Origin of the sequence: Microcoleus sp. B9-D4 (assembly GCF_036705105.1) — a bacterium.
Taxonomy (GTDB): domain Bacteria; phylum Cyanobacteriota; class Cyanobacteriia; order Cyanobacteriales; family Microcoleaceae; genus Microcoleus.
On sequence record NZ_JAUBTS010000007.1, the window covers coordinates 115,343 to 173,013 of the forward strand.

Genomic DNA, 57,671 nt, shown 5'->3' on the forward strand with positions numbered 1-57,671 from the left:
TTTTGTGTAGTGGTTATAGTCATCCAATTTTTCGATAAAATACTCTATCTTGTCCAAAATAATATTGAAAAAAAAAGCAGCAGTCACTCAAAATTGAGATCGTGCTGCTGTCGGATATTCTCTTGCTTATCCCTGTTAAAAATCCGTGAGGTAATCTACACACCGGGGAAAATAAGGATTATTTATCGCAATTAGCTTGAGGGCAGTCAGGAGTAGGAGTAGTACAGGGGCCGGCGGCAAAGACAACCGCGGCTGTACCTGCTGTCAGGAGAACTGCCGTCAAAGCTGCAAGAGTGAAGCGTTTAGTCTGAGTTGCTTTAATCATGAATTTTTACCGGGGAATCTAGGATCGAAAAGTTTCTTTGGGAAACTATATATAGCATAAACCCTCAAGTCGGCTATAGAGTCAAGGGGGGGAAAGATTAAAAATGATAAAAATATTGAATTTCCGAGGTCACGATCCGAATACCTGTATGAAAGTCTGAAGATTTCATCCAGATTTCATTTTTGGGTGTCATATTCTAATTATTGTACCCAAAAAATAAATCGAATGAAAGCGCTCAAGTCAAGCTTAGTTATTCTAGGCAGTGTCGGATTGCTGTTTTTGGGAGCTTGCAGCAAAAGCGACCAAGGAACCGGCCCAAACAGCAGCCCAACATCCGCTCCTGTTGCCTCTCAACCTAATACTTCCAGTTCGGCCGCTTCTCCTGCAGCATCTGCTAAAACAGAACCTCCCAAACCATCTAAAGGAGGTCAAGTTGTCGAGTCTGGACCTTACCACCTAGAACTTTTAACTCTGAAAGAGGATAGCGGAACTCACTTAGATCTTTATTTGCAAAAAGGCGATACCCACGAACCGATTCCTAATGCAAAAGTGACGGCACAAGTGCAGTCTCCGAATGGAGAGCAGCAAACGCTGGACTTCAAATACGATGCTGATGGCAAACATTACGCCGTTGTATTTCCAGGCAAAGATGCAGGAAGTTATCCCGTGAAAGTGACTGCGGATATTAACGGAGAAAAAGTTGACGGTCGTTTTAGCTTCAATCAATAGAATGCAAGTTTTCTTACAATTGATCGGAAATCCCCTAAAATGATTTAAACACAGGATAAGCAGCACAGCTTTCTCGCAAAATGAATAGTCTAAATTACCAAGATTATCCGGTTGAGCGAGGAATAGAAGGAATAATCATTTAGATGCTCTAGCATTAATGAAAGTCAATGCTCGGAAATTTATAAGAGTACAAAATCCCTAATCAAACGAGGAAAGACCATGAAAACAGTAAAGTCAGGTTTAATTATTCTGGGTACTGTGGGGCTAATATTTTTGGGAGTTGGAAGTAACAACAGCCAAGCTGCTATTTCAGCCAACAGTTCTGCCGTCTCGTCTTCAAAACCCATTACAAGAACAGAGATAGCCGCCGCTCAAAACAAAGGCGGTCAAGTCGTTGAATCAGGGCCTTATCATTTAGAGTTGGTGGTCGAGAAAGAAGCCACTCAAACTCACCTGGATTTCTATTTGCAAAGAGGCGACAACCACCAGACAATACCTAATGCGAAGATAACCGGTCAAATTCAGATGCCCGATCGCACTCAAAAGACTGTTACCTTCACTTATGACCAGAAAGACCAGCACTATACAGCTTTCCTGCCTGGAAAAGTTGTAGGTCAGTATCAGATGAAGATTACTGCTGATATTAACGGTCAAAAGGTAGACGGTCGATTCACCTTCACTCGGTAGACTTTTTAGTAGGTTGAATCTGCGGTTGACTGGTTGACGGGTTGCTGGCGGGCTGTTTGTTGTCGTGACCAACTAATGCCCGCCAACTTCCGTTTAGAAAGAAGAAAGCAGCCATAGGCACAAGGCAACACGCCAGCATTGCTATCCCCATACCCATCCATAGGAGAATTGGGTTTTTTAATTTTTGCTCGCTCATTTTTATAAGTTTCATTCTGTCATTTTCACAGTAGGGTAATTCGGCAATTTTATGATAGCATACCGGATTGCTGTCAGAGATGAGCTATTTACCTGCACTATAAGTCGCATCAATATTAAAATTTTCATCCTGATTTCATTTAGGAATGTAAACCTTAAGTTGAGCGCGGTTAAACGCTGTCTAATCAGAATGTAACGTTTCTGGTGTTGCACCCGCCAAGTAGTAGGGATACGTCACTGCCCGCAGGTGTCAACTTAAGACTGAAACCCTTGACAAATATCGTTTGCAGCCGAGTGTGGCTACCATCACTACCCCTGTTTTTACAATGCAAAAAGCATCTACTAGGTTTGCTGAATTCGATTTAATCAGAGCTTTGGCGATCGTCAGTGTTGTGATTATTCATGCTGGTTTTTTGTCATTACCCGATCGCAGAATTCTATTTATTTCGATCGATACACTCCAGCTTTTCTGCGTACCTGCATTTTTACTGATCAGCGGTTTTTTTCTTACCAACAAGCTTGAAAATCAAAATAACCCGACGCTGATATTAAAGAAAAGGCTGTCGAGAATTATACCGCCCTATCTTTTTTGGTCAGTAGCCTTCTACATTTTAAATAATTTGGGCAACCTCAAACGATTTGATTTACTTGGATTAGTTAGAGATGTGCTGACAGGTTCTGTGCTGCCCCCCTATTACTTTATAGTTGTGATTGTTCAATGCTATTTGTGGTGGTGGATTCTAGTTAAATTAAAATTTTTTGAGCCCCGAAAAGTTTTGGCTTTGGGTTTCACCATTCAAATAGCTTTTACCATAGTCTTTTACTTAGTTGCTTTCAAATACTTACCTTCCATACCTATACCGCTGATAGAGCGCTGGATTTTTAGTTGGATTTTGCCGTTTTCCACTGGTTTAGTTCTTGGCAGTTGCTATGACAACATTCAAGGATACCTTCAGCGCCAAAGAATGCTTATTTTAGCAGCAACTATCTTGTTCTATCTAGCGAGTATTTGGGAATTTTACCTACTCAGTGAAGTGAATTCGGATGCCTGGTTTGCCCGATCGTTTTTTAAACTATCTACTCAAGGATACGCAATTTGGTTCGTACTGTCGATATTGGCATTTTCTCAAAGCATCATACTTCCCAGTAAACTATCGAAATTAGTCAAAATATTGGCGGCTTACTCCTTTCCTATATACCTGCTAGATGTGATGGTAGTAAACTATGTTAATTTAGCGTCTTATAAATTTATGTATTCTGCCGAGCCACTGCTCAAGCTCGGAGTTTTAGTGACGGTAGATTTGCTAGTTTGTTTTGGGATTATTTACCTGTTGCAAAAACTTTTACCCAAGAATTACAGTCAGTACATTCTGGGAATTTAATCTGGATTTACGCAACATCCGTGGGGGCGAGGCGATCGAAAATGGGGAAATGGGTTTAACATTTAGTTCCAATATTCAATAAATTAATTATGAAACTCCAAAACATTGTAGGAACCAATAAGAAAGTGGATGTAAAGGCGATCGCTGCCGATAAAGAGCTAACTCGCCAAATCCAAATTCGTCTCATCGACTTAGGTTTGCTAGACCCTCCAGCCAACGGCATCTTTAGTCCAGTCTCTACTGCGGCTCTCAATCGATTTCACAAGCTGATTCAGTGCACTGATGAACCAGGATTTATCGGAGCAAAAACAGCCGAGAAACTTATTGAAGCCAAGCCATCGGATCTCAAATTTCCACCTCCTGTCCTCAAGATAGTTAATGAGACAGTTCTCAAGGCTAGACCTATCTATGCGTTAAATTTATCAGATGCAGAGAAACAAAAAATTGAAACGGGGAAAGTATTGGAGCTTGTCTCTTATGAAATGGTTCGCGATCACATCCGAGTAGCTTTGCGAAAAGATTCCTTTAAAAATTCTCAAATCTGGTATGTCTATAGGTCGCACGTCCAAATTTTACAAGAAGGAAAGGTAATTTATCCAAAAACTAAGCCTAAGAGCTTTCAACTTGCTAATTTTCCTTACAAATACCAACTGGATAATTACTATAATCCGACTGGTGCTTGCAATGTCACATCAATGGCAATGTGCTTGCAGTTCCTCAACAAACCGCGCCGGGACACGATCGGTCAATTTGAGGACGAACTCTACGCATATGCACTCAACAAAGGTTACAGTCGCTGGAACCCCTACGACTTGGCAAAAATTGTCAGAGAGTATGGTGCTCAAGATACCTTTAAAGAGAATGCGACCTTTGAGGAAGTTAAAGATTGGTTAGTAGATGGAAACCCAACTGTCATACATGGCTATTTTACTTCTTTCGGTCATATTCTGCCCGTAGTTGGATATGACGAAACTGGCTTGATTGTTCACGATCCTTATGGAGAATGGTTTGCTAGCGGGTATAACAACAATGCCAATGGAGCTTATCTTCACTATTCCTATGATTTAATCCGTCGCGTTTGTATGGCAGATGGAAATTTCTGGGTTCATTTCATTTCCAAGTAAGAGAGTAAAGCGCTTGTTTGCTATTAAAATTCACCTCTCACTGGTTCATATTTCATCTTGATTTCATAATTAGCTGTCAATCTAGTTAATAAGAAGCTAACTCTTCAAATATGAATGTTGAAGTAGGTTGGCGTACTGTACTTAATTTCCTAGAGAGTCAAAACTATGAGAACACTCATTTACGGTGCTGTATTTGCTCTGTCAGCCGCAGTTTTAGTTCCTGCTGTCCATGCGAGCACCAGAACAGGCGCCGAGAATTTTCCTCACATTGATAGTTCAGTACAATTTCCGGAAACTAAGGCAAGAATCGTCAGGCATACTTTCCGGCTACACATTCCTCAAGGAACTAGGGCTATTTCTCAATTAAAAATTAGCGTTCCTGCGGGGTTAACTGTCAGGGATGATATCAGTATATCTGACGATTCAGGTCAAAAAATTGACACTAAGGTTTCTGTCAACAGCAATCAAGTTATACTAACCTTCTCCCAACCTCTTTCTCCCGAAAACACAATCAAAATTACCATGAATAAAGTAATAATTTCTGGAGTTTCTAACGCTTGGATGTACCAACTTACTGCTACATTAGTTGGCGACAATACAGACATTCTCCTCGGTATAGCACGGGTTCGCAGCTATCAATAAAAAAATCAGGTGTTACGGCCGATCTTTCATCCTGGTTTCATCCATACGTATCAAACTAAGAAATAAGCCAAACGTTAGTTTTCAAGGAGTGCAGTCGTGAAAAAATTAATTAGCATTAGTGCAGCATTTGCCCTAATTATTGCCTCTTCTATCTCCGCAGCAAAAGCAACAGGAATACCGGGAGATTCCCAATCACCTCACATTGTCGGAGGCCGTTCCTATCCTGACTACCCAACTTGGAGAGCCTTCCACGATTTTGACGTTCACGTTGAGGGAGAAGCCATTTCAGAACTATCAATTCAGTTGCCCTCACTGCGAATCAAGGGTATTGAAGTAAGCAGGCAATCCGGTGAAAAGATTGAGGCAACAACTTCTGTTAAAGGTGGAAAAGCAATGGTAGTTTTCTCCAAACCTGTAGTTGCCGGGACTGTGCTGACAATTTCTATGCTTGAGGTTGAGGCTTCCATCTACCCGCGTAATTATATATACCGCGTTTATGCCAAGAAAGTGGGTCAGAGTTCAGACAGTAAAGTTGGTACGGCCAATATTCAAACTCTCCCACGGTGGTAAATGCTTTTGGAGGTTAATTTCCTAAGCGACTGACATCTTACCTGGATTTATTTCAGGGCTTTTAGACCCATTAATGCCGAGTCCATTGAGTTAATTATTTGAGGAGCATCGCCATGAAAAAGTTAGTTTACGCCACTGCATTCACCTTCTTGTTGTCATATAATGCCCCCGCTACTGTTGCGGGAGGAGCGATGCGAAATGCTAATATTTCTCACCTGATTCACAGCGGAGCCCATCCCAATAGCGCTCGCTTTCAGGGTGCTACTCATCATTTTGAAGTTCACGTTCAGGGAAAACCTCTTTCGGCACTTACAATTGATTTACCGGATGATGTGAAAATGCGTAGCGGAATTGACGTAACAAATCAATCTGGTCAAAAAATCGAGTCTCAAGTTTCTGTTAATAACCGAAAAGCGACAGTGGTTTTCTCCCAACCTGTTTCTCCTGATACCACCATATCGATTGATATGCGGGGCATTCACACTCCTGGTTACAGTCGGAGTTGGATGTACGCTATCTCTGGTAAAATGGCGGGAATAAACGCAGAAGTACCACTCGGTACAGTTTTAATTCAAACCTACTAAAGGTAGCTGGCAGTTAGGGATTTTAAATTGCAATTAACTTGAATAAATTCGAGAAAATTGCAATTTAAAATTTGCTATTACTTAAAGGCTAAAAGCTGAAAAAGTCGGAAGAGTGCTATCTTTTGTTGCTCAATTTTTGAAACAATTTACTGCAATAAATGAGAGTTATGTCCTGACCAATTACCTATTAACACTTTAACACTTACCAATTACCTATTAGGAAAGATGAATCAAAATAAACTATTTAATCGGACTCGCTGGAAATTAGCCATTTCCTATGCAGCAGTAATGGGTTTGATTTTAAGCTTGTTGGGATTTGGTGTATATAGGGCGATCGCCCACGCTCACTGGGTAGCCCTAGACCGGGAATTAGAATCGGTAGCGGGAACGCTACATGACAGCCTAGAAATCAAATTGCAGCAGCCCGGACGCCTGGAACCAATAGTCAATGAACTTTTGCCCAACCTCCGCGTAATTGGAGTTAACGGCATTAAAGAACAGTTGCCAAGCCGCCATACTTTAAGCGCTATCAACCAAAGCTATTACTATATCCGTTTATTTGATAAGTCAGGAAATTTGATTGCTACAGCAGGCGCTTATCCCAAAGAATTGCTAGGGACTTTTAACTCACAACACTGGCAAACCATTACTGACAGCAAAGGCAATATTTATCACCAAATTTCTGTATCACTGCATACTCAAAATCAGAAAAATTGGGGATACTTTCAAGTGGGGCGGAGCTTGCAAGACTTCAACGATTATCTCAGTACAGTCAAATTAGTTTTAAAGTTGGGATTGCCTACTGCGTTAATCTTGGTAGGCTTTTCTAGTTGGTGGCTGGCAGGATTGGCAATGAAACCAATTTATGCTTCCTACCGACAAATTCAACAGTTTACAGCGGATGCCGCTCACGAACTACGAACGCCTTTAGCCGCCTCTCAAGCGACAGTAGAATCCGGGCTGTTGATGTCTGAATTGGATGAAAAAGAAGCGCGGGAAATTTTGCGAACTGTAGAGCGCCAAAACCGCAGATTGACTCAGTTAGTGGCTGATTTGTTGCTGTTGGCGCGGATGGATAATCAACCGATACCCGATCGCCCTCAATTGTGTTGTTTAAATGACTTGGTTAGCGATTTAGTCGAGGAATTGGCAGCAATGGCGATCGCCAGAGAGGTAGCGCTAACATCGGAATTGCCGGTGCATCAGCCATTGACTATTATTGGTGATTCTAACCAGCTTTATCGCTTAGTTTTTAATTTAATTGTCAATGCCATTCAATACACTTCACCTGGTGGCAAAGTAACGGTTATTTTAGAAAAAAATGACCATTTAGTTGTGATTCATGTTCAAGATACAGGGTGTGGGATTGCAGCAGAAGATCAAAAGCAAATTTTTGATCGTTTCTATCGAGTTAACAGTTCACGCGATCGCGTTACTGGCGGCTCGGGATTGGGATTGGCGATAGCGCAAGCTATAGCCTTAGCACATGGCGGTAGCCTGACTGTGCAAAGTAAATTGGGTACGGGTAGCATTTTCACACTGCGATTTCGAGAAAGAAATGCGGCGTTGATGAATGATGCCATGAATCATGGAGTAATCGGCACATCCTAGAACTTGGGCGTTGGGCGTTGCACATTTATGGTATGATGGACAAATATACTTAACTAACTAGGGCTTGCTCAATAAGTGGTTCAAGTAAACACTGTATGGGTTTTCGGACGAAGAAAGGTAGTAATGTGCAGGAAAAACAGGTGAAATAGATCAAAATCCCTGCATTACCATCTGCGAGCATATACATAAAAGCGGAACTTTATCTTCTCCCACCCTTGGAGTTTGAGCTAGCCAACGGATACAAAGAGGTTTTTCAAACTTGACCACACATGATTTTTTAGGGTCTATAGCTTGTGCAATTATCTTTGATAAGTCGCTCCTTCAATCCTAGGTTTTTAAGCATGGTTTTCTTCCCCTTCTTCTTTCCATTATTACTCCCTTTACTCGACCATAAAAACTGTTGGTAAGACGATAACGCGGAGCTGTAGTCAGAAAGTCTTTACGTAGAGCTTAATGCTCAAACTTTAGGGTTTCTAACGCTCGTTCGCGCCAATATAAAAATAAAGGCAAAGCACAAGATACACCAATGCCAAAAGTAGCGACAACGTAAACAAACAACCAGCGACGAGACAAACCTAATCGCTTTAGCTCAATAAATGAAAAACAGAAGAAGACATCTGCACAAATGAGCAAATCTATTGCTACGGCAGAAGCGACATGATTAGCGAACGCATTCTGGAAAAATAAATCGAGATCAAGACCATTCTGGAGAAAGAACTTCAGCAGAAAGCTCCAAGGCGCGATCGCACCAATAATCGTTAGCAGCAGATAAAGCGATTGGGTTGACAGAAATTTTTTGGATGTAGGTAGTTGCCGCTGTAGATAAGTTGCATTGGACATAGGTTCACTTTCCTTTTGTTATCAGCACTTCAACAGGGACTTGGTTTGGCGAAGCGTAAAAGTTCGTCATCAACCCTGTTGCTCTGATTGTCACCCTCCGAGATAATATAAACAATTACCTACGAGGTAATAAGGATAGTAAAATGGCGAGCGCTTCAACCTCAACGCAATCAACTCCAAACCGAGACGCATCCTTTGGGAATCTGCTCAAACACTGGCGCAATCAACGCGGTTTGAGTCAACTCGATTTGGCTTTAGCTGGCAATGTCTCTCAGCGGCATATCAGCTTCTTAGAATCAGGCAGAGCTAATCCCAGCCGGGATATGGTACTGCAACTGGCGGCTGTGCTACATGTTCCTCTGCGCGATCAAAACATCATGCTCACGGCGGCGGGCTTTGCGCCGATTTATTCCCAAAGCGATTTATCAGCGCCTGAAGTTGAACCGATCCGCAAAGCCATAGAGTTTATCTTGCGCCAGCAAGAACCCTATCCGGCATTAGTAATGGATCGTTATTGGAATTTAATCCAGAGCAATACAGCCGCGCAACAGCTTACCAATTGGTTAGTTCATCCAGAGAAGCTGCAACACCATTTCTGCATCAACGGCAGGATTAATCTGATGCGGCTGATGTTTCATCCTCAAGGGTTCAAGCCGTTTGTGGGGAATTGGGAAGAAATTGCTAGCCATCTGATGCAACGGGTGTATCGAGAAGCGTTCGTCGATGGACATAGCGACGAATCTATGGCTCTTTTTCAAGAACTACAAGCTTATCCAGATGCCCCCCGCTTGTGGCAGCAATCTCTACCCCGCACCTGGCAACTACCCTTGTTGACGGTACAGTTTGTCAAAGACGGACTGAGCCTTAACTTATTTTCGGCGATCGCCACGTTAGGTACTCCTCATGACATCACGTTGCAGGAACTGCGGATTGAAAGCCTGTTTCCGGCAGATGAGGTGGCGCAAACCAATCTTGCAAATTTTTACAGGGATACACCGGCACCCCACTAGAGATGGGTACTCCCCAGAAAGCCGGGGCCGGTGGGCTAATATGGGCACACATATCGTTAGCGCACTCAATGCCGAAGTATTCCCCTGAAACAGTCGAGGCCATCTTAGAAACCATCCGCACAACGGGCAGCGCGTGAGCCGGTCGCCTAATGAGTGTCTGGTTGCTCGCGCGTCGCTTCGATATTAGGAAAAAGCCCTATCCTGATAAATCTTTGTTGATATTAAACACAGAACAAAATTACAAACATCAACAAAATGGTTACTAACAAGACACACATCGCCGTCTCTCTAGACCTGGGAACCAGCATTCCCAGCAGTGTACGTGCAGCAGATGCAAGCAACCTCGTTCTGAAAATTAGGCACGAAAACGAATTAGAAAAGGTACGGGCTCAAAATCAACAGTTGGTGGAATTTCGATCACAAGTTGAGGCCACGCAGGCTGCGAGCGAAAAGCTGAAGGTTCAACAGGTTCAACAGTTGGTGGAATTTCGATCACAAGTTGAGACCACGCAGGCTGCGAGCGAAAAGCTGAAGTTTAATGACAGGCGTTTTGGTAGCTACAAAACCTGGCAGTCATTCCGCATCCTGTCCTAGTTAGGTCGATCGCCAACTCTCTAGCGTCTGTCTCATCTCCTGACCTAGCAGTAGCACTTCTAAGTCCTAGATGGGTAAATTTGATTTCCTTGACCTAATTGCAACGATCACAGACGCTCTCGCCATTAAGACACCGTATTAGGGTCTGCTCTTAACCTGCCTTCATACCAACAGTTTAGCCGATTGCAAAGCGCGAGTCCGACAACAGCAATTTATGCAACTGCCAAGGCTGACATAACGGCTGCTACGCTGCCAATTTTTTCGCACTTCTGAAATTTGATTTTTAATTCAACTTACCATACCGTAACTTGACTATTAAGTCAATTCACTTGTTGTTAAAAACGCTAAAAAATAGCTAATTGTTGTGGAGCGCTAAAGTCAGGGATTTGCAGTATAAAGTCAGGCGTTTGCAGTATAAAGTCAGGCAAGTGCAGGTATTTGCAGGGGGTGCACTTTACCTGCAAATGCCTGTAAATATCCTGCAAATGCCTGACTTTTTCGGTCAAATTACTGCTTTTTTGTGCTCTTCGTGACTTTGCTTGTTGAGGCTGCTTTTGGCTGTTCTCAATCGGTAGCAAGCAATGGTTTTGCGATCGCAAACCATGATTAATGCGTGCAGAAAAAAAATAATACACCCTGATGAATGGGGCATCCTAGGTGTCAAGCGACTTGATTTTTACCCGATATCCAACTGTGCTGATTGCACGAACATTGCTCCTGCTGTTGTGGAGACCCTTGTGACAGCATCGGCGTCAATTGCCCCAACTGTCCCGATCGCACGCTTAGCGGAGCGAACCTCACTCGCTCTCTTGTAAACTAAATTTTATGCCTGATAGGAAGCTAGGAAAAAAAGTGAGGAACAGTCGTAGCAATAGCAATGTTGGGAGATATATTTATACCGATACCGGTAAAGGAAAGTTCCGGCTAAGTTTTCTGAAACTTATAGTGCGATCGCTCCTACCTACAACGGCTTCAAGCGGCCGGGGCGAGCGCTGTATTGGCTACATGGCGATTGCCCTTCAACGAACGCCTCGCAGTAAATTAAAGTCGCCACACCTTAATTATTCGCTATTCGCGAATATAGAATAAAGGAAACAATGCGCTCGCTCATCCGCTATGCTAAAACCCCAAGATATCCTTGCAATACTCAAAGTCCACAGTTGGGATTCAACGAACTGGACGTACAGTTCTCTCGCTCAAAGCTTGGGCATGAGCGCATCAGAAGTTCATGCTGCCCTTGAGCGTTCTGAAGCTGCGGGTCTGTATTATGGCTCCGAGCGGAAAATTTTGAAGCAAGCGGTGTTGGAATTCTTGGTTCACGGGTTGCGCTATGTATTCTACGCCCAGCCAGGCCCCCTCTCGCGGGGATTGCCAACTGCACATTCTGCTGAGCCGTTGAAAAGCAAGCTGGTTGCCTCACCGTCTGAGGTTTACGTCTGGCCTGACCCTCAAGGTGTCGTGAGAGGGCAGGCAATCGCGCCTCTGTACCGCTCAGTCCCCCAAGCTGCCAGTAACGATCCAGAACTCTACGCCTTGCTCAGCTTGATTGACGCTATTCGAGTTGGTCGGGTGCGGGAGCAACGTTTAGCCGCTAGCGAACTTGAAAAGAGGATCGTCGCTCTATGAATCAGCAGATATTCATGCTGGAAACAGTCGCCCGGATACTCTCTCAAGTACGCACTACCATCGTCTTCACAGGAGGAGCAACGATATCCCTGTATCTGGACGAAGTGGCTGCTCCTGACATTCGACCTACCGATGATGTTGATTGTGTTGTCGAAATCATGTCCAGAGCTGAATATTACAACTTCTCGAACTTGTTGCGAACCCTTGGGCTTCAAGAGACTACAGAATCAGGTGCACCCCTATGTCGCTGGCAGTATGAGGGCATTTCAATTGATGTCATGCCGTGCGACTCCTCTGTATTAGGGTTTTCCAATCGCTGGTACAGGCCGGGCATTGCTAACTCTATTCGCTACCAACTTCCAAGTGGTAGGCAAATCCTAATTTTTTCAACGCCTTATCTCCTCGCTTCCAAAATAGAAGCTTTCATGGGTAGAGGCGGGGGTAACTTTTATTTTAGTTCTGATATTGAAGACATTGTGGCACTGCTTGACGGGCGTTTTAGTTTGTTCGAGGAAGTGCAACAAGCTGACTATGAAGTGAAAGCATTTTTATCAGGATGGTTTCGAGCCGAGCTTGCAAATCTGTGCGAAATCGCGCCTGCTTTCCTCTCACCCGTTGCTAAAAATTCAGGTCGCACTCGCTTGCTCTTGCAAAGAATTGAAAGGCTGGCGATGGTAGTTTAGTAGTTAACTGCTAGCAATAGACAGCAGCGGACACTCGATCGAGGTAAGCCTTACACTCGCGAACAGCCTCAACGGAACGCAAAAACCAGATAGTCCAGCCTCAGCTTTATTGCTGGCATAGTGGGTACTACACTACAAAATCACTTCATAAATTTTAGCTACCTGCCAATTTTCTCACACTTGCTCAACTTGATTTTTTATTCAATTCCGATGCCACAACTTGACTATTAAGTCAATCCACTTGTTGTTAAAAACGCTAAAAAATTAGCTAATTGTTGCGTCAGCTAAAGTCAGGGATTTGCAGTATAAAGTCAGGGATTTGCAGTATAAAGTCAGGCAAGTGCAGGTATTTGCAGGGGGTGCACTTTACCTGCAAATCCCTGTAAATATCCTGCAAATGCCTGACTTTTTCGGTCAAATTACTGCTTTTTTGTGCAGAGACTGCCTTTGCTGGTTGAGGCTGCTTTTGGCTGTTCTTGATTAGTAGCAAGCAATGGTTTTGTGATCACAAACCGCACTTTTACGTGCAGGAAGAGAAATAATGCACCCTCCTTTTACGGAAGCCTAACCGTAAGGTCGGGTTTAATACTTTCTTTAGCTTTAATGACAACTGTAACTATTTGTACTACGATTTAAGCTGAATATTCTATAGCTCTAAGAAATTAGAGGGAGAAAATGCTTCAAAAGCAATTCAACAAGCTCATCACTTATTCAAGTGCGATCGCACCTAAATCCACTATTCTATACAAATAAAGAAAATTATACTCAGTCTCTACCTTAATAAACTGTCTAAACAGCCCTCTCCAATTGGGGGGGATAAAATCACCTGAATAGCGCTTGTCGATTACAGTTGTTAACTTGTATCTTGGTAAGAGGTTTTTACTGATTAAAAACTATGAAGACTTTACCGTCCGTCAAACCTAGAGAGCTGCTATCCAACCATATTCACATTCGCCTAACTGACTCTGACTACAATCAAATCAAAGCAAGAGCAGAGCAAGTAAATTTAAGCATGAGCGACTTCATGCGCCGTGCAGCTTTGAGGAGAACCATGCCACGCCCTCTAGCTGCATTTGACTTGAAAGCCTATCAAGTTTTGTGCAAGATTGATACCCAATTGAGGATTGCAGGAAACAACCTCAATCAAATTACTAAAGCTTGCAATAGTGCTGTGGCATTGGGAGAACCAGTTGTTGTCAATAAAGGACTCTTAGAAAGCGTACAGCAACTCATTCGAGAGAACCAAGCTACAATTAAAGCAATAGTTGCAAACCTTACCAATTCTACAGTCCGCTAATTTTTAACAAGCCTGAGAAATTGATGTAATAAACCTACTGCGAAACGGTTATGATTGGCAAACAAATTAAAGGTACAGGCTTTCGGGGCTGTCTGAACTACGTGCTGGGCAAAAAAGACGCCGCTCTAATTGGCGGTACTATGTGCGGACAAACTCCTGAAGAACTGGCTGCTGAATTTGCGATCGCCCGACAACTAAGACCTAACCTGAAAGTAGCAGTTTTTCACGCCACTTTATCTGTCGATAGCACCGAAAAACTAGAAGATTCTGAAGAAAATGACCAACGCTGGCTGGCGATTGCAGCCAACTACATGAAAGCGATGGAATTTGACAACAACCAATACGCAGTTGTCAAGCACAGCGATACACAACACGACCACATTCACATCGTCGCCAGTCGCATTTGTCTAGATGGAGGTGTCGTTGACGATAGCTGGGATTATTACAAAAGCCAAGAAACTATTCGCCAACTCGAACGGAACTACAGCCTGGAAACTGTTACACCCAGTTGGGAAACAGACAAACGAGCTCAGACTACAGGAGAACACAGGCAATTAAAAAGCAAGGGAAACCAGAGCGTCAGGGTGCAATTACAAGACCTAATTGATGAAGTTACCCAAGACAACCCAAGTATGCCAGAATTCGTTGAGCGGTTGCAGCAACAAGGCGTAGAGGTGCAAGTCGGATTGACTCGAACTGGAATCGGCTTGAGTAAAGGCATTTCTTACAATTTAGATGGGGTCGCTTTAAGTGGCACTCAGTTGGGTAAAGCCTACACTTTTTCTGGATTGCAGAAGCATCGAGGCGTTAGCTATGACAAAGGGCGAGATAACGCCCTAATTGAGGCTTTAATGCAGCCACAACACTTAGCTATCGCCCTCAGTGAGGCAGAGGAAACTGAGCTAGAGTCGTCACAATCCGAGTTAGTAGCAACCGCACCTGCAACTCCTGCAAGAGAAAATAAATTAGAGTTGTCACAATTCGAGTTAGTAGCAGGCGCACCTGGAACTCCTGCAACAGCAAATGAGTTAGAGTCGTCACAATCCGAGTTAGTAGCAACCGCGCCTGCAATTCCTGCAACAGCAAATGAGTTAGAGTCGTCACAATCTGAGCTAGAAACAACTACACCTGCAATTCCTGCAACAGCAAATGAGCTAGAGTTACAACTGTCAATCCTGCCTGAAAGGAATGAAACTCAGTGGCAAAAAGTGCGATCGCATCTAGCAGTCGAGTACAGTTTACCTTTAGAATTGCTCGATTTATTGCACTCTCATTCTTGGCTGTATGCCGGCTCAGAAAAGGCTGTCTTTACAGGACGGACGCTTGAGGGGGAACCCAGGCTCGCTTTTGTCCTCGATGAAAGAGGCAACTTTACTACAACCCATCCCCTGTCATCTGAAGCTGCTTTCTGGGTAGCCACTACCGGAGAAATTGAGCGAGCTGTAATTGCCTGTAACCCAATCGAAGCCCTTTCACTTTTGCTTATTGAACAGGATAACTCTACAACAGCACCACCCACAATTTACCTAGGAATTGAACGAGCTTCACAACTACCTATACAATTCTTACAAGAACTCGATAGCGTTATTATAGCGATTGCCGAAAATTCTCAGCTCGCTCGAAATGCGATCTCGTTGCTACCGGATGCAGAACTTGTCAATCCACCGTCAAGTTGGAATGATATCTGGATACAATTAATTGAACAAGAACAGCCAACTCATAAACAAAATCACCAACAGCATAAACCGCACACCCAAAACCTCGAACTGGATTAGTTATTGCCACTTAAAAATTTGATTTTTATTAAATAAAAGCGCTAGCTAACAAATTTCCTGGTTGCGACATAAATTACTGGGTAGTTCTGGCATCTCAGGGTTTTGATAACGGTGGGTAAACCGTTTTATCCCCCCAATTATTCTTACCAGGCAGGAATACCAATTACTGATATTGCTACCACTAATTTTGACAGCTTTTTTAACGTATTTATCAACTATTTTGGCGTAACTATTAAGTAAATTGAGGCCGTGCTTGCTCAAATAATTTGTGAGTCAACATGGGTAAAAATAAATTATTTATACATTTTATCGTACTCACTAACATTTACGAAAAAACAAATTTATGAGCGCTGTCGCGCCCAAAAATAAAGCATCGGAAAAAAAAATGGAACTATCGCAAACCTACACCTATTACTTCAATAATTTAACCTGCGTCCACCAAACAGAAAACGAACTGTACATCATGGGCAAGGAAACAACACTTGTACTGAATTTTCAACAAACAAGCTATCAAACGCTCGACAAAATAATCCACGCTCTGCGACTTGTGAGAGACAAAAAAGTCCAAGATCGAAAGTCAATTATTGAACAAGAACTGCTGGCATTAAACTTCCAATTCCCTCTCGAAAGCAACAACGATAGCAACAACGACAGCAACAACGACAGCAGCAATGGTAGCAGCAACGGCAGCCACAAAAACTGCGAGCTAAAAATCGACTGGTAATTCAATTATGCCGGAGAGACAAGTTTGTTTCTCCGGCAGCCAATAGCCAACATTAAAACCACATTCAAAAATGGCAAACACAATAGCAGGATATGTATATCTCCTGCACTTTGAGCAGCCGATATGTCCGACTCGTCCGTCTCAACACTATGTCGGCTGGACTAAAGATTTGGACGAAAGGCTTTATCAGCATAAAAAAGGCAGAGGGGCTAAGTTTTGCGGCGCAGCCCGAGAACGCGGAATAAAATTTGTTCTGGCAGAATGCTGGGTTGCAGACAAAAGTTTTGAGAGAACAATCAAGAGGCAAAAGAACCACAAACGCTTCTGCCCTATTTGCACAAATTTGGTAAACTAAGATAATGCAATGTTTGCAACACTGATGCTTGACCGGAACTGTTTTGTCCTACAAATGCGTGTAGGCGTGAACTATCGTTCTGTATCTTTGACCTACTTAATTCTCTCTCAAATCCTGGCTAGCTGGTTTACAGATTACTGCTACCATACCTCACACTTAGTAGTAACCGCCATATTAGTTTAAGCTGATTAAAAATTAGGAGCAGAAAATCCGATGCTCCCCAAGAATAGCCGCAAAAAGTTACCATTATTGGCAGCGTTCTTAATCTCGCAATTTATCCCTTGGTTCTTGAGTGCGATCGCGCTATTTCTCAGTTTATGGGTCATCGTACCAGCACCCACGCTGTTTCTGTACCCTTTGGCGGTGGGAGCACCAGAAATTAGTCCTTGGTTAGTCGGTATCAATGCGATCGCCCTTCTGCTGAACCGGCCCAGACGACATCAACGCAAAGTCTACATTATTTTACCGATTTGTAACCTGTTCGCCCTAATTCTGAGCCTGCTTCCCCTGATGCAATTCCCAGAAGCCAATGCAGCAATAGCTACCGAAATGCAAGCAGTTCTAGGAACAAACTATTTAGCAACCGTTCCTCAAGCTCTACGCGCGCAGCTACACCCTCAACCGTTTATCCTAGCAGATGCGTTCCGGGGAATTCCGATTAGAGAGGTTAGGATCGATCGGGCTATTGGATTTGCCAACCCTGACGGAGTTTCACTGCAACTAAACCTTTATCGGCCGGTGGAAATTGGCAAATATCCGGCGATTATCACACTCTACGGGGGAGCTTGGCAGAGAGGCAATCCCGATTCCAATGAGGAATTCAGCCGCTACATGGCCGCCCAAGGCTATTGTGTGGTTGCAATTGCTTACCGCCACGCTCCCAAGTATCGATTTCCTGCTCAGCTTGAGGATGTACAAGCCGCTCTTTCCTATATCAAAACTCATGCTGGTGATTGGTCCATCGATCTCGATCGAATTGCTTTGATGGGAAGGTCTGCAGGTGCCCATTTAGCAATGCTAACTGCTTATGATTCTAGTGTGCTTCCAGTTAGAGCAGTGGTGAACTATTACGGGCCAAACGACCTTATTGGGGGATACAATGACCCATCTTTTCCTGATGCGATCGACGTTCGAGCCGTCTTGCGTGCCTTTCTGGGAGGAACCCCAAACGAACTCAATGAGCTTTACCACCGGGCTTCCCCCATTAATTATATTAAACCCAATCTTCCCCCTTGCCTACTGGTTTATGCAGGTCGCGATCATATCGTTCAGGCTAAGTTTGGGCGATCGCTCTAGGAACGATTGCGAGCCACGGGCGATTCCCTACGGGATAGCTTCGCCGCGCGTACTATTTTGCTCGAAATTCCTTGGGCTGAACACGCCTTTGATGCAGTTTTTAATGGCCCTAGCAATCAACTTGCTTTGTATTATACAGAACCTTTTTTGGCTTTGGCTTTGAAATATTCCGATTACCAGCCAATTAAATAAAAATTGAAATTTTACTCATTTATGCTTAAATAAAGGCGCCTCAAACTGTCTTAATTATTGCCATAAATCTCTTCTGTTTAAAATCTTATAAATTCCAAAAACTACGCCAGAAAGGTTTTGTGGCGCTGCTGAATCAAAGTATTATTTTGCCTATACGTAATTAGGGCTGACTGAATAAAAACAGAAGGCAGACCAGATAAGGGTTTCAATCTTTTTGGGCTCGAACAAGTACAAGTTATAAGATAAGCGAGGTTCAAAACCCTTGGACTTTCACAGGGAAGTCTCTGGGTAAATTTGGGAATTAGGCAACGAACCTACTATTTTTCAAGCTGTCTAGTCTCAATACTTCGGACAGTTTTTGAATGAGAGCCTGAAAGTGCCATTCTACCGTTTGTATCCGAGCTTGACGAAAGCCTGAAACCCTCATTATACCGTTAGCGATAGAAAACTGTCCGAAGTGTTGTAGTCTCGTTTATCCACTCTGTACACTTTTTTAGCAAGCCCTAATTATAAGAGTGCTTACCCGTCACGTCAGCGGTGGGCAACTACGGGGTGATTGCCCCTACAAATTTAATACCCAAATTCAGCCACGCCAACCAAAATTTTCCTCCTTGTTGATAGATGGATTAGCCCTCGGGAAATGAGCCGCGTTCGCGGCTAACTCTCAGCCAATTCAAATCCCTTCAAAAATATGGATTTAACTCTCACCTTACAACATTTGTCTGGGATTGCTGTTCCAGAAGCTCAAAAATTAGCAAAACTAGGTCTTCGCACCATTGCAGACCTACTCTACTATTTTCCTAGAGAACATCTCGCCTTCAAACGCACTCGGATTGCTGAGACAAAAACAGGAGATTGCGTAACAATTGCAGGCAAAATTATCAACCACAGTATCTTCGACTGCCGTACTAAACCAGAACTTACATTACAAAAATGGATTGTCTGCGACCAAACCGGCAGAATAGTTTGCACTCAATTTTACAACCACAGCTATTACCAATCGCAACTATGGCGTTCCCACCAAGCCGAACTTTACAAACAAGGTGCTATTGTATTAGTGACAGGAAAAGTCAAACAAGATAGCTATGGTAAAACCATCAGCAACCCAACAGTTAAAGTTGTTAGCTTTGAAGATGCTAAAGCCAGCACGACCTCTATTGTACCAGTTTACCGCTTAACTAAAGGCATAACTAACGAGCTAGTCCGGCATTGTATTCGTACAGCACTTGACTGTGTTGGTTTTATTGAAGACCCGCTGCCACAACGACTTCGCAAACGTTTTGGGTTAATAGCTCTCCAAAAAGCTATCGCACATATTCACTGTCCCCCAGACAGCAATACCCTCGAATCTGCCCGCCACCGCTTAGTGTTCGATGAATTTTTCTACTTGCAATTAAGGCTATTGCAGCACCGATATACCTTGCAACAACAGCCAGGATACTCCCTAAACTCAACAGGAAAACAGCTCAGAAAACTTTACAAGAATTTACCTTTTACCCTAACCAAAGCACAGCAAAGAGTCATTGCCGAAATTCTGTCAGACATGAGCAAACCAACTCCGATGAATCGCTTAGTACAAGGAGATGTCGGTGCCGGCAAAACAGTAGTAGCAGCAGTCGCCATCCTTGCAGCAATTCAATCCGGTTATCAAACAGCACTAATGGCACCGACTGAAGTGTTAGCCTCCCAACACTACCGCAAACTCAGTGAATGGTTTGAGCCGCTGGGATTGTCTGTAACGCTGTTAACAGGCTCCACAACAGCTAAGATTCGTCAAGAAATTGCCAAAGGATTAAACTTGGGGCTTCTTCCCTTGCTAATCGGTACTCACGCACTGATTCAAAATACTGTAAGCTTTAAGAAACTGGGTTTTGTGGCGATCGACGAACAGCATCGATTTGGAGTTCAACAGCGGCTCAAGTTGCAGCAAAAAGGCATTAGCCCTCACATTCTGACAATGACCGCCACACCCATCCCTAGAACTTTAGCCCTGACACTGCACGGCGATTTAGACATCAGCCTGCTGGACGAACTGCCACCGGGGAGAGAGCCAATTCAAACTCAGCTATTTACGAGTAGAACTCGCCACAAAGCTCACGAAATAATTCGACAACAAATCCAACTGGGCTATCAAGCCTACATCATTCTGCCACTTGTCGAAGAATCTGAACGGCTTGACCTCAAAGCCGCCATTGAGGAGCATCGGTACTTGAGGGAAAATATTTTCCGCAATGTCAATATCGGGCTGCTACACGGTCGCATGAATTCCGCCGAGAAAGAAACAGAAATCGCCAACTTTATTGCCCATAAAACTCAAATTCTCGTCTCTACGACGGTTGTTGAAGTCGGAGTTGATGTCCCCAATGCCACAGTCATGTTAATCGAACACGCGGAACGATTTGGCTTGTCACAATTGCACCAACTCAGAGGCAGGGTAGGACGGAGCACGGCACAATCTTACTGCTTGTTGGTAAGCGATTCCAAATCAAATAATTCTAGAGAGCGGCTCAAGATAATGGAAACTTCGCAAGACGGCTTCTTTCTAGCAGAAATGGATTTGAGATTGCGAGGGCCAGGTCAGGTATTAGGAACCCAGCAGGCGGGACTGCCAGAATTTGCCAAGGCTGATTTAATCAACGACCAGGCCATACTAGAGCAAGCTAGGAAAGCAGCACAGTTGGTAGTCGCAAAAGACCCCACTCTGGAAAGGTGGCCCGAACTTTCACAAGAATTGTTCGGGCGACAGCAGGTTAACAAACTCGATGCAGAAGCAGCACTTAACTAATAACCTGTTGTGCATCTAGATTAGACTTGAATTGCCTAAATCTTTGATTAATAGGTTAACCGCAGATTCAAGACAGCTCAACGCAAATAAACGCAGATAATTTCCTGATTGAAGAGCGAATAAATGCAATGCAACTCTATTGTCTATGGTGCAATACGCTTGGGTTAACGCTCTCTAACGAATTCTATCTCTGTTACGATTTTATGGCAATATATGCATCTTTTAAAAGTCAGATTGTTCTTAACCCAAGCATATTGGTCTATGGTGTTCGAGGGAGAGAGGATTTGACAATTTTTGAAGGTCATTGAGCTCTACAATTTAAATGCAGTACAACTTACTAATTGCATAAATAGTTGCAACTGAGTGTTGAGTTTTATGATTCTACTCAACACGCAGTTGCTTGTGCATAAGTTCTGTAGCTACTGCTTTTGCCAGCGAGCATCTACCCCTCGCCCCCGACATTGCAAACGCCCAGCATCTCTCTCCCGGCGCAATAAACGGCGAATTAAATCAATGCCCACTGTCGGACACCTTTCCTGCAACCCTCTAATTGAACTGCGGGTATCCCTTTTTTCCTGGTTTCTTGGCGAAAGCAATTAGCCCAAAAACGTTGGATAGCAAAAATGGCACGTTCGGCAGAAGCCTGACGTGCCATCGAATTAAGCTTACCTGCCCATTCAAACTCTTTTGCCATAATGGCGCATTGTTTGTACAGGTCAACTAACTTAACCCCTTGATTCTCTGTCCAATACCTAAGAGTTTTATTTCGGACAAATTGAGCCGTCCTAATCATCTCGTCAATGACTCGGTATTGCTTCCCTTTGGCTTTCAACTTAAACTCTAATGTTATCATTCAAATATCTTACCGTATTACGAAACACTATGTTTACAAAATGCGTATGTTTAATCATTCTTTACACTTTATAGAAACTAAAGCCGTCCTAGAAGGACGGGGCTTTAAACCCAATTTTTCTGATAAAATAAACCCTGTACTAAAAGGAATGTGGGTATAATTGGTGTGAATTGTAGTTAGCACGTCCCGATAACCCGCAATTTCTTGTTCTGAACTATCGCGCGGCGTTGTTTTTTCAGTTACTAATTTCTTAATCCGTTCTAGCGGCACAGTAATTCCTTCAATGCGGTTAGAAGATTCGGTACTCTGAATAACCGCAGCTTGGCGCAAAGTGCCTAAAACTTGTGGCGCTTGTTGCTTAAATAACTCCTGCTTTCCCTTGTACTCTCCAACTAAGCGAATCGTTTGCAAAAGTCTTTGGTTGAGTTGTTGACTTTCAATGAACCCCTCTTCAAATGACAGCATATCTATTTTATCTCCTTTGTATTAATTATAAACATTTATCGCAGTCAATAACTCGGATATTGCGTGTGCTTAATCAAAACTTTGAAAGCCGATCGCAAGCAGAACCGACACCAAATCCAGGTAAATAAGTAAGGCGATAGTTGCTTTTAGCCATAGCCCTTGCCTCTCTTGTTGTCCAAGGTTTGACGCTCAGCAAATCGGGTTGAGTTTCCAGTTGCTTTAAATAAGAGCGATCGCCCGTTACAAAGGCGATCGCAATCGCCAGGAATTTACAGCAGCTCAAAGGAGCCTGAACCACCTGCTTTTCAGTAAACCTAACCACAATCCAATTCCACTCTAAGAATAATTGATTGCGGCGCATATCCCTGTCAGCATCGCAACAGTGAGTGGGCTTCTTAGATTTGCCAGCATAAGGTTCATCAATCTCGACATCAATTCCGAGTCCAGATGGAGTGTGAATTACAGTAAAATCTGCTGAATAGCTCCTCTGAGATAACGGAATTTTAAACTCTGCTGCTTGGACAACTTCCTCGAAATATTGCTGTAAGTATTGCAAAAAGCGTTGTTCACTCACTCCTTGCCGAGCTTGAGATGTGCCATTAGGACTAACCCGAAGTGACATCAAATCCTTGAGCGCTCGATTTCTGTGATGTAAGTCAATTTTTACACTTTTAAAAACTGTCTGCAACCCTTCTTTTCCTAGCTTAAAACTAGAAAATTCCTGCTGTTGGTTGGATAATATCTCTTGTTGGTATAATATCTCTTGTTGGGATAATCTTTTTTGTTGGGATAATATCTCTTGTTGGGATAACATCTCTTGTTGTTTGTACTCAAGAACTTGCTGCTTATACCTGGATACCAGCTTTTGGCGACAACCAAACACATAACTATAAGCAGCCGCAATTAAACATGAATAAGCAGCTACTACCAACAGCATTTCCCACCACAGCCAACCCCAAGAAATAGCTAATAGCGGAAGTGCGATCGCACCATAGAGCCAAAACACCCAAATTAACCACAGCAACTTGACAGGTAACACCACAGGTGGTTGAGGCGGAGTCAGCAAAACAACAGGTTGCTCGAATTGTTGAGTTTCTTGAAGTTGGGATGAGGTGGCACAACTAGAAGTTGCCTCTGGCAAAGGATATTGATGGCAGAATTGCATTACCACTTTTGGGTAAAAAACTATAGGATAATTCATAACTTTAAATACTCCTTTTTTTAAGAGCGCGGTCGCGCTATTTTTAAGAAAGTTTTTTGAATTGTATGCAAAAAATCACCCAGTCAAACTCACAAAATTTAACTCATTCTCAACCAGTTAGCAAAATTCAAAAGGACAAACAAATCTCTCTTAAATCCGACCCGGAAACAATGGCTGCGCTTACTCAACTCGAAGAACGCCGCGATTATTATCACACCTGCATCAACGGAGGATACTAAGCATGAATTTAGCCACAGCGACGCTTGCTCAAAGTTCAATAACTGCGGCTCAAGTTTGGCATCAACTAGAATCTGCAGAAAGCTCAGAAGAAATCGACCAACTGCTGCAATCCCTTTGGCAAACCCAAGAAACCCAGGAACTCGCTGTTGATGCCCATGCCGACTTAGCCGACCAAATTGATGCCGAAATTGCAGGAATTACAGCGCGAATGCAGTATTTGATAGAACTGCATTCAAGAGCTCTCAACAAACTCCAGGGGTGGAGAGAGCGCTTAGACAAAACCGTTCTCTACTTCAACGAGTGCGGCGTGTTAACTTCCGAAGTTATTGGCAAACACCGCCGCATTACTGTCAAGGAAAATCCGCCTACCTGTGAAGTTTTGATTGACCCATTTCAACTGCCAGAACCCTATCGCCGAGTCGAAACCAAAACCGTAATTTCTGCCGACAAAAAGGCGATTGCAGACGCTTGGAAAAAAGGAATGCCTGTAGATGGCACTAGGGTTTTCCGCAAGCGCAAAGTGGTTTACAGCTTGCTTCCCGGTAACAATTTGCACTCTCTTCAAGCCAACCAGACGCTTGAGAGTCGTTCTTCGGATAAAACGCCGTCCAAAAAACGGCGTTAGCCATCTTTTCAGGTGTCAGGAAGGCCTTGATTTGACACCTGAATTATTAGACATATCCGAATTAGACACCTCCGAATTATACCATTTATGAAAAGTCATGCAACAGTAGCAACAGTAGCAACAGTAGGTTGATTTCGTGAAATAAACCCAACGATGCAGATTGTAGCAAGACTTTTTACAAATGGTATTACAATGTGACACGTTTGTTTTGTAAGAGCGAAGACTTAATTTCGGTCGGTATCTCTTACAAATCAATCCAGTATTGAGGGTTCTCCACTTGTTCTTCGGTGACGTTGAACAACTTTGACACTCTATCTTTAATAACCCCGTCAGCATCAAAACTCAAACCTCCAAACTGCTGACTGTTTTCACCTTCTCCAAAAGCAACGCGAGCAAGTGCATCGCTATCGCTATCAGAGAAATAATCCCGTTGGCTTTCCATAGCCGTAGTTGTGCGAACTACTTTCACTTTTTTTCTCCACATTGGGATTGTCATTCTGATTGTAACACGCTACTTCTTTCTTCTAAACCCCTCCAATTGGAGGGGGTAAATATCACTCAGTAGCAGGAATTTGTGAAGGAACAACCTTGTCAAAATCTGGACTATTACTGTGCGTAAGTCCTAAAAATGTAAAAACTAGGATTCAGGAGCTAATCAATGAGCAGAAGAAAACTTACCCCCGAATATCGCTCCACAGAATGGGTAGCTGGGGAAGGACTAAAAATCCCAGTCTTTGATATGTCCTTGACTGACGGTAGAGCAAAGGGGCGATACCAAGCTGAATCAGAAGTGCTGCGTAACTCCCTGCTTGAACTGCTTTTTGAACCTGAAGAATTAGCATCCCTAAGCATCGTTAAACCAGACCCAAATGATAGCAGCTTCGACCCTCTGAAAAACATCGATTTCGGAGATGGTATTACCAGAAGAGTTGCTTTCAGCTCAGGCAAAAATGTGTACTTTGCAGACATTGAACTCTCAACCAAACTGTTGAGCGTATTCAAAACTCAACCCGACCACGCCTGTCGCTACGGCTCACTGCTAGTTAGCAGTTGCAACCAAGGAGCCAAATTGTTAGATAGCTCCCTTGACGGCGAAACCTTGCGAGTCAAAATTGTTGATTCTCAAAGCGATAACCAGAGTGAAAAAGCGAAAGCTCATAAGTGGAAAACCGGAGACTGTCACGGTAAAATTTCACCGGCACTAGCCCAACAATTAGGAGGGAATTACAACCGACCTTTTCAATTCAGATTTGCCTGGATGCAGGAATGGGGACAAGAAGACTGCCACACTCCAGAAATTAGCTTTCTTGCCAAAGGAACGCTGTTGCCTGATGCTAATTTAACCTCCGACTTGGGTTATGATATCATCATGGATCGCTCCTCTATCAAAGGAGTTGCCGCATTGCAATTAGCTGAACTTATCCCCTGTGGCGACTACGAATTTCCCAAAGCTATACTGGGAAATCGAGGCAACGCCAAAGTAACTGAATACGAAAATTCCTGGCAGTTTTCGATTTGGTATTCCGAAGCAGCTATTGGGGCTGACATCGCGACACCGACCAAAATTGAAGCCCAAAAGCTAGCTGACTTGCAAAATAACCGGCTGCAACTTGCCAAATACTTAGTGGAGCAGCACGACAAAAAAGCTGCTTTTCAATCTAGCCTTCACGAAGACAGCAGCGGATTAGAAGACGAAACAGATGAAAAAGCCCAACGCAACGAATCCCGGCTAATTTCAATTTTGAGGAACGACAAACTCGGTCAACTCCTCGACTTTCCCAAAGTCGTCGATTTCATGCAAGAACAACTGGCTAAAAAGTGGAAAGACTTAGCAATTAAAGGAGCAATTCATCATGGTTCAGCAATGGCTCAACCTTGTGAAAGCCTCAAGCCCGGTACAATTGTTGCCCCCCACTTGCGACACGGCACAGAAGTCATCGTTACCCGATACCCAATTGTCAGTAAAGATAACATCCGCCGCTACACAGTAGACAACAAAAGCCATCGCGCATTAACGCAATACAAAGGGTGCGTTTTCATTCGCTCTGACCAAGCCATGCAGCATCATCAATGTGATTTTGACGGCGATCAATTAGTGATTACGCCTGCTTCCCGAATGCCGAATATCGCATCTGAAACCAGGCACGCTAATCAAGAGAATGAGTACGATGCAGTTGAGAAGCGAGAGAAAGTTGACTACAATAAAGCTACCGATAGTAATGGCGATCGCAAGTATACCAAATTGCGGCAAATTGCCGTAGCGATCGCCCAAAATAAAATCGGCTGGGTTGCTACCTTAATCGGGAGAGTGCAATCGTCAGCAGCAGAACCGGGACAGCCAGAAAGTTTATTCAATCAACAGAAGCGGCAGCTTCTTGGAAAGCTATTTGATGCCCTGCAAATTGAAGTGGACAGTCCCAAAAGTGCTACTCGTACCGAAGACCACCACCCCACCCTGCTGTCCAAGGCTAAGCAGTGGTCAGAACAGCACCCAAGCTACCTATTTGACTACAAAGACGACCCCAGGCTTTACAAAACGGTGCCATTACCTATAGGAGACGGCACCGCTATCAATTGCATTGCTAGGGAGGCTGTTAACCCTGAGTGGGAACCGACTCGTCTAAAAAGCCGTCACCGCGACGAATTTCGCTACTTGTTTGAGTCTCCTTCTGACTTAGATGAGCGAGAAAAATGGGAGAAACATTATGTCAGGTGGGCGCAAGATATTAAGGAACGCTATCGAGAAAGGATGGGCGAAATTCACTTGGAGTGCGGCGGCGATTCTAAGGCAATTAAAGAAGCCGTCAGCAAGTTATACGAGAGCTTAAGAGCCGATGTAACTGAAGCTTGGACTGACCCTGAAGAACGGTTTTTAGCTGCTAGTGCTATGTGGCACGTCGAAACCGCAAATCCCAACTTAGAAGTCCCTCGCAAAGCTTGTAAGGAACTTTCTCGCCAACTGCTGATTGAATTCAACCTTGAACCTGAGTACGAGCGACTCCACGAAGCAATGCCAAAAGACACTTACGTTCTGAGCGTCCCTTTCGAGGAATTTGAACGGGACGGCAGCAATAAGACTGTCAGGGATAAGAAGCGACAGCCAGTTGGCAAAGACTTAGCTGGACATTGGAAAGAATTGTTAGACAGCAAAGGCATTAAATATGAAGCAACTTTGCATCCGAGCCTGCCAATGGTCAATTTTGCCTTAATTGAACCCAGCGATAAACTGGTGGGAATTCTTGAGAAGAAGTTTGGCGGGAATGCCAATGACATCGACAGTTTAGACTTAACCTACCGTGATGGTCTGGGCAGAACCAAAGATGTCAGTTCCCGCATTGTAGCTCCTGCTGATTATACTTGGCTTGAGTCCCAAAACCAAACACCTAAAGCAGCACTGGTTCTCAACCTATTTACGGATGAAATTTGCCAGCAATTGCAAACCTTTCAGTTTGACAGAGCTGAACTGATTGGGCAGAAGTACAATGACTTGAAAGATGTTGACTTTAGCAGTCCCAAATGGAGGCAGAAAACATTGACTTTTGAGGTGGGTTCTGTTAGCGGTAGCGGTTCGAGGCGCGACGGCAGCGCTATTGTCCTCCTTGACGGACAAGAATTAGCTATGTTCTCTGCTAATTCACCTAAATTGCCGATCGGCACTACCTTTGAGGCCACTATTGAACCCTCGCCTAAAGGCAGCGCTCTGATCTTAAACATCAACCCTAGCTCTGTGCAACTAATTGAATCAGTTGAGGAACTTTCAGAAGTCCCGCCAACCTTTTGTCAAGACCGATCGCTATCCGTATCGCCAACTCCTTGTCAAGAGCGATCGCTTGTATCGCCAACCCCTACCCAAAACAAACCACCGTCTCAATCCCAAGACATTGCTGCCAGCCCCGCCTACCTCTCACAATTGCTGAAAGATGCGATTTGTGAAGCATATAACCAAACTGGAGAAACTACAATTCCTGTGGGAAACTGGACAGCTTTTATTAGCAAATCTCGCAACAATGTTAGGTGTTTAGTCAGAGATGAAACTGATAATCCGGTCTTAGCTGCTGACTTGAAAACAGGTCAATTTATTAAGAAGCTTTCGGAAAATAGCAGCGCTCACTTTCTCAAATATCTCTTAAAAGTCGATGCTGAATTAGCAGCCACATCCTCAACAATTAGAGTTGCCGACGCACAACTTTAACGTAATTTCGGAAGTCATATTATGTCCGGTAACTAGACCGTAATTGCAATTCTATTACTTTGCTGTGGCGAATTTACAAATACAGGCTCATGCAAATCATAGAAAAAGCGCAAACCTTTTCAATGCGTGTTGCCTAAATGTGTCTTGCTTGTCGGAGGTCAAAGTCGAATGAGGCAAGAAAAGACACATTCGACTTTGACCCCCCTTGAGGACATTCGTACAACACAGATTGAAGCCTGCGGTGTTATGGGTATTTTGACGGATATGATATGACACTTCTTTTGCTTCCGCTTAATCAATGCCTTCCCCCTCCGATTGGAGGGGGTCACTTTAACTCCCCAAAACCGCACTTTAGAGTGAAGTCACTAGCCATACTGCTCGAATTTCATGGGAAATATCCACTCACGCCGCCACAAAGATTATGGCTACAAAAACAGCATACCGAAGCCGAAGCCAGGGAAACTACATCACCCCTAACACAGCCGAGGGCAAGAAAATCCTCAACTACCTAAGAAATCGCTGCGAGAAAGCTTTAGATTACTGCCTGGAAAACGGACTCACCAGCGTAGAAGATTTTGCCGATGCAATTGAAGAACTAACGGAAGCAGACGGCAAACCTGGCATTAGCGTGGAGGTCAAGCACAACGGACTCGTCCTCAGTTTGAGCGATCGACCCGAGTACGGCTCTACCACAGGAAAGTACATGATGGAGCACTTGGGAGAGCCGGACGACAACCGATTTACTAAAACAGGAATTGAAGCATTACTCGATTCGCCTCGAACTAAAACAAGGTCTAAGAAAGACGATTTACTAGATGAATTGGATGAGGAGCAACCCTCCCCCAAGTCTAAATCTAAAGCTGGAACTAAGTCTAAAAAAGACGATTTACTAGATGAATTAGAGGATGAGCAACCCTCGCGTAGATCGAAATCTCAAACGGCAAACAAGTCTAAAAAAGACGATTTGCTAGATGACTTAGAAGATGATGAACCATCGCACCAATCGAAATCTAAAGCCAATATCAAATCCAAAAAAGATGAAATAGAAAATTCGGAGGACGACGAGCCATCACCCAACTCTCAAACCAAAAGAAGACCCCGAAAAGATGACGTAGAGGAGTTGGAGTCGGAAGAACCACTGGTTAAATCTAAAGCCTTAAGCCGCTCTCCGAGAGATGAGCTAAGTGAGTTAGATGAGTTTGAAGTCAAAAAACCTCAACCTAAAGCTAAGCCTCAAACTAAAAGCCACCTTAAAAACTCTGAGCGAGAAGATTTGGAAGACGAAGAATTATCAGCTAAATCCCAAGCCAAAAGAAAACTTCAGACAGATGAAGCGGTAGAAGTTGCTGAATCCTTAGCACGCACACCTTCAAAAACCCGAACCAGCCAACAGCAACCTCAAGGCAAAAAATCAAACGACCAGAACATCGATAGTATCCTCGATGCTGCTGTACAAGTTAGTGGTAGAACAGCCATTTCTGGAAGTGAGGTAGAAGGTACAACCGTCAGCGGCCTGAGCGGTCAAGTTGCGGTTCTCGCTACTCTGATGGGGAAAAAAGCAGCTTCTCAAATTATAGAAGCTGCTCTTGGGGCTGGAAAAGAGCGCCAAGTTGCCGATATTGTCAAAAGGCTCAAAGCTCAAAGCCAGCGAGCTGACTCGCTGTCGCAGCGGGTTACCAACTTGGCTGAAGCGGATTCAGTTGCAGATGCAACGGTTGAATCCGAAGCTTTACCAATAGCTGAACCGGAGCCAGAACCAGAACAAAACATCTTACCTGAACCGGATGCCGAATTTGTCTCAACACCCGGTATGCTCTTAGCTAAAGCTGTTAGCAAAGTCCACGGAAAAGTTGATAAAATTTCCGGTCGTGTGAGAGACAACAATTCTGAAAAAACGGCTTCTATTAAGATTGACACAGAGGCGAGTTTTGAAGAACAGCTCGTACAAATAAATGAAGCACTCAACCGACTTGAAAAGCGACTCGATACCCTAGAAGAGCGAATAGAAGCTTTAGAGAACAAACTTTCTCTTCAAAAAAGCGAGACAGGCGTTCAAGCTGGCGAGGCAAAATTAGAACCACCCGACAGCTCAACTCCATCCCTCAGCGACCAATTCGTACAAAACGCAACAGAAATAGGTGAAAAAATTTCATTAGAATCAACAATCCTAGCTAGCAACAGCGCTAGCGCTACTGCTAAAAAAATCACTGTGACAGCCCAAAATCTTACTCAGGACGCCCAACTTGCAGCAACACTGGCAAAAATTTACAGCCTAGCTGAAGAAGAAGCAAATGCGGAAGGCATTGCATTAGAAGACGGGGTTGATTTTGGACAAGCCAAACTTTATGTAACAAATTTTGACTCCTCTACCGCTGTCAGCTTAAAAACTAAGGAAGGCGAGGAACTGTTTTCAGCAGTACAGAATAAAACTGGAGAATGGGAAGTTACAAACGACTTCCTAAAACCTGAAGAAAAAGAAGAACTCGACCGCTTAAAGATTTTTCAACAAGCTCTCAACCAAGAACGTCTAGCTGAAATGGTAAAGAGAAGCAATCAAGATGAAGTCAGCTTTACCGATTCCCAAGGCTCGCGCCTCGACTTTGAAGTCGAATTCAGCGATAAATCCAAGTCGAAGGGTACTGTCAAAGGCTTTAACTCTCACAGCGAGATAGTTTTTGAAGCCAGCCTCCAAAAAGGTAATCTTGAGGTACTTCTGTGCGACATTTCACCAGAAGTAGTTGAAAATCTCCTCTCCCAACAGCAACTTGCTCCAAGCCAGAACTCCAACAAGCAGGAAGCGAGAAAAACTGAGACCGAAATGGAAATTTGAAATAACTTTTTTCACTTGCACCCTCCATTTGGAGGGGGTCACTCTCACTGTATAAAATCACCTTTTTTGGCGATTTTGCAGGGATTAGATGCAACTTAAATTAGCATTAAAGCACTAAATTAATCGAGATAGTGACATGGCTACTTACTTAGACCAAACAAGAAATGAACGAAACCGCAACTCATTATCACGCTGGTTAAAACAACAGAAAATCAAACTGGGCGACATTCCATTCCTCGGCATTTGCCTAACCTCACTCATCTACTTCAGCATTCACGACCCGCTCTTAATTGCGACTTTAGGCTGCTCCAGCATTGTATTTTTGAGTTTATGGCATCTCACTAGAGCTATTCCCATTGTAGAGCGATACATTGGCTGCAAAATTCGCTTTTGGCACATTGCCACTGCCATTATCACCTCTACTGCGCTTTGCTCCGTACTCGATTCCCCAGCCAACGCCCTCTTCCTCTCCGGCTTAGAAGAATTTATGCAAGAACTCGCAGAAGGAGCCTCTTCAGCAGGAGGCGAAGCTATTGATACCGAAGTCATCGAACTGATTTTCAACTTAATTCGCGGAGCATTTCTTTTGTTAGTAGCAGCCGCTTCTCTTTTCGCCTACAACCAAGCACAACAAGGTAATGACTGGAGACCAATTGTTACCCAAGTTGCCTTAGCCTTTGCCATTGTAATTGCCGTTGACGTAATAACTTTTCTGTTCGTTGGCAATGGCGGAGGTGGAGGAGCTTAGGGAAGAATGGGAGAGGGGGAGAGGGGGAGAGGGGGAGAGGGGGAGAAGTTTGAAAACTTGCAACAACCCGATAAAAACTAGAGGGCTTCAACATCTAACATATACTCACCCAATTGAATAGAAATGAGGGATTATGTAACTGCCATCTACCTAAAAATTCAAACAGCTTGCTGTTTACTGCACACCTCTAATCTCCCACTCTTTGACTCTTTCACTCTCCCCCTCTTCCCCTCCCCCACTCTCCCCCCCTCTCCTCCTCTCCCTCTCTCCCCCACTCCCCACTCCCCCACTCTCCCACTCTTTCGTTCACCGACTCTTAGTATGGTTTTTTGACACTGGAAGGAGCCACATAGAAGGGTTATTAATCATGTTGACCAGTGTACCCAGTATTTGATTGTAATGTTGATACAGCTCTCTACCAACCTGAACATCCAAGTAATTGCATTTAACAGCGAATTCAATCCAAGTTTGAGTTTCAGCAGCTTCAGCTTCAGAATCACTTAATTTGGATACAAAAGCTCCTTCATAACGCCGTTTACGCCATGCCTCAGACAAATTGGCACAAACAGAACGCGAAGACCGACGAATTTGATCTGTCAATGAATATCGTTCCTCAATAGGAAACTTTTTAGAGAGTTCAAAAATCTGCATAGCCACATCTAATGCAAGCTGATACACTTCTAAATCTCGGTGGGATTGAATTGGTTTTCTGTTCATTTCAAGCTCTAATTTCTTAACTCCGCTTTCTATTATCCCCTCTCCCACTCTCCCACTCTCCCCCTCTCCGAATCTCCCACTCTCCCCCTCTCCCCCTCCCCCACTCTCCCCCTCCTCTTTCCCTCCCCCTATTACCATGCTTAAAGACCCAGATAAAGACTTTATTTCCGTCAACAAAATTCTCGGCAAACAAGCCAGCATCGGCATTATTCCAGCGGAACAGCTAATTCCCTGGATGCTAATCACCGTAATTTCCTACCTCCTCACCAACGGCTTATTCAGCTTAGGAATGCCTTGGTTTTTCATCACTACTTTCTGGCTAATTGTAAGCTGGTGGCTCCTGACAGGTAACAAACCTCACCTTTTTGTAGACAGGTTTAGACCTCCGCCGGGGAATGAGTGGTACAACGGTAATCTTTTATACCTTTCTCCCGTTCCCCAACACCGACCAAACCCGATTCGCCACCGAATCAGCGATTCACAAGTCCGAGTCAAACTTAAACCCAAAGTTGCTCCCACTCAACAAGGAGGTAACAGCCGACTTATGCCCTTCCAAAACTACCAAAACCTCCTGTGTTTAGTCACTATCCAAAAGGATGGTCGAGAAGTTTCTGGTTACTTACTGAATGAAGGCAGTCAATACCAAATTGTATTCGGATTCGAGACGGCTGGCTTTCACAACATTCTCTACCGCCATGAAGTAAACAATGCAGCCACCGCCTTAGAAGAAGGGCTAAAAGACATTCCCCCAGGCGAAAAAATGACCTTTCACACCGGCTGCTACAGCAGCGATTGCCTTCGCCAACAACAGTTAACTGAATTGGCTGACAACTGTCACCTCAAACCCATTTCTGTACTCGTTCGTAACGAACAGAAACGCATTCAAGAACTCAACTTAGCAGGCACCAGACAACTGTGGAACCAAACTATTTTCTGCACTTGGACATTCAACGCTCAATCTGGCTCCAAATCCAACGACCCTCTGAGTAAATTCATCAATGGAATTATCAACACAGCCAACAGCATTGCTGCACAATTTACAGGCAACCAGCGCATCTACTCTGAACGCTTTTACAAACAACTGCTGCTCGACGCTTTCGAGCAAGGCTACATCCGGTGGGAACTCTTGCTAAACACCAAAATTGGACTGGAAATTCAACCCATGAATGCCCAAGCATTGTGGGGATGGCTGTGGCAAAAATTCAACAGCGCACCCGTACCCCCTATTCCCCAACTTCTCACCTTAAAAGAAACCGCGTCCGACTACAAACTAACCGAAACCCTCAACAGTCACAAACACGCCTGCACCATTTTAATTGAAGGTATGAGCGGCCGTTCGAGCTGCCCGGAACACAGAAAAGCTAGCTCACGCATTTTGCTCCCCGGCAGAAACGCAGAATGCGGCGTGCTAACAATGGAAGAGGGCCCCGGCGGCTGGCTCAATACCAGAGAGCAACTGCAATGGCTCTGGAAAATTATGAGCAACAGCTACGTCCGCGATACTGAAGCCGTTGTCGAAATTAGCGCCGCTCCCAACTTTATTATTCAAGACAACTTAGCAAGGCAAGCTAAACAATCTAAAACTGCCAAAAAACGCGCTTTAGAAAAAGGTCAAGGTCGCGATGTAGGAGCAGAAGTCAAACAGGAAGAATCCTTTGAAGCCCAGAAAAAAATGTACAAAGGTGCAAGAGCAATTCACGCTGCTGTCACCTTCTTAGTCTACCGACCAACACCGGAGCAACTAACACACGCTTGCCAAATGCTCTCCCACAGCTTCGGCTCTGCCAAGGTATTAAGAGAGCGCAACATTGCTTGGCAACTGTGGCTAGAAACTTTGCCCATTACTGTAAGCTGGCTGCTGCACAGCAGTTCGCTAATTAACGAACGCCGCCTCACCTTAGACACCGAAACTGTCCCCGGTATTTTGCCCTTAACTGCTGTAAGGGACATCGACTCAAAAGGAGTTGAATTCATTACCAAAGGCGGCAAACCCGTGTACGTTGACCTCATGCACAACCAAACCAGCCGCGCCGTTATTACAGGTGAATCCGGTTGCGGTAAAAGCGTTGTAGGATGGCGATTTGCGGTCGATGCTTTAGCCGCTAATATTCCAGTAGTCGGTATGGACATCTCAGCAGGAAGCGGCAGTACCTTTGAGACCGCAGTGAAACTGTTAGGCGACGACGGTGCGTACTACGACATCACCTCTGGCAGCTCGAATCTACTCGAAATACCCGATTTGAGGCGTTTTGACAGAGAAGAGCGATCGCGCCGACTAGACCAATGGAAAGAGTTTATCAGAAAAGCGCTGACTATTATCAGCATGGGTAAAGTCCGCGACCCAAAATTAGCGCAGCGAGTCGATGCCATTTTGCTGCTAACTCTGAAAAAATTTCTGGAAGACCCAGAAATTATCGAGCGCTACAATACTGCCTTTGAAAAAGGCTGGAAATCTCCCGAATGGCAAGAAATGCCAACCCTCACAAACCTCCTGAAATTCTGCACAAAAGAGCAACTAAATCTGCCAAACTTTACCGACTTCGACCGCATTGCCATCAACCAAATTATCACTCAATGCAACGCATTACTAGCCTCACCTTTAGGGAAAGCAATTGGCAGACCGAGTACATTTTCACCCGAACCCGCTGTTAAGTTTTTTGCCCTTAGCGGTTTGGGTAACGAACAAGACCAGTATTTAATGGCCATTAACGCCCACGCTGCTTGCATCCGCAACGCACTTTCTCACCCTAAAAGCCTATTTATCGGAGACGAACTTTCGATTTTGTTTAAAAAAGATGGATTTGCTGAAGTAGTAGGCGAACTCTGTGCAGTGGGTAGAAAGAATGGCATTTCAGTGCTCTTGCTATCCCAAGATATCGACAGTATTTGCGATTGTAGTGCGGGAACTATGATTATGCAAAACATGGTGTATCGAATTACCGGAAGATTGACATCAAACGGAGCCACTTCTTGGATCAAACGTTTGGCATATCCGGCTGAAATTATTAGCCAAAACGCGACAGAAGCTTTCCTTCCCAGAGCTGCCGACCTTTATTCAAATTGGCTAATTGAAAAAGGAGGTCGTTTCTGGCAAAGCCGATACTATCCAGGCGAAATGATATTAGCAAGTGTGGCTAACAATCAAGCTGAATTGATGGCTCGCGCACGAGTGATGGCTCAATATCCCAATACGTTAAAAGGGCAACTGCTAGCACTCAAACAATTTGCCTCTGAATATGTAGAAGCCGTTAAAGAGGGACGTTCATTAGCCAATATTGGCAAGAATGCAGTCACAGATATCAAGGAACACAAATCTCATCAAGACCTTATTGCTAGCTAGACGGAGAAAAACCGATGAAATCACCGAAATTTCTTGTCAAACTTGCCCTCGGCATTCCTGCAATTTGGCTGAGCTTAATACTAAATTCTGTTGAAGCAAAAGCTCAAACCTCTGACAGCAATCCGACTGCTACACAGCTTCCCACCTCAAACAATCCTAACAGCAGCACTTTCAACCGCTCTAGCTTCACAGTTCCCAATCAACAAATAGAAAGCCAAATCCAACAATCAGCTAATAACTTCTTGAGCAACCCGAAAGAAATAGGAGGTATAGAAAACACAATTAACGGCATAACAGGCGAAATTTCAGATACCATCTCCACCATCTCCGACAGCATCTCAGGCATCTGGGACAATTTGTTAAATAAAGTCGAAGAATTCAGCAGTGAAATAGAGTCAACCCTCTCTTCATTCCTGGGAGAACTGAAAGTTCCAGACCTAAAAGAAGCAGTTAAAAGCATAATGGACGGCAACACCTCCGAAAGTGAAGGGACAAAACTATCCGCTGCTTTAGAGAAGAGACCGCAAGATTCTTACAGCCTCAAAGAGAATACCGCAGAACTCGCAGAAAGAGAAAGTGCTGTCAGTGAAGCCAATAAAGCCACTCTCAGTAAAGAAGCTCAACAAAAGCAAGCTCAGATGAAAGAAATTGTCCAGCAGAACGTAGAGCAAACTAATCGCGAGAGCCAAAATTCAATGGAATTGGGTGCTGATTCCGAAGGTCAAGATGTCACCCAGAACATTATGAGAAACATATCTCAACAAAGTGCGATCGCAGCTAAGCAAGCAGCCTTATCAGCAGAAAATCAAAGTGCCTTAGTCATGCAGGGCCAGCAAGCTCAAATCGATCGCAGTTTTGCCAACATTCTCAATGCTCAACAAGCTGAAGAACTCAACGAAATTAACACAGCCCAGAGACGGCAGGATGCTGCGGCGGCTACCGCTTCTTCTACTCAAGCTGGATTGTTTCAAATGCCGGGAGGCATCGCTCTAGGGGCAAACGAAGACTGAAATCACCGTAAGGAGATACCGCAATGTTTATACAATTTATTGCCCAAACTAGCACAGCAGGACAAGCCCTGGACACTCTATCTGATGCCATAGAAGTCTCTCAAAAAACTGTCGAATCCTGGAATTTAGTTTGGTTTAACACCTTCAATACTCAAGAATCCTCTCTCTGGATTGCCTTAGTCAAACTAGGACTAATTCTGGCGGGAATATCTGTTACTTACCTCGCTGTCACCAGTGGCAAAGAAATCATCGAAAAACAGTCTTGGTCAGAGCTAGTAGCCATGTTTATCTGGCCGCTTGTGATTGTAGTATTTCTCAGTAACAACGGTAAAGTCTTAGCTGAAAGCGTCAAATTCATCAAAGCTGTAGGCAGCACTCAAGTGCAAGAAATTATGAAGATTCAAGTCGGAGAAATGACCTTCAGAACTGCCCTGAGCGACGTTAACCTTACCAGTGCTGGCAAAGAAGAGATTGAAAAACTCTACAGCGAATGTCAGGGCAAAGTTGGATCAGCTTTAGTGGAATGCTGGAACAGCAAAAAACAGCCAGCTCAACAAATCCTTCAGGCAGCGGAACAGCAAAATGGAGGCCCCCTCAAAAGCTTGCAGCGGTTTGTTGAAAACTTAGGCAATGTTGCCAATCTTCAAGATATAGGAAATGGCGATTTTGCAGGACAAGTTTTTAGGTCTACTGTCTTGCCCATCATTCGCTTAATTCTTAGATCAGTACAGTGGGCATTTGTCAATATTTTAGAAGCAGCATTGTTGCTAACAGCTCTATTCGGGCCGATTGCAATGGGCTTGTCGCTGCTGCCGCTGCAAGGAAAACCAATCTGGGCTTGGTTAATAGGGTTTATGTCGTTATTTGGAGTGCAATTGGGCTACAACATCGTCGTTGGCTTAGTCGCTGTAGTGATTGTCAAATCCGATGCAGAGTTAGTTACAGATATCGCCTTTTTATTCTTTTTAGCTGTGTTTTCTCCCATTCTTGCCGTGTTAATAGCCAAGGGTGGAGGAACTGCTTTGTACAGTGCGATCGCCAATAGCACCAAACAGCTTACAGATATTGCCAGTAACGCGATCGGCGTTATTGCCGGAAAACTGATCTAGGGGAAGGGGAAGGAAGCATAGATTTTCGCTTTTTTGAGTTGAATCAAAACTAGCACTAATTAGTAGCGATAAAAGCTAATAATCACTTGTTTTTCCTCCCTCTCTCCACCCTCCCCCACTCTCCAACTCTCCCTCTCCCTTCCCCTTCCCCCTCCAATAAAATCATGAAATTTCCACAATTCCAACCCTTACTCCCTGAATCTAAAAACACCTTAGCCTTGTGCTTTGTCCTGCTAACAAGCTTTGTTTTCCTCCTGACAATTGCTGTTTTAGTGAATACAGTCAGTTTGAGAGCCTTATCTCAAAGAAAAGTTACCTTTGTCCAGTTAAAAGACGGAACCGCAGCACGAATTGCAGAACAAGATGAACTGTACAGAGAGCCGAAAATTATCCAAACTTTCGTATCCAGTTGGGTCAATTTAACCTGGGCTTGGTCAGGCAAAATTCCTGGCACAAATGATCCAGACCCCGGCATTAAAGTTAAAGGCAGTGCCAAAGTTCCTACAACTGCTTGGATGGGTTCGTTGATGATGGAATCAGAGTTTGGTAAAGCTTCCCTTGTCGAACTCGCCCAACTCGTTCCCAACACCATCTATTCAGGAAAAACCCGCTCTGGAGTCTATATCTCTCACATCTCAGAACCGAGAGAAATAAAAAGAGGAGTTTGGGAAATAGATGTAATTGCTACTCGCGTCGTGCTGGAACAAGGCATTGGAGAAAGCCGAGAACAGTTTAATCGAACCTTCACCGTCAAAGCCGTAGAAATTCCCAAATCCCCTCTCAAAGAAAACGCTAATGAATTAGAGAAGACTATTCACTCTTTGAGAGCAGCCGGATTAGAAATTTCCCGAATAGTCGAATTCAAACCATAGAAGAGGAAAGAGACATGGAGAGGGGACGAACCGGCAAGTCGGTAAATTTAAAAACCTTCCGTAAAAACTAAATAAATTAAACATTTAGTATGTTCCATCCCTTTGCTTGAAGTATTCTAGTTTTTCTTTTTCTTGTACGGTTAAACACAACACATTCAATTCATCATAAAGCCATGACTAACCAAACAAATATATCAACCCACAATTCAATTAATACCAGTCCTGATAATAGTAAGTTCACCACTACAGCCAATATGAATCATGCAAGTGCATCAAGTGAATCTACCCTAAACAATGATGACGGCAACATCAATTTCCCTATTTCCCCTTCTCCAAATCCTTCCCCTTCTGACGATGACATTGACGAGAACTTCATTGCTAACTTTGACCCCAATGCACCCCTAACACTTGAAACTCAATATCAACTCGCTCAAGATGAGGAAAGACCACTGCCCCCGCCTGTTTCCGAAAGAGGCGTTCCTAGAGCAGTGACAATACTGCTATTGACTGGTGGAATACTATTGCTAGGACTGCTGATTTGGCAATTTATCAAGCCTAAATCACCTCGCGAACCTATCGCACAATCAACACCAAAAGAAAGCTCTTCTGGCACCATTAAAGATGAAAAACCGGAGTTGCTGGCTAAATTAGCTTACCAAGACCAACAAAAACTGTTAGCCGAAAAACCGCAAAAAACCGCAAAACCCAAAACAGAACCGTCGCCCAAACCGTCAAGAGCCCCACGAAATCCGCGAACTCCGCGTCTAGTCGCTACCCGGAGCGCTGCACCGCCACCTACTCCTCTACGCGAACCCCTACCCGCACCCAGAACAGTAGTGCGGACGGTAACAGTACCCGCACCCATACCGCAAAGAACACCCGCGCCCCCACCAGCCCCCATACCCAAACCGTTAATACCCCCACCTTTAATTCCAACTCCAAGAGAAGAAAAAATCGACCCGTTTGAGCGGTGGAACCAACTCGCTCAACTCGGACAAATTAGGGGAAATTTTGACCCTAACCGAATAGCGAATGCCGTGAGTGCAACACCAAGCACTCCAGCGACAACAAGTGCTACCGCCGCCGCTAGTACGAACCCAACTCCAACAAGTGAATTCCTAACAGTCAATATCGGCAACCAAAAGTTGCAACCCTCATACGTTTCTTTGGAACAAATCCCACAAGAATTTTATAACCGCCCAAATAACGCCACCGGGGAAAGGCTACACCCGGAGTTTCCCGCAGGAGAGGACAGCCTCGAAACCACCGACAACTCCCAAAACCCCACCAACCAATTAACTCCGGCTGCCCTTTCTCCCCAAACAAGTTCCGATTCTACCGATAGCCCAATCGAGACTGCGGCTCGACTGAGCGCGAGCCGAACATCCTTGCCTGATACAGAATTTCAAACCCTTTCCCCAGAAGCTGCTCCAGAGGCTTCTGCCTTAACAAATTCCCCAACTCTGGAACAAGTAAACTCCCCAGGGGCAAAAGGCATTCTCAACCGCACGCCCCAAAGTTCCTCAACCTCCCAAACAGCTCAGGTTCCCCTTGGAACCACAGCCAACGGCGTAGTTTCGGTTCCCCTGCTGTGGGATGAAGGCTCAGGCAAACAGCTTTACGACAAATTTGCCGTCACTCTCACAGCCGACGTAACGGCAACTGACGGCTCTATTGCCTTTCCTGCGGGCACGGTTGTCATTGCCAAAGCCAGCACCGTCAGCAAGACCAATCGCATGGTACAAGCTACTGCTGTGGCGCTCGTCTACTCTGATAGAAACGGTCAGATTAAACAGCAGCCCATTCCAGAAGGCGCAATTTTGATTGCAGGAGAGGGCGGACAGCCGCTGATTGCTTCAGGCTACTTCGACCCAGGTTCAGATATTGCCGGACAGGATATCCTTACCGCAGTGCTGTCGGGAGTTGGACGAGTCGGTCAAGTGTTCGCAGACCCTAAAGTCAGGAGCTCTAGCAGTATTAGCGGTAGGTTTGGGAGCAGTACAACCACCGTTGAAAGTCGAGACCCCCAAATTTGGTCAGCCGTCCTCGATGGCTTCTTCAGCCCCCTGGCAAAACGGATGGAAAGCCGCTCAGATAGAGCAACTGAAGAACTTTTAAACCGCCCCAATGTAGCTGTGGTTAATAAAGGAACCCCGGTTTCTATTACTGTTAACAGCTTTCTCAACATTTACCGATAACCAAACCGTCGGTAAACGGTTAAGTCGCCCCAACGCGACTGCGGCGATTAGTAAAGGAAATCCCCGTTTCTACTGTCAACAATTTTCTCCACATCAACGAATAACTGCCATGACGAATCGCATCCAATCCCCAAGAATGCTTTCCCTCGGAGGGCTTTTGTTCACAGCAGTGTTCGCTACTGCAAGCTACCCCAACTGTGCTTTTGCTCAATCAAGAGTAACAGGCTATCAAACTGTGGGTCGAGATATTGCCGTCAATAGTGCGATCGATATTTTAGTCTATCCCGGTCGCGCGAGTGCGATCGACTTCAGCTCAACCGATGAAGCTCTCGCCTACGTTTTAATTGCCGACCCCTCAAAAATAGTTTTCAGCACCGATGCACAGTTGGCAAGCGGCCAAGCCAAAACTGTTTTCTTGCGTCCCATTCAAGCGCTCAATTTTCCGGGAGCTACCACAGCTACCATCACTAACCTTTCAATCAAAACTGTAGATTCAAAAGGGAAACAGCGACTTTACAACTTCAACATCGTTCCTACCAACAAAGAACCAGAACACTTAGGAATTCGCATCGCTCCCCTCACCCCAAGAATGGAGCCGACTGTGAACGTTGATAGAGGTCGCGCCCCCGCAGTATCAGATGTCGAAAAAGGATTGCTGATTGCCATTCAAAAAGGCTACACAGCAGCCAACGACCCAGTAGTCTACAGCGTGCGGCAATTTTTAGCTCTGGTAAGAAATCAGAATCTATCGGCGGCAGATGCTGCTGCACGAGCCGGAGTAGACTTGTCTGTGATTGTCGAGCTGAGCCGCATTGCACGAGAAGAATTGAACTACCCTGGAACAAGATTTCAACAGCGACAACCGCCAACAGCCCGAACTACTCGGCTTCTTAAAAGTCGCTCTGCTTTTTGATTGGAGCCGGAGCTGCGGGAATAGGTAACGGGAATGGGGAATGGGGAGTAGGGAATAGGGAGTGGGAGAGAATTTGACTGACTGTCTCCTAACTTCCTATTACCCATCCGATTATCGAAAAGTTGAGATGCGAATCCTCTCCTCAATACTGCCCGCGCTGAGTCAGGTTGGAGCCTGTGTCACTAACCGCTCGCTCTGAGAACTTATGGCTTTTGACTGATTCTGATTGCTTTGAAGCTGCGCTATTAATAATAGCAATTAGTGAAACAGCATAATGAGAGTGAGCAGGGATGGTGAGTGAGAGGGGATAACTCTTTTACTTCCTACTCAACGCAAAGCTGAGTTATCAGTTTTGAAAAGACATCTTAAATAGGTATTTTTTGAACGGTTCGGCAGTAATACTTTCTCGGAAGAACGTTTTTTCCCTCATTCGCACTCCCTTTTTTTAACCAATGTTCCGCCCAAAAAGCTCAGTTCAAAAAAAGTCTGCCCTCCCGCTGCGCGTTGTGCTTACAGTCCCCAACGCTCTCCTGATTTCGACTTTACTATGTCTGACCGGATGGCTTTCTTTTCAAACAGGGCGGCAGACAATGAATGACTTAGTTGCACAGCTATTGGGAGAAGCAACGAGCCGCATCTCTGACCGCCTTGACAACTACTTAAAAGAAGGGGTTGGGGTTGGGAAAGGAGAAGGGACTTATAAAAAAATGCAAACTGGTTCGGTAAACCAACTTCGCCCAAGTCAAACAGCCGGAGTCACAATCAAACCAAATGGGAAAAGAAATGGGTCAGACTCTCCAAAAACAATATTGCCTCAACAAAAAACAAATCCTGCTTTTCCCACCCCAACCTCAACATTCAACTTGCACGATTTCCACATCAGCCCTAACTGTCAAGCCTTTATCTTAGACCGTTCGGGACACTTAGTTGCTTGGAACGAGGTAACTGAACTAAAACCGTCTATTTCTGTTGACTCCCAGCAGCGAATTCGCGCCCAAGCTCTGCAACAAAAAGTAATCCAGCTTTCCACAGAGTATTTGCTTAAACATTATGGCAGCCTCGCTGCTATTAACAGCAGCCAAAATCTTAACTTTACTGCCAGCAACTCATTATACTTGCTGCAAGTCAGACCTTTTGAAAACTCGAAAGGCTTAAATTGGCTGATTGTGGCAGTTGTACCCGAAACGGACTTCACGGAAAAAGTTCAGGCCAATACTCGCAACACTATTTTGCTCGTGCTGCTGGCTTTGATTCTTTCTATCTGCCTTTTGCTGTCCATTTCCCTAAGAATAGAACAGCGGCTGCTGCGGTTAATTTCGGCAACAGAGGCGATAGCTGGCGGCGACTTCGACTCAACAGTTTCAGGTAGCGGCGTTGCCGAACTCGAAGCCCTAGCCTGTGCTTTCGAGCGCATGAATTGCCAGTTAAAAGCATCTCGCCAGCGGCTAGAAGAATATTCCGGCGATTTAAAGCGGCAAGTTGCACAGACAACGAAGGAACTAAAACAAGCTAAAATTGCCGCCGAAAGCGCCAATCGCGCTAAAAGTACCTTTCTGGCTAACATGAGCCACGAATTGAGAACGCCTCTGAATGCGATTATCGGTTTTGCTCACTTGCTTGTGAACTCTAAAAAAACTGCACCGGAACAGCAGTCGAGTTTAGATATTATCAATCGCAGTGGCGAGCATTTGTTGAAACTAATCAACGATATTTTGTCGCTGTCCAAAATTGAAGCAGGTCAAATCACCCTCGAAGAAACTGCTGTTGACTTGTACAGTTTGCTCAAGGACATAGAACGGATGTTCCAACTCAAAGCTCAGTCGTCGGGATTGCAACTTGTTTTTGAACTCCGGAAAGATGTACCGCAATACGTCCGAACTGATGAAAGCAAGCTGCGCCAAGTTTTGATTAATCTGTTGGGTAATGCTGTTAAATTTACTGAGGCGGGTAGGGTGAAGCTGACTGTAAAATGCCTTCAGCCGCTGGCAAAAAAACCGTTACCCAAATTCTTTCTCCAGTTCTCAGTGAAGGATACAGGCCCTGGTATTGCCCCTGAAGAGATTAGCCGTTTGTTCAAGCCGTTCGTCCAAACTGAAACTGGCAGGAAATCACAAACGGGAACGGGCTTGGGATTGCCCATCAGCCGCTCTTTCGTCAAGCTGATGGGTGGCGATATCAAGGTCAAAAGTTCTGTGGGGAAAGGAACGGTTTTCAGTTTTTACATTAAAGTGAGTCGTGCAACACAGAGCGAAGTCCGTGACATCCAGCCTCAAAAACAAGTGAATGGACTGGCACCCAACCAACAAAATTATCGCATTCTGGTAGCGGACGATGAGTCGGCAAATCGGTTGCTACTAACTCAGATATTGAAGTCAGCCGGCTTTCTTTTGTGGTTTGCGGATAACGGAACTGAGGCTGTTAAATTGTGGCAAAAGTACAAGCCGGATTTAATTTGGATGGATTTGAAAATGCCGCTTTTAGACGGCTTTCAAGCTGCTCGAAAAATTCGTTCTCTGCCTGACGGCTCCAATACAAAAATTATTGCTTTGAGCGCTAATGCGTTTGTTGAAACCAAGAAACTCGCTTTGTCGAATGGCTTCGATGACTTTGTTGCCAAACCGTTCCGAGAAACAGTAATTTTTGAGAAGATGGCGCTTCATTTGGGAGTTCGCTATATCTATGAAGAGGAGTCGTCTAGGAAGTCCGAACAGGATGAGCCTGTTGTGCAACTGACTTCTGAGTCGCTGTCTGTGTTGCCGAGGGAGTCGATTAAGAAGCTTTATAAAGCAGCCGCTTGTGGAGACGAGCAAGCGGTAAGGCTGTTGATTGAGCGAATTCCTCGCTCCCAGAAACAAATTGCTGGGGCTTTGACCAAGTTAGTGGAAAATATGAGTTTAGATATTATCAGCGATTTGACTCAGAATTGCATTTCGGCCGATTGTACGAGCGCAAAATCCCAAGACTGCGATCAAAGTTAACTCGGTTTTTAGATTCGTACCTCAGATATCAATATATGAAGTTCAACCTTAGTCTATCGCCAAATCCCAAGACTATTCTCAAAGTTAACTCGGTTTTGAGAATCGTACCTCAGATATCGATATATGACGTTCACCGAGTGCATTTCGGTAGATTAGGCGAACTCACCATCCCAAGATAGCGATCAAAGTTGACGGGTGTTTACAACCCTACCTCAGATATCGATATATGACGTTCGGCAGATTGTACGAGCGCCAAATCCCAAGACTGCGATCAAAATCAACTCTGCGGTGAGAGTCTGTACCTCAGATATCGATATATGACGTTCGGCAGATTGTACGATCACCAAATCCCAAGACTGCGATCAAAGTTAACTCGGTTTTTAGAGTTCGTACCTCAGATATTGATATATGACGTTCGGTAGATCGCAAAGCATTAGGACGATTTTGTTCAGAGCAGCACGATTTGACAGAGCAATGCCGAGCAGAGGTACAGCCGATAATCTGCTAAAAACTCACGCTCACTTGATTGTTTACTCCATGCTATCGGCTGTACCTGTCTGTACGTAACGACAGATGCGGGTTCGATCCGCAGTAGCAAGTCAGCGGATTTGGTCTGGGTGGAATGTGGCAGCGGGTCGAGCAGATTAGCGCTCAGTTGGAGATTCAGAGCGAGCTGGGATCGGGAACAAAGGTTATTATTGGTCATATCTGTTGGGAACATCCGTTCGTAAAAACCTACCAAAATCGGGACAAAGCTATGAATAGCTTCCTGGCTTAACGAACGCGATCTAAATATAAAATTAGAGCGACGGAGTGAAAGGTGCAACTATTATGTCTTATAGCGAATTTTCCCTAGATGATATTAAGCATAAACTCGGCTTAACAATTAGAGAAGTATCTGAAGTCTTTACGGCTGTAGAACCGATCGCACCCAGTCAGCTTTTAAAGGAAACCTTAGCCGAAAATATTCCCTTAGCCTTGGGAATTGACACGGAAAAAGCGCGATCGGAGATGATAGTCGCTCCGGTATTGATTGAACTCCGCAGGCGGTGCGATCGTCAAATCAGCCTCTTTTCCGGTACGGAATTTAATATTGATCGAGTCAAAGGACTGAATGGCATTTGTGACTTTATGATTAGTCATTCACCAGAACAATTATCTTTAAATGCTCCCGTGTTTACACTTGTCGAAGCCAAGAATGACAATATCAAATCGGGAATTGCCCAGTGCATTGCAGAAATGTTGGCAGCCCAGATTTTTAATATTCAAAAAGATAACAGCATTTCCTGTGTTTATGGTGCAGTGACAACAGGCAGTATCTGGAGGTTCATGAAACTAGAAGATAGGACGGTTTATATTGAAACAACAGAGCATTTTATTGAAAACATTCAACTAATTCTAGGTATTTTAATGCAAATTGTTCAGTTGACTCGCCCAACCCTTCCGTGCCTTTGAAGTTCCCTAGTACATTGTACGCTCGCACCGTCGCAAGACTGCGATCGAAGTTAACTCGGCGGTTAGATCCCATACCTCAGATATCGATATATGACGTTCCGTGTTTCAGTCTAGCGATCGAACTTAAATTCTTTTCAACAATCTTCCCCGTACTAAACTTGACGATAATCTACTCGTCAGACTAAATATTAACTTGCTGGATCAACGTAAGGCAGAACGGTGGTTAGCGGCGATGCCCTCTCATATATCGATATCTGATGCCGACTCTCGATATATCATACTTAAATCATCTACTTAATTCAAAACCATGCAAATTCGACTAGCAGTCATCAGCAATGCTGGCGGCACTGGCAAAACCACACTTTCAGTTCACCTCGCCTACGAACTGGGGTTAAGGGGTTTGAAAGTAGCCATTATGGATCTCGACCCCCAAGGCTCCCTGACCCTTTTTTGCGGTCTAAATCCGCCAGAGCCAGAACACACACTGTCCGCCATAATGCGAGAAAGCTTCAATGGCTCTTGGCCTCTTACTCAAGGCTGGAGTTCCCACACCAATAATATAACCGTTTGTCAAGGCGGAATGACGCTGACGCAAACAGCAGACGAGTTAGTTCTGCACAAGCGTGGCGCTTATCTTCTGGGCGATTGCCTGAGTGACTATCCAATGGATCACGACCTAATTATCTTCGACTGCCCCGCTACCCTCGGCCCCTTGCCCTTGATGGCACTAACTGCTTGCACTCATATAATAGTGCCCGTACAGCTCGAACCAAAATCAATTCAAGGAGCAGCTCACCTGCTGGAGTGGTACTACCACCATTGCAAACAATTACGCCTCAAGCCGCAACCAGAAATCTTAGGGTTTGTACCCAACCAATACGATACGAAACGAGCCGTCCACCGACAACTTTTAGAGTCCTTGCCAGCCCAGCTAGAGCAGATGAATATCCGCGTTTTTCCACCTATTCGGGACAGTGCAGAATTTGTTAATGCCAGCGGTCAAGGGTTGCCATTACACCTTTATCGCCCGCTTCACCCAGCTTTAGGCGACTTCAAAGAAATTGTTAAGCACCTAGCTACTTTAATGGGAAATGGAGTTGCTCCGGCTATTGCCAAAAAAGGAAAAAAAAAGAAATAGTGTTTGATTCACAGTCACAACTTGCGCCGGCGAAAACGAATCCTTCGTTTTTGGCTTATAGCCATGAACTGACTTCTTCCAATCCCCAATTTAAAATCTAAAATCGCTATGGCCACCCGTAAAGCTCCCGACTTGGGAAATTATTTTTCATCCGCCAAGCAGTCAATGCACCTCTCTGAAGCTGAATCCGAGATTCAGGAACTCAAAGCAGAAATTGAAGAACTGCGAAAATCGGGTTCAACGGAATTGGAATCTCAATTGACTGCACTGCGAGAACAACTAGAATCCGCCAGCGGTATCCTCTCCATTTCACTAGACCAAATTCAGCCTAATCCTGAACAACCCAGACAGACATTTTTGCCGGAAAGTATCGAGTCCATGTCCCGTTCCCTTGCTAGTGACGGACAACTGCAACCCATTATCTTGATTCAACGGGGGGATTTGGTGATATTCGATGGAGAGCGGCGCTGGCGCAGCGCTAAAAATCTGGGCTGGGAAACTTTACAAGCTGTGATCGTTCCAGAACCCGCGGCTTTGCACCGCAAAGCACTGCTGACTTCCCTGCACCGGGAAGATCTCAATCCCCTCGATAAAGCAGAAGCTATTGTGCGGGAGTTGTCTGAAAATACGGGTTTGGAAGCTGCAACTATCCCCCGCATTCTCTCGACAGTGGTGCGACGCTTGAACGCGCAAAAACGGATGAACTTGGTTTCCGAGTTGGTGACGGTGGCACCTGACGAGCAGCAACAGGGTTTGGCCGCTTTGGGTTTGGATGAACAAGAGTTGGCCGTTTTGCGGACACTGTTGGATTTGCAGCTCAATCCCGCTTCTATCGATGCCAACATTTTCCCGATGCTGTCTTTGGCTGATGACCTTAAGACTGCTATCAGGCAATTAGGACTTAAAGGGGTTCATGCAATGGCTCTTTCTAAACTCTCTGCTAAAAATTTAGTCTTGCCAGAGGAAGAAGCGCTGCCGATTAGAGTTAAAACAACTAATCAAGTTATTGCCGATAAATTGTCAGTGACCCAAACTCGTAAATTGGTGCAAGAAATTATCAGTTCCACTCTGGATGATTTCCCAGGAGCAGCCCGCCCGTTCAAGCAGGTCAAGTTGGCAACCGGGAATTTGAAAAAGCTGTCACCGCAAGTGTTGGAGCAAGCTGAGGTTGAACAACTGGTGGAGTTGCAGGAGGTTTTGCGCCAAAAGCTGGCGGAAATTGAGGCGGTTTTGAAACAAAATGGTGGGGAATAATACCAATTTCATAAATTTCTGCTACAGAGGCAGTTCTAACTCCTCCCCTCGAACGGGGGAGTTGAGGGGGTAGATATTTAGCGATATTTTATGAATTTGGTATAACAACAAAGTTTCGATGGGGCTGTCTGCTGAAATCGATCGACTGTTTCTACCCATCGTTTTTATCGATCGCCTTCGATCTGATTAGCTGCCAGACAATCTATAATAAACGAATTGCATTGTGGAGGTAGTTATCCATGAGGCAATGCAAGCTTGTGAGTCAGTTTTTGAATTTTTTGATAAGTTGTTCTGTCTGACGGTAATTTCGATCGCAAAACAGCTTTTTGTTGGTTGTAGCAAGCACCGATCGCCTTGAGGATTTTACCATTAATAGTCGGCGGGTTAAATCTTGCTTGATTCGATATATGTGGCAACCTGAAAACACATTGTCCTTATGAGAGACCGCGATCGCATCCAACAATACGCTCTCAAACTAGGTAGAGAAGGTAAACTCCTATCTTCAATATTAGTGAATATTGCTACCCGATTGCATCATGTTTTGAAAACAATTATATCTCAAAACAGTGGAATAAAACACTTACCGTATCGCGATTTAAAAATCACCCCACAATTATTAGGAACTATTGAAAAAACATTCGAGAAATACTTTATATCTGATTTTCTGGAAAAGAATGCAGAGTGGATACTGAATCAATTAGATATCTGCGAGCGAGGAGAAAACCTATCGGATATTCTGCCTGGAACGATCGCTTTTCACCCTGACGCATCCTTACCCAAATCCGAATCCCGGACAGAATCTCAGATAATTAGTGCGTGTGGATATCATGCTGCCGATGAATTACTACAACAAATAAATATACAAAATCTATCAGCAGCTCAGTTGGCAAAAATCTTAGAACTTGCACCCCTTCCAATTCCAGTAACCGAACCCCCATTATTCAAGAATAAATCTGTAGAAGCTGTTCCAACAGCAGCTCTGATGGCTTCCAGTCTCCGCGCGCAGATCCGACCTGATTTGTGGTATGAAGCTGCCAGCAGTATTGCTGTTTTTCAACATGAAGCAAAGGGTAACTCAAACAATTATATCGAGCATTACATTTCCAGCCCAGGTGACATTACCCTGCTGCCTTGGAACGAAGCCCAGCAAATCATTGATAAGTTTGGGTTTACCAGCGCAAAATTGCACATTATTTTTGCAGCTCACACCATGAAACAAGAGACTCCTTGGCACAGCAGCTTTACACTAAAAGCCAGCGATATTGTTAAGGAAATGGGATGGGATAAAAATCACAAAAAAACTCAAATAGAAAAACTGCTAGAGATTGCTAATACAGCATTTGCCCTTGATTGTTTGTTGGTCAAAGCTGTTTGGATTGAGGGAATGAACAAGAAAGGGCAAATTATAGCTAGTGCTCCTGTAGGGAGAATGTGGAATGTCTACATCAAACCCCAAGGTCAGTTAAATTTTGAAGGTAAGATAGACAACCCCCATGAAATCTACATCACAGTCCAACCCGGATTGTGGACTCAGGATTTTTTGAACCGAGCTGGAGCCAAGTCGAGAGAAGCGTTATATCAGTTTGGCTATCTTTCCCAGCAAGTGCTGAGAATCGATCCGTACCATAACGAATTTGCCTTAAGACTAGCAATTCATGTCACCATAGAAAGCCGATTTCACGCCAGTGGTGAATACCGAGTTTTAACGCTACTAAAAGCGATTTTACCATCTCCACAAATTGACTCAGCTCGCAGCGATAATCGCAAAGCCTACAAATTAAAGCAGAGCTGGGATAGTGCCTTAAAACTATTAATGAATCTGGAGTGGCAAATAGAATTTGACCCGGAAACTTATCCAGATAAACTTCAGCCTGAGAACAAAGAAAGAAACCCAAAAGGCTACCTGGAATGCTGGCTGGCGGCCAAAATTACCATCCTTCAGCCAGAACCCATCCCACTTTTAATCTCAAAGAAGACCCAACCCAAACAATTAAAGCGCGCTTCGGCAAAACCACTCTCGATAGCAGGTGCTTCCGTGCGAAAAGCCCGTGAAGGTAAGGGGTGGACTCAGAGAAAATTAGCTGGTTGGTTGGGGGTTTCACAGTCGCTGATTGCTCAGATAGAGCGTGGTCAGCGGACTGTCAGCCCGGAAATAGAGACTAAATTGCTCGCTCTATTGGATATCGCTGAGTGAAGTCGATCGCATTTGAGATTGGAGATTTTAGATCGATGGGGGTTTGAAACTTGTCGGCTGTTGAATTCAGTTTTGGGGCGCGGTACTCGTACCAAACTGACTCGTCGCCTCACTGGTCGCTGCTTCGGAAAACTTATACCATTTCTCCAAAATAATGCAACAGTAGTTTGTACCGCTCGAATCTAATTGTATTGGGTACTCGACCCGCATTGTAGCAGCATTTTAGAGAAATTGTATTACCCAAAGCTGCTCATAGATTGGGTTAGTGTTTTTTATCCTACGATCGTGACTTCAAGCAGATAAAAAACTTTGACCTTGCGCTGTGTCGATTTTAGGCACGTTAGAGAATTTTGATGTTACCCAGCAAAAGCCTTACTAATCAACAGCAAGCAAAAATTTTTTACGCCCGATCAATAAAAGATTGGTTATTCAAGTTGTTATTCAATTTGAGCGATCGCAGCGACAGAGCCTGGGGCTGGCTGCGTATCTTGCGGGTGCCATGACTTTCTTAACGCAACCTCAGTCCAGACTTTACCGGGCTGTATCTTTACTGGTTTGAGCTGGTTGTCCAGTTTTGTCCGGTATCTCGCGGATAGCTATGCAGGTGAACGCATTCAAATACTCCTATTTTCAGAATTAGCGAGATCCAGCGAGCCTAAAGGGCTAGTTGCCGTAATCAAGCTGACAGCAGCCGTGTAATCATAAAAAAAACTTAAAAAATCGAGCTTGAACCCTTACAGTATATGGGTTTAAGCTTGATTACAAAAACATCCACATCCCAGGACAATTTTATCCACATCCCAGGATAATCTTATCCACATCCCAGGATTATGATTTTTTGAAACTCTTGCTATATATAAGTTTCAGCTTTTGATTACAACTCTTATAAGTCTGACAAGACTGATCCGCCACCACATCCCGCGACGATCGACCTGGCAGGATGGAAAAAATAATCGCACGGGCTCGACGATCGATCGCCAATGCAGCGCGATGGAGCGCATCTCGCCTTCCTGCTGCAAGCACGAGCGGATACCCCGCGACCAAATCCGACCAAATCCATAACAACCCCTCTCGCACGCTTCTAGTAGCTACCACAGCCGCTAAAAGTGACACGCTCATTTTTACCGCGAACAAAAAATGGTTGCAGATACAACTACCTGGCACAAACCACCACTCACCAGATATGCCTCAATTTACGAAGCCCTGGCCGACGTACTCGAAGGCGCTACCCCCAGCGCCATCAAACTCGCCCTCTACCTGTACAGAACCTGCATCGGCGGCAAACCAGAGGAAATCGACATCTATGACATCCCCTTGGGCGAAAAACGAGCCACAAGAGTCCGCAATGGCAAGCCCTACAGCCCCAACACCAGGCGGACAGCCCTCAGACAGCTCGAAAAACTCGGTTTGGTCAAAATCCTGAAAAACTACGGACGCGGCATTTTTCGCATAGCAGTGCAGCACCTGGGCGACGTTCGCCCCTTCACTCATACCCACTCAAAATTCCAAAAACTGAGCAACTCATCAAAAAATCAACGTCAACAGTCAAAAATTGAGCAAATAGAGGGTTCAAACCCTGATGGCGCCGTACTCTTTACAGAGGATAAGAAAGGACAGCAAAGCACTGAAAATGTTGCTGCTGTTTTTTTAAGTTTTTTTGAAGAAAGAGAAAATTTAGCCAAGACAAATGTAAAACCAAAAAATGTAGAACCAAAACCTGCTACTCAAATCCAGACCAAAGACAGTCAGTCAAATAAAAATTCACAACAAAGACTAAAAATTCTAACTGAGGATAAATATTCCGCCCCAACCGCTGAATATCTGAATACTAATTCAGATAAAATTCAAGCGATCGATGATGCGACAATACCTTGCAGTTCAGAACAAACAGGTTTAACCTCTGAACCCCCGCAAAAACTACCCACAAAACTCGACAGCCTCGACCATCAAAGAATCTCTGGCGCCGAACCAACAATAACCAACAAAGCTGTCCGGTTAAATCTCGAAACATCTTCGTTCGTTAATCCTCAAGTCGCTAAAATTGTCGAAACAGTTGTAATTGCCAATTCCAAAGCAACTGAAATTGCCGAAGTGGTTGCAATTGCCAATTATGAAGCGATTGCAATTGCCAACCCTGATGTAACTGAAATTGCCGAAGCGGTTGCGATTGCTAACTCCGAAGCAACTGAAATTGTCAAAGTGGTTGCAATTGCCAATTCCGAAGCGGTTGCAATTTCCAATCCTGATGTAACTGAAATTATCGAAGCGGTTGCAATTGTCAATTCCGAAACGACTAAAATTGCCGAAGTAGTTGCGATTGCTAACTCTGAAGCGGTTGCAATTACAAACCCCGATGCGACTCAGATTGTCGAGATAGTTATGCAAGCCACAGGAGGGATGAATCCCGAATTGAGAGTTTGCGTCCTCCAGTACAACTTAGAAGAAATTCAAGCAGCCATAAACCTGCTGCAAATCAGAAGCCAAACAAAGCAAATATCTAACCCTTCAGGATGGATTGTTGACTGTTTGCGCGGTCGTTGGTGGGGAAAAACTAATGGTTTTCCAAACTCGAACCCAACAAATGTTGTTTCGTCTCCAGCTTCAGCAGGCTCTTCTCCAACTCCAAAAAATTCTCCTTCTGCACAGACAACAAGAATAACTGAGGATTATATTGACCCTCAGTATATGCCATTAACAACTCACCGAAAGTTATCCGAACAGTTCCAAGAACTAGGCGAAGAAGCTTTCGCAGCGCTAGGTATTCAGCAGCAAATTTACTTGCAGTGGATACAGCGATTTCCTCAGCAAGCAAAACAAATTGTGAACAAATTGTCTACTACTTAGCTATTTAGCTTAGCTGTGAAAACAGTTATCGTCCAACCCATTTAGACAGCTTTTCATCTTTTAGACAACTTTTCGCACAGTTGAATTAGCAACAAGATCAAAGGAGAATACCAGACATGGCAGTCAGTTTAGTTGACAAAATTATTCCGAGCAATATTGATGCAGAGGAAGCAATTTTAGGCGGAATTCTGATCGATCCAATAGCCATTAAAAGAATCGCAAATATTCTGCGTCCCGAAGCATTGGCAATTACAGTCCACCAACATATTTATCGGGCCGCTTTGGTGCTGCATTCTCTAGAACAGCCCACAGATTTGATGAACATCACCACCTTCCTCGACGACCACAACCTGCTGGAAGTAGTAGGAGGTCAAATCAAACTGGTAATGCTGGTAGACCGAACTGTTTCAGCCGTCAATATCGACCAGTATGCCTTGCTAGTCATGGACAAGTTTGTCCGGCGCGAACTCATCAAAGTTGGCAATGACATCGTGCAGCTTGGCTACGAGACTTCCACCGAATTGGATGCGATACTAAATAAAGCCGAGGAAAAGATTTTTGCCCTCAATAAGTACAGAGAAGAGCGACAAAAAGCTATTCGACCTCTCTCCGAATACTGCGGAGAGCTTTGGCGATATCTAGATGAAATTGAGGAAGAGCGCTTGGAGACTGCTAACTACTTTCCTGGAATCAGCACAGGGTTTTACGACCTCGACGACCTCTTGGGAGGGGGATTTTACCGAGGTGAATTGATTGTCATAGGAGGTCGCCCCGGCAGCGGCAAAACAGCTTTGGCTTGTGCCCTTGGCTACAACATTGCTTCCCTTTCCACGAACGGTCGAGTTTTGATGTTTTCGATGGAAATGCCAGGTCGGGACTTGGCAGCACGACTAATGGCACTTGAGAGTGGGGTGTCGGTGAAAGATATCAGGAAAGTTAACCTAGCTGGTAAGTACGAAGTCCTAGCTTCGGCTTTAGGGAAAGTTAGCGATGCTGATTTTTGGATAGACGAAAGTTTGGAACCGTCTCCCTTGGAGATTCGTTCCAGAGTTAGGGAGTTTGTTTGTGAGCGCGGCCCATTGGGTTTGGTAATTATTGATTACTTGCAATTGATGGTGAATTCGGCGGATGAAAATGTTGTCAATAAAATTAGCGAAATTACGCGGCAGATGAAGATTTTGGCTCGCGAGGTTGACGCGCCGGTTGTGCTGCTTTCTCAGCTCAATCGGGGGGTAGAGACTCGCACGAACAAGCGTCCAAGTTTATCGGATTTGCGTGGCTCTGGTGGAATTGAACAGGATGCGGATGTTGTGCTTGGAGTTTACAGGGACGATTATTACAATCCTGATTCTCCCGATCGGGGAATCGCTGAAATTATTGGATTGAAAGGGCGCAATAGCGGAACGGGAACGGTTAAGTTGCTGTTTGAGGCTGAATGCTGTCGGTTTCGGAATATCTATAAACTCCGGTAATATTGAAGGACAGGAAAATATTGAGCTCTGTCGCCTTACTTCAAAAGTCCAATCGCCTTGACAAGCTGTTCCGGCTGTACCTCCAAATAGCGCTGGAGACTCGACAAATTTTTGTGTCCCGAAATCTCCATAATCACCCGCAGCGGCACCCCCGCATTGCTCAAATTAGTCAGCGCCGTCCGCCGCATCGAATGTGTTGAAGCCCCCTTAATTCTTACCCGCTTGCAAGCTTCTTTAAAAATCACATCCGATGCGGCGCGAGTCAAAGGCTTCGTATTGTCTCGCCCCGGAAACAAAAAACCTACATCTGGATTGTAAGCCTTTAAATACTTAGCCAGCATAGGATGGAGCGGCAGCGTTCGCGTTGCTGATTTCCCCTTTGTCGTCGCTTTCCGCAACGTGACTGACCCCCCAACAATGTCGTGAGTTGTTAAAGCTAACGCCTCTGAAATGCGGCAGGCGCAGTAAAAAGTTACAGCAAACAAAAGCCTGTCCCTTGCTGTAATAAAACCCCGGTCAAACAGTCGGTCAATTTCTGCGGGCGTCAAAATCTTAGCGCGCCCATTCCCTTGAACCTTCACGGCGCAGCCCTCTTAGCGTAAATTCCTTCATTATTGGACGAAAGGGGGTTTACGTCAAGTAGGCTAACTGGCTTCTATTCTTTGATGGCTAACCAAATCCGGCTCAATCGCTTTCTGGGCAATCGGAGGCGCTTATTGCAACTCACTTCCCGCTTATTGCTATTCAACTGACTCGAATTCTCGGAAAAGTTGATAATCGGTAAGGTGGCGATCGCGTCTATGAGGTCTCTGAAAGTAACAGGTTTTTGGGCGTTCATAACACCGCGCTACCAATAAAATTATTATTCACTAATCTAATTATACTATTGTTTGATTCTACCTGCAACCTTTTTTGCGGCCAGTTAGAGCCTGAAGAACAAGTCATCAATATTCTCCAATAACCCTTCTACTTCCCGGTGTGGTTCGATTTGGAGACGTTTGTCCATCATCGCACCTCGCTGACGAAAGCAACTACACCTTTACTATACAAGTCGGCTGCAACCGGACTTGACATCAACGCGATTGGGGGGTATCTCAAAAAACTGATAGCCTAGCCCGAGTTGGGCTTTGAGAATAGTTCGTCAAATATAGATTCCAATTGATTGATTTAAGGAAATATCGCGCTGCAATTTCTTTATCAAGAAATTGGCATAAAAACCTATCAAAACAAATCTGTTGCAGTCGATGCACAGTTAAGAACTCATGTCAATCTCAAAAGGAAAGCGAGATTTGATTTCGACCCTGCCACTAAAACAGTTGAAGGATATGCCGCCTGCAATTGAATTTCCTGTAAACTTTGCCAAAATTCATCTCCCGCGCTTTAAGTGCGGCGAGATGGTGCGCTGGACGGGTGTTAGCGAAGAAGCTGACAGAGGAATGGTTATCGGCAAATTTTACAATTACGAACAGTGTCAATGCTGTTGGATGTGGTGCTACATAATTTGCCTTACTCCTGATTCCAAAAGTGCAACGTGGTGTCAGTTTGATACTGCCTGGGAGGAAGATTTGGAGAAGTTTGAGGATGATAAAAAAGCAGCAGAATCTGACCGATAGAGAACGCAATTTGATTGCAGTTTACAGTCAATGCCAATTCGGAATGACACCGAGGCAGTTTTATGCAAAGTGGGGAGTGAGTTATGAGGAAATTGCTTTTATTTGTTCTCGTTCTGATTCTACAGTGCGGGGTTGGTTTAGAAAGGGGAAAAATCGCAGATTTCCTACTGCTGTCGATTTGCGTCATTTGGCTTTAATGGATTTTCTGCTGGAACACTTTGAGGAAATTCCAGAGACATTGGTGGCTTTCCTGTGTCCGCCTTGCGAAGAGAATAGCCTGGATTAATAGTGGCGGGTATAACGGAAAGACTGTTCAGGGCAACGACTGTATACGTTGTCGCAATCATATACTGCTGACTTGTTCCAACAGTTTTGGTGGCTGCT

The 57,671-nt window shown here is 44.5% G+C and carries 52 protein-coding genes; 40 read left to right on the forward strand and 12 right to left on the reverse strand.

The features are described from left to right. Positions 1 to 178 precede the first annotated feature (178 nt). On the reverse strand, positions 179 to 325 hold the full coding sequence (locus QUB24_RS06560; protein ID WP_015211800.1) for a hypothetical protein: 147 nt from the start codon (positions 323 to 325) through the stop codon (positions 179 to 181). A gap of 225 nt (positions 326 to 550) precedes the next feature. Here QUB24_RS06560 and QUB24_RS06565 point away from each other — a divergent pair, with 225 nt between their 5' ends. Next, positions 551 to 1,054: a hypothetical protein gene (locus tag QUB24_RS06565; RefSeq protein ID WP_333142758.1), complete on the forward strand. Its 504-nt coding sequence runs from the start codon at positions 551 to 553 to the stop codon at positions 1,052 to 1,054. Positions 1,055 to 1,273: 219 nt separating this feature from the next. After that, entirely contained in the window at positions 1,274 to 1,741 is a 468-nt protein-coding gene (locus QUB24_RS06570) for a hypothetical protein (protein WP_333151765.1), read from the forward strand. Here QUB24_RS06570 and QUB24_RS06575 read toward each other — a convergent pair. Next, positions 1,731 to 1,952, reverse strand: coding sequence for a hypothetical protein (locus QUB24_RS06575; RefSeq protein ID WP_333142756.1), 222 nt, complete (start codon positions 1,950 to 1,952; stop codon positions 1,731 to 1,733). The two genes, QUB24_RS06570 and QUB24_RS06575, sit on opposite strands and share 11 nt — an antisense overlap. 310 nt (positions 1,953 to 2,262) lie before the next feature. On the opposite strand from QUB24_RS06575, the gene QUB24_RS06580 reads away from it, so the two are divergent. From QUB24_RS06580 to rppB, 6 genes are all read left to right on the forward strand, one after another. Beyond that, positions 2,263 to 3,318: an acyltransferase gene (locus QUB24_RS06580; protein ID WP_333142755.1), complete on the forward strand. Its 1,056-nt coding sequence runs from the start codon at positions 2,263 to 2,265 to the stop codon at positions 3,316 to 3,318. 89 nt (positions 3,319 to 3,407) lie between these two features. Then, positions 3,408 to 4,442 carry a C39 family peptidase gene (locus QUB24_RS06585; RefSeq protein ID WP_333142754.1) on the forward strand — a complete coding sequence of 345 codons (1,035 nt, stop codon included), beginning with the start codon at positions 3,408 to 3,410 and terminating at the stop codon, positions 4,440 to 4,442. Between the two features lie 165 nt (positions 4,443 to 4,607). After that, positions 4,608 to 5,084 (forward strand): DUF2808 domain-containing protein, encoded by a 477-nt coding sequence (locus QUB24_RS06590; RefSeq protein WP_333142753.1) that lies wholly within the window; start codon positions 4,608 to 4,610, stop codon positions 5,082 to 5,084. A gap of 96 nt (positions 5,085 to 5,180) precedes the next feature. Next, positions 5,181 to 5,654, forward strand: a complete 474-nt coding sequence (locus QUB24_RS06595; RefSeq protein WP_333142752.1) for a hypothetical protein — start codon at positions 5,181 to 5,183, stop codon at positions 5,652 to 5,654. A gap of 113 nt (positions 5,655 to 5,767) precedes the next feature. Beyond that, a complete protein-coding gene (locus QUB24_RS06600) occupies positions 5,768 to 6,238 on the forward strand; it encodes a DUF2808 domain-containing protein (RefSeq protein ID WP_333142751.1) in 471 nt (156 codons plus the stop codon). A 225-nt stretch (positions 6,239 to 6,463) separates the two neighbouring features. Further along, positions 6,464 to 7,849 carry a two-component system sensor histidine kinase RppB gene (rppB, locus tag QUB24_RS06605; RefSeq protein ID WP_333142750.1) on the forward strand — a complete coding sequence of 462 codons (1,386 nt, stop codon included), beginning with the start codon at positions 6,464 to 6,466 and terminating at the stop codon, positions 7,847 to 7,849. A 450-nt stretch (positions 7,850 to 8,299) separates the two neighbouring features. Here the strand turns inward: rppB and QUB24_RS06610 are convergent, their stop codons facing one another. Then, a complete protein-coding gene (locus QUB24_RS06610; protein WP_333142749.1) occupies positions 8,300 to 8,689 on the reverse strand; it encodes a DUF2834 domain-containing protein in 390 nt (129 codons plus the stop codon). A 143-nt stretch (positions 8,690 to 8,832) separates the two neighbouring features. On the opposite strand from QUB24_RS06610, the gene QUB24_RS06615 reads away from it, so the two are divergent. The 12 genes from QUB24_RS06615 (at position 8,833) to recG (ending at position 21,026) form a co-directional block, all read left to right on the forward strand. Then, positions 8,833 to 9,699: a helix-turn-helix transcriptional regulator gene (locus tag QUB24_RS06615; protein WP_333142747.1), complete on the forward strand. Its 867-nt coding sequence runs from the start codon at positions 8,833 to 8,835 to the stop codon at positions 9,697 to 9,699. 255 nt (positions 9,700 to 9,954) lie between these two features. After that, on the forward strand, positions 9,955 to 10,293 hold the full coding sequence (locus QUB24_RS06620; RefSeq protein WP_333142746.1) for a hypothetical protein: 339 nt from the start codon (positions 9,955 to 9,957) through the stop codon (positions 10,291 to 10,293). Between the two features lie 362 nt (positions 10,294 to 10,655). Beyond that, on the forward strand, positions 10,656 to 10,826 hold the full coding sequence (locus QUB24_RS06625) for a hypothetical protein (RefSeq protein ID WP_333151767.1): 171 nt from the start codon (positions 10,656 to 10,658) through the stop codon (positions 10,824 to 10,826). 583 nt (positions 10,827 to 11,409) lie between these two features. Then, positions 11,410 to 11,919: a hypothetical protein gene (locus tag QUB24_RS06630; RefSeq protein WP_333151769.1), complete on the forward strand. Its 510-nt coding sequence runs from the start codon at positions 11,410 to 11,412 to the stop codon at positions 11,917 to 11,919. After that, on the forward strand, positions 11,916 to 12,602 hold the full coding sequence (locus tag QUB24_RS06635) for a hypothetical protein (RefSeq protein WP_333147759.1): 687 nt from the start codon (positions 11,916 to 11,918) through the stop codon (positions 12,600 to 12,602). The genes QUB24_RS06630 and QUB24_RS06635 overlap by 4 nt, the downstream gene beginning before the upstream one ends. 895 nt (positions 12,603 to 13,497) lie before the next feature. After that, positions 13,498 to 13,899 (forward strand): plasmid mobilization protein, encoded by a 402-nt coding sequence (locus QUB24_RS06640; RefSeq protein ID WP_333147757.1) that lies wholly within the window; start codon positions 13,498 to 13,500, stop codon positions 13,897 to 13,899. A gap of 50 nt (positions 13,900 to 13,949) precedes the next feature. Then, positions 13,950 to 15,674 (forward strand): relaxase/mobilization nuclease domain-containing protein, encoded by a 1,725-nt coding sequence (locus QUB24_RS06645; protein ID WP_333147754.1) that lies wholly within the window; start codon positions 13,950 to 13,952, stop codon positions 15,672 to 15,674. A 385-nt stretch (positions 15,675 to 16,059) separates the two neighbouring features. After that, positions 16,060 to 16,398: a hypothetical protein gene (locus QUB24_RS06650; protein WP_333147752.1), complete on the forward strand. Its 339-nt coding sequence runs from the start codon at positions 16,060 to 16,062 to the stop codon at positions 16,396 to 16,398. A 70-nt stretch (positions 16,399 to 16,468) separates the two neighbouring features. After that, on the forward strand, positions 16,469 to 16,753 hold the full coding sequence (locus tag QUB24_RS06655) for a GIY-YIG nuclease family protein (RefSeq protein WP_333147750.1): 285 nt from the start codon (positions 16,469 to 16,471) through the stop codon (positions 16,751 to 16,753). 213 nt (positions 16,754 to 16,966) lie between these two features. Continuing rightward, on the forward strand, positions 16,967 to 18,049 hold the full coding sequence (locus QUB24_RS06660; RefSeq protein ID WP_333147748.1) for an alpha/beta hydrolase: 1,083 nt from the start codon (positions 16,967 to 16,969) through the stop codon (positions 18,047 to 18,049). Positions 18,050 to 18,055: 6 nt separating this feature from the next. Further along, complete coding sequence (locus QUB24_RS06665) at positions 18,056 to 18,241, forward strand: hypothetical protein (RefSeq protein ID WP_333147746.1); 186 nt, start codon at positions 18,056 to 18,058, stop codon at positions 18,239 to 18,241. A gap of 691 nt (positions 18,242 to 18,932) precedes the next feature. Next, a complete protein-coding gene (recG, locus tag QUB24_RS06670) occupies positions 18,933 to 21,026 on the forward strand; it encodes an ATP-dependent DNA helicase RecG (RefSeq protein ID WP_333147743.1) in 2,094 nt (697 codons plus the stop codon). A gap of 505 nt (positions 21,027 to 21,531) precedes the next feature. Here recG and QUB24_RS06675 read toward each other — a convergent pair. The 3 genes from QUB24_RS06675 to QUB24_RS06685 all read right to left on the reverse strand — a co-directional run bounded on the left by QUB24_RS06675 (position 21,532) and on the right by QUB24_RS06685 (position 23,545). Further along, complete coding sequence (locus QUB24_RS06675; RefSeq protein ID WP_333147741.1) at positions 21,532 to 21,879, reverse strand: transposase; 348 nt, start codon at positions 21,877 to 21,879, stop codon at positions 21,532 to 21,534. A gap of 54 nt (positions 21,880 to 21,933) precedes the next feature. After that, a complete protein-coding gene (locus tag QUB24_RS06680; protein ID WP_333147739.1) occupies positions 21,934 to 22,344 on the reverse strand; it encodes a hypothetical protein in 411 nt (136 codons plus the stop codon). Positions 22,345 to 22,417: 73 nt separating this feature from the next. Continuing rightward, positions 22,418 to 23,545 (reverse strand): hypothetical protein, encoded by a 1,128-nt coding sequence (locus tag QUB24_RS06685; protein ID WP_333148364.1) that lies wholly within the window; start codon positions 23,543 to 23,545, stop codon positions 22,418 to 22,420. A gap of 65 nt (positions 23,546 to 23,610) precedes the next feature. Between QUB24_RS06685 and QUB24_RS06690 the strand changes: the two genes are divergently transcribed. Together QUB24_RS06690 and QUB24_RS06695 are read left to right on the forward strand one after the other, a co-directional pair. Further along, a complete protein-coding gene (locus QUB24_RS06690; RefSeq protein ID WP_015179625.1) occupies positions 23,611 to 23,784 on the forward strand; it encodes a hypothetical protein in 174 nt (57 codons plus the stop codon). Between the two features lie 2 nt (positions 23,785 to 23,786). Continuing rightward, positions 23,787 to 24,410: a siphovirus Gp157 family protein gene (locus tag QUB24_RS06695; RefSeq protein WP_333151772.1), complete on the forward strand. Its 624-nt coding sequence runs from the start codon at positions 23,787 to 23,789 to the stop codon at positions 24,408 to 24,410. Positions 24,411 to 24,654: 244 nt separating this feature from the next. Here QUB24_RS06695 and QUB24_RS06700 read toward each other — a convergent pair whose 3' ends face one another. Next, positions 24,655 to 24,894, reverse strand: a complete 240-nt coding sequence (locus tag QUB24_RS06700) for a hypothetical protein (RefSeq protein ID WP_333151774.1) — start codon at positions 24,892 to 24,894, stop codon at positions 24,655 to 24,657. A gap of 174 nt (positions 24,895 to 25,068) precedes the next feature. On the opposite strand from QUB24_RS06700, the gene QUB24_RS06705 reads away from it, so the two are divergent. From QUB24_RS06705 to QUB24_RS06715, 3 genes are all read left to right on the forward strand, one after another. Then, entirely contained in the window at positions 25,069 to 28,602 is a 3,534-nt protein-coding gene (locus tag QUB24_RS06705; protein ID WP_333151776.1) for a hypothetical protein, read from the forward strand. A 421-nt stretch (positions 28,603 to 29,023) separates the two neighbouring features. Beyond that, entirely contained in the window at positions 29,024 to 31,432 is a 2,409-nt protein-coding gene (locus QUB24_RS06710) for a hypothetical protein (protein ID WP_333151778.1), read from the forward strand. Positions 31,433 to 31,568: 136 nt separating this feature from the next. Continuing rightward, complete coding sequence (locus QUB24_RS06715) at positions 31,569 to 32,180, forward strand: hypothetical protein (protein WP_333048761.1); 612 nt, start codon at positions 31,569 to 31,571, stop codon at positions 32,178 to 32,180. 306 nt (positions 32,181 to 32,486) lie between these two features. On the opposite strand, the gene QUB24_RS06720 is transcribed toward QUB24_RS06715, so the two are convergent. Continuing rightward, the gene (locus QUB24_RS06720; RefSeq protein WP_333151780.1) at positions 32,487 to 32,945 is read right to left on the reverse strand and encodes a four helix bundle protein; all 459 of its coding nucleotides are present in this window, start codon (positions 32,943 to 32,945) and stop codon (positions 32,487 to 32,489) included. Between the two features lie 88 nt (positions 32,946 to 33,033). Between QUB24_RS06720 and QUB24_RS06725 the strand changes: the two genes are divergently transcribed. The 10 genes from QUB24_RS06725 (at position 33,034) to QUB24_RS06770 (ending at position 49,164) form a co-directional block, all read left to right on the forward strand. Continuing rightward, positions 33,034 to 36,237, forward strand: coding sequence for a hypothetical protein (locus QUB24_RS06725; protein ID WP_333151782.1), 3,204 nt, complete (start codon positions 33,034 to 33,036; stop codon positions 36,235 to 36,237). A gap of 14 nt (positions 36,238 to 36,251) precedes the next feature. Continuing rightward, positions 36,252 to 37,247, forward strand: a complete 996-nt coding sequence (locus QUB24_RS06730; RefSeq protein WP_333151784.1) for a hypothetical protein — start codon at positions 36,252 to 36,254, stop codon at positions 37,245 to 37,247. Positions 37,248 to 37,270: 23 nt separating this feature from the next. Continuing rightward, a complete protein-coding gene (locus QUB24_RS06735) occupies positions 37,271 to 38,356 on the forward strand; it encodes a hypothetical protein (protein WP_333147365.1) in 1,086 nt (361 codons plus the stop codon). 164 nt (positions 38,357 to 38,520) lie between these two features. Further along, complete coding sequence (locus tag QUB24_RS06740; RefSeq protein ID WP_333151786.1) at positions 38,521 to 39,228, forward strand: hypothetical protein; 708 nt, start codon at positions 38,521 to 38,523, stop codon at positions 39,226 to 39,228. 173 nt (positions 39,229 to 39,401) lie between these two features. Further along, a complete protein-coding gene (locus QUB24_RS06745; protein ID WP_333151787.1) occupies positions 39,402 to 41,426 on the forward strand; it encodes a hypothetical protein in 2,025 nt (674 codons plus the stop codon). 109 nt (positions 41,427 to 41,535) lie between these two features. Beyond that, entirely contained in the window at positions 41,536 to 42,339 is an 804-nt protein-coding gene (locus QUB24_RS06750) for a hypothetical protein (RefSeq protein ID WP_333151789.1), read from the forward strand. Positions 42,340 to 42,929: 590 nt separating this feature from the next. Beyond that, positions 42,930 to 45,317: an ATP-binding protein gene (locus QUB24_RS06755; protein ID WP_333151791.1), complete on the forward strand. Its 2,388-nt coding sequence runs from the start codon at positions 42,930 to 42,932 to the stop codon at positions 45,315 to 45,317. Positions 45,318 to 46,148: 831 nt separating this feature from the next. Continuing rightward, positions 46,149 to 46,772, forward strand: a complete 624-nt coding sequence (locus QUB24_RS06760; protein WP_333151794.1) for a hypothetical protein — start codon at positions 46,149 to 46,151, stop codon at positions 46,770 to 46,772. 307 nt (positions 46,773 to 47,079) lie between these two features. Further along, on the forward strand, positions 47,080 to 47,910 hold the full coding sequence (locus QUB24_RS06765) for a ParA family protein (protein ID WP_333151796.1): 831 nt from the start codon (positions 47,080 to 47,082) through the stop codon (positions 47,908 to 47,910). A 108-nt stretch (positions 47,911 to 48,018) separates the two neighbouring features. Further along, positions 48,019 to 49,164 carry a ParB/RepB/Spo0J family partition protein gene (locus QUB24_RS06770; protein ID WP_333151798.1) on the forward strand — a complete coding sequence of 382 codons (1,146 nt, stop codon included), beginning with the start codon at positions 48,019 to 48,021 and terminating at the stop codon, positions 49,162 to 49,164. 233 nt (positions 49,165 to 49,397) lie between these two features. Here QUB24_RS06770 and QUB24_RS06775 read toward each other — a convergent pair whose 3' ends face one another. After that, the gene (locus tag QUB24_RS06775) at positions 49,398 to 49,580 is read right to left on the reverse strand and encodes a hypothetical protein (protein WP_333151800.1); all 183 of its coding nucleotides are present in this window, start codon (positions 49,578 to 49,580) and stop codon (positions 49,398 to 49,400) included. A gap of 20 nt (positions 49,581 to 49,600) precedes the next feature. Here QUB24_RS06775 and QUB24_RS06780 point away from each other — a divergent pair, with 20 nt between their 5' ends. Then, positions 49,601 to 51,358 (forward strand): helix-turn-helix transcriptional regulator, encoded by a 1,758-nt coding sequence (locus QUB24_RS06780; RefSeq protein WP_333033765.1) that lies wholly within the window; start codon positions 49,601 to 49,603, stop codon positions 51,356 to 51,358. Between the two features lie 828 nt (positions 51,359 to 52,186). Here the strand turns inward: QUB24_RS06780 and QUB24_RS06785 are convergent. Beyond that, positions 52,187 to 52,477, reverse strand: a complete 291-nt coding sequence (locus QUB24_RS06785) for a hypothetical protein (RefSeq protein WP_333033766.1) — start codon at positions 52,475 to 52,477, stop codon at positions 52,187 to 52,189. 18 nt (positions 52,478 to 52,495) lie between these two features. Here QUB24_RS06785 and QUB24_RS06790 point away from each other — a divergent pair, with 18 nt between their 5' ends. Then, the gene (locus tag QUB24_RS06790) at positions 52,496 to 54,202 is read left to right on the forward strand and encodes a hypothetical protein (protein WP_333033767.1); all 1,707 of its coding nucleotides are present in this window, start codon (positions 52,496 to 52,498) and stop codon (positions 54,200 to 54,202) included. Between the two features lie 116 nt (positions 54,203 to 54,318). After that, the gene (gene dnaB, locus QUB24_RS06795; RefSeq protein ID WP_333151803.1) at positions 54,319 to 55,674 is read left to right on the forward strand and encodes a replicative DNA helicase; all 1,356 of its coding nucleotides are present in this window, start codon (positions 54,319 to 54,321) and stop codon (positions 55,672 to 55,674) included. A 35-nt stretch (positions 55,675 to 55,709) separates the two neighbouring features. Here the strand turns inward: dnaB and QUB24_RS06800 are convergent, their stop codons facing one another. Continuing rightward, positions 55,710 to 56,255, reverse strand: coding sequence for a site-specific integrase (locus QUB24_RS06800; protein WP_333085761.1), 546 nt, complete (start codon positions 56,253 to 56,255; stop codon positions 55,710 to 55,712). A gap of 74 nt (positions 56,256 to 56,329) precedes the next feature. Further along, a complete protein-coding gene (locus QUB24_RS06805) occupies positions 56,330 to 56,512 on the reverse strand; it encodes a hypothetical protein (RefSeq protein ID WP_333151806.1) in 183 nt (60 codons plus the stop codon). 424 nt (positions 56,513 to 56,936) lie between these two features. Here QUB24_RS06805 and QUB24_RS06810 point away from each other — a divergent pair, with 424 nt between their 5' ends. Both QUB24_RS06810 and QUB24_RS06815 read left to right on the forward strand, forming a co-directional pair. Next, a complete protein-coding gene (locus QUB24_RS06810; RefSeq protein WP_333151808.1) occupies positions 56,937 to 57,287 on the forward strand; it encodes a hypothetical protein in 351 nt (116 codons plus the stop codon). 43 nt (positions 57,288 to 57,330) lie between these two features. Then, positions 57,331 to 57,573 (forward strand): helix-turn-helix domain-containing protein, encoded by a 243-nt coding sequence (locus tag QUB24_RS06815; protein WP_333151810.1) that lies wholly within the window; start codon positions 57,331 to 57,333, stop codon positions 57,571 to 57,573. The last annotated feature ends 98 nt before the right edge of the window (positions 57,574 to 57,671 follow it).

Bases quoted from the DNA above. Each gene is read 5' to 3' on its own strand.
- QUB24_RS06560 (WP_015211800.1), bottom strand. From the start codon at position 325: ATGATTAAAGCAACTCAGACTAAACGCTTCACTCTTGCAGCTTTGACG.
- QUB24_RS06565 (WP_333142758.1), top strand. From the start codon at position 551: ATGAAAGCGCTCAAGTCAAGCTTAGTTATTCTAGGCAGTGTCGGATTG.
- QUB24_RS06570 (WP_333151765.1), top strand. From the start codon at position 1,274: ATGAAAACAGTAAAGTCAGGTTTAATTATTCTGGGTACTGTGGGGCTA.
- QUB24_RS06575 (WP_333142756.1), bottom strand. From the start codon at position 1,952: ATGAAACTTATAAAAATGAGCGAGCAAAAATTAAAAAACCCAATTCTC.
- QUB24_RS06580 (WP_333142755.1), top strand. From the start codon at position 2,263: ATGCAAAAAGCATCTACTAGGTTTGCTGAATTCGATTTAATCAGAGCT.
- QUB24_RS06585 (WP_333142754.1), top strand. From the start codon at position 3,408: ATGAAACTCCAAAACATTGTAGGAACCAATAAGAAAGTGGATGTAAAG.
- QUB24_RS06590 (WP_333142753.1), top strand. From the start codon at position 4,608: ATGAGAACACTCATTTACGGTGCTGTATTTGCTCTGTCAGCCGCAGTT.
- QUB24_RS06600 (WP_333142751.1), top strand. From the start codon at position 5,768: ATGAAAAAGTTAGTTTACGCCACTGCATTCACCTTCTTGTTGTCATAT.
- rppB (WP_333142750.1), top strand. From the start codon at position 6,464: ATGAATCAAAATAAACTATTTAATCGGACTCGCTGGAAATTAGCCATT.
- QUB24_RS06610 (WP_333142749.1), bottom strand. From the start codon at position 8,689: ATGTCCAATGCAACTTATCTACAGCGGCAACTACCTACATCCAAAAAA.
- QUB24_RS06615 (WP_333142747.1), top strand. From the start codon at position 8,833: ATGGCGAGCGCTTCAACCTCAACGCAATCAACTCCAAACCGAGACGCA.
- QUB24_RS06620 (WP_333142746.1), top strand. From the start codon at position 9,955: ATGGTTACTAACAAGACACACATCGCCGTCTCTCTAGACCTGGGAACC.
- QUB24_RS06630 (WP_333151769.1), top strand. From the start codon at position 11,410: ATGCTAAAACCCCAAGATATCCTTGCAATACTCAAAGTCCACAGTTGG.
- QUB24_RS06635 (WP_333147759.1), top strand. From the start codon at position 11,916: ATGAATCAGCAGATATTCATGCTGGAAACAGTCGCCCGGATACTCTCT.
- QUB24_RS06640 (WP_333147757.1), top strand. From the start codon at position 13,498: ATGAAGACTTTACCGTCCGTCAAACCTAGAGAGCTGCTATCCAACCAT.
- QUB24_RS06645 (WP_333147754.1), top strand. From the start codon at position 13,950: ATGATTGGCAAACAAATTAAAGGTACAGGCTTTCGGGGCTGTCTGAAC.
- QUB24_RS06650 (WP_333147752.1), top strand. From the start codon at position 16,060: ATGGAACTATCGCAAACCTACACCTATTACTTCAATAATTTAACCTGC.
- QUB24_RS06655 (WP_333147750.1), top strand. From the start codon at position 16,469: ATGGCAAACACAATAGCAGGATATGTATATCTCCTGCACTTTGAGCAG.
- QUB24_RS06660 (WP_333147748.1), top strand. From the start codon at position 16,967: ATGCTCCCCAAGAATAGCCGCAAAAAGTTACCATTATTGGCAGCGTTC.
- recG (WP_333147743.1), top strand. From the start codon at position 18,933: ATGGATTTAACTCTCACCTTACAACATTTGTCTGGGATTGCTGTTCCA.
- QUB24_RS06675 (WP_333147741.1), bottom strand. From the start codon at position 21,879: ATGATAACATTAGAGTTTAAGTTGAAAGCCAAAGGGAAGCAATACCGA.
- QUB24_RS06680 (WP_333147739.1), bottom strand. From the start codon at position 22,344: ATGCTGTCATTTGAAGAGGGGTTCATTGAAAGTCAACAACTCAACCAA.
- QUB24_RS06685 (WP_333148364.1), bottom strand. From the start codon at position 23,545: ATGAATTATCCTATAGTTTTTTACCCAAAAGTGGTAATGCAATTCTGC.
- QUB24_RS06690 (WP_015179625.1), top strand. From the start codon at position 23,611: ATGCAAAAAATCACCCAGTCAAACTCACAAAATTTAACTCATTCTCAA.
- QUB24_RS06695 (WP_333151772.1), top strand. From the start codon at position 23,787: ATGAATTTAGCCACAGCGACGCTTGCTCAAAGTTCAATAACTGCGGCT.
- QUB24_RS06700 (WP_333151774.1), bottom strand. From the start codon at position 24,894: ATGTGGAGAAAAAAAGTGAAAGTAGTTCGCACAACTACGGCTATGGAA.
- QUB24_RS06705 (WP_333151776.1), top strand. From the start codon at position 25,069: ATGAGCAGAAGAAAACTTACCCCCGAATATCGCTCCACAGAATGGGTA.
- QUB24_RS06710 (WP_333151778.1), top strand. From the start codon at position 29,024: ATGGCTACAAAAACAGCATACCGAAGCCGAAGCCAGGGAAACTACATC.
- QUB24_RS06715 (WP_333048761.1), top strand. From the start codon at position 31,569: ATGGCTACTTACTTAGACCAAACAAGAAATGAACGAAACCGCAACTCA.
- QUB24_RS06725 (WP_333151782.1), top strand. From the start codon at position 33,034: ATGCTTAAAGACCCAGATAAAGACTTTATTTCCGTCAACAAAATTCTC.
- QUB24_RS06730 (WP_333151784.1), top strand. From the start codon at position 36,252: ATGAAATCACCGAAATTTCTTGTCAAACTTGCCCTCGGCATTCCTGCA.
- QUB24_RS06735 (WP_333147365.1), top strand. From the start codon at position 37,271: ATGTTTATACAATTTATTGCCCAAACTAGCACAGCAGGACAAGCCCTG.
- QUB24_RS06740 (WP_333151786.1), top strand. From the start codon at position 38,521: ATGAAATTTCCACAATTCCAACCCTTACTCCCTGAATCTAAAAACACC.
- QUB24_RS06745 (WP_333151787.1), top strand. From the start codon at position 39,402: ATGACTAACCAAACAAATATATCAACCCACAATTCAATTAATACCAGT.
- QUB24_RS06750 (WP_333151789.1), top strand. From the start codon at position 41,536: ATGACGAATCGCATCCAATCCCCAAGAATGCTTTCCCTCGGAGGGCTT.
- QUB24_RS06755 (WP_333151791.1), top strand. From the start codon at position 42,930: ATGAATGACTTAGTTGCACAGCTATTGGGAGAAGCAACGAGCCGCATC.
- QUB24_RS06760 (WP_333151794.1), top strand. From the start codon at position 46,149: ATGTCTTATAGCGAATTTTCCCTAGATGATATTAAGCATAAACTCGGC.
- QUB24_RS06765 (WP_333151796.1), top strand. From the start codon at position 47,080: ATGCAAATTCGACTAGCAGTCATCAGCAATGCTGGCGGCACTGGCAAA.
- QUB24_RS06770 (WP_333151798.1), top strand. From the start codon at position 48,019: ATGGCCACCCGTAAAGCTCCCGACTTGGGAAATTATTTTTCATCCGCC.
- QUB24_RS06780 (WP_333033765.1), top strand. From the start codon at position 49,601: ATGAGAGACCGCGATCGCATCCAACAATACGCTCTCAAACTAGGTAGA.
- QUB24_RS06785 (WP_333033766.1), bottom strand. From the start codon at position 52,477: ATGAGCGTGTCACTTTTAGCGGCTGTGGTAGCTACTAGAAGCGTGCGA.
- QUB24_RS06790 (WP_333033767.1), top strand. From the start codon at position 52,496: ATGGTTGCAGATACAACTACCTGGCACAAACCACCACTCACCAGATAT.
- dnaB (WP_333151803.1), top strand. From the start codon at position 54,319: ATGGCAGTCAGTTTAGTTGACAAAATTATTCCGAGCAATATTGATGCA.
- QUB24_RS06805 (WP_333151806.1), bottom strand. From the start codon at position 56,512: ATGAACGCCCAAAAACCTGTTACTTTCAGAGACCTCATAGACGCGATC.
- QUB24_RS06810 (WP_333151808.1), top strand. From the start codon at position 56,937: ATGTCAATCTCAAAAGGAAAGCGAGATTTGATTTCGACCCTGCCACTA.
- QUB24_RS06815 (WP_333151810.1), top strand. From the start codon at position 57,331: ATGACACCGAGGCAGTTTTATGCAAAGTGGGGAGTGAGTTATGAGGAA.